General features: G+C 71.7%; 53 protein-coding genes, 1 pseudogene and 1 riboswitch (2 of these 55 only partly in view). Of the genes and pseudogenes, 32 read left to right on the top strand and 22 right to left on the bottom strand.

Features of this window, described 5'->3' with window-relative positions; all coding sequences use genetic code 11:
• Positions 1 to 183 carry the 5' end (the start) of a hypothetical protein gene (locus ACFYM0_RS20400; RefSeq protein WP_388503229.1) on the bottom strand. 534 nt of this gene lie to the left of the window's left edge, so only the first 183 of its 717 coding nucleotides appear in the window; the start codon lies at positions 181 to 183; its stop codon lies off the left edge, out of view.
• A 262-nt stretch (positions 184 to 445) separates the two neighbouring features.
• Here ACFYM0_RS20400 and purN point away from each other — a divergent pair, with 262 nt between their 5' ends.
• Positions 446 to 1,069: a phosphoribosylglycinamide formyltransferase gene (gene purN, locus ACFYM0_RS20395; RefSeq protein ID WP_388503228.1), complete on the top strand. Its 624-nt coding sequence runs from the start codon at positions 446 to 448 to the stop codon at positions 1,067 to 1,069.
• Positions 1,070 to 1,101: 32 nt separating this feature from the next.
• Entirely contained in the window at positions 1,102 to 2,682 is a 1,581-nt protein-coding gene (purH, locus tag ACFYM0_RS20390; RefSeq protein WP_327257626.1) for a bifunctional phosphoribosylaminoimidazolecarboxamide formyltransferase/IMP cyclohydrolase, read from the top strand.
• A gap of 157 nt (positions 2,683 to 2,839) precedes the next feature.
• On the opposite strand, the gene ACFYM0_RS20385 is transcribed toward purH, so the two are convergent.
• Positions 2,840 to 3,490 carry a hypothetical protein gene (locus tag ACFYM0_RS20385; RefSeq protein ID WP_388503225.1) on the bottom strand — a complete coding sequence of 217 codons (651 nt, stop codon included), beginning with the start codon at positions 3,488 to 3,490 and terminating at the stop codon, positions 2,840 to 2,842.
• Positions 3,491 to 3,817: 327 nt separating this feature from the next.
• Here ACFYM0_RS20385 and ACFYM0_RS20380 point away from each other — a divergent pair, with 327 nt between their 5' ends.
• The 3 genes from ACFYM0_RS20380 (at position 3,818) to ACFYM0_RS20370 (ending at position 6,320) form a co-directional block, all read left to right on the top strand.
• On the top strand, positions 3,818 to 4,681 hold the full coding sequence (locus tag ACFYM0_RS20380) for a bifunctional methylenetetrahydrofolate dehydrogenase/methenyltetrahydrofolate cyclohydrolase (protein ID WP_351438220.1): 864 nt from the start codon (positions 3,818 to 3,820) through the stop codon (positions 4,679 to 4,681).
• Positions 4,671 to 5,141, top strand: a complete 471-nt coding sequence (locus tag ACFYM0_RS20375; RefSeq protein WP_388503222.1) for a DUF3017 domain-containing protein — start codon at positions 4,671 to 4,673, stop codon at positions 5,139 to 5,141. The genes ACFYM0_RS20380 and ACFYM0_RS20375 overlap by 11 nt, the downstream gene beginning before the upstream one ends.
• A 189-nt stretch (positions 5,142 to 5,330) precedes the next feature.
• Complete coding sequence (locus tag ACFYM0_RS20370; protein ID WP_388503220.1) at positions 5,331 to 6,320, top strand: malate dehydrogenase; 990 nt, start codon at positions 5,331 to 5,333, stop codon at positions 6,318 to 6,320.
• A 151-nt stretch (positions 6,321 to 6,471) separates the two neighbouring features.
• On the opposite strand, the gene ACFYM0_RS20365 is transcribed toward ACFYM0_RS20370, so the two are convergent.
• The gene (locus tag ACFYM0_RS20365; RefSeq protein ID WP_388503218.1) at positions 6,472 to 6,960 is read right to left on the bottom strand and encodes a carboxymuconolactone decarboxylase family protein; all 489 of its coding nucleotides are present in this window, start codon (positions 6,958 to 6,960) and stop codon (positions 6,472 to 6,474) included.
• 46 nt (positions 6,961 to 7,006) lie between these two features.
• Here ACFYM0_RS20365 and ACFYM0_RS20360 point away from each other — a divergent pair, with 46 nt between their 5' ends.
• Positions 7,007 to 8,401, top strand: coding sequence for a PLP-dependent aminotransferase family protein (locus ACFYM0_RS20360; RefSeq protein WP_388503215.1), 1,395 nt, complete (start codon positions 7,007 to 7,009; stop codon positions 8,399 to 8,401).
• Between the two features lie 170 nt (positions 8,402 to 8,571).
• Here the strand turns inward: ACFYM0_RS20360 and ACFYM0_RS20355 are convergent, their stop codons facing one another.
• Complete coding sequence (locus tag ACFYM0_RS20355; RefSeq protein WP_388503622.1) at positions 8,572 to 9,399, bottom strand: hypothetical protein; 828 nt, start codon at positions 9,397 to 9,399, stop codon at positions 8,572 to 8,574.
• Between the two features lie 115 nt (positions 9,400 to 9,514).
• On the opposite strand from ACFYM0_RS20355, the gene ACFYM0_RS20350 reads away from it, so the two are divergent.
• Together ACFYM0_RS20350 and ACFYM0_RS20345 are read left to right on the top strand one after the other, a co-directional pair.
• Positions 9,515 to 9,826 carry a hypothetical protein gene (locus ACFYM0_RS20350; protein ID WP_327254560.1) on the top strand — a complete coding sequence of 104 codons (312 nt, stop codon included), beginning with the start codon at positions 9,515 to 9,517 and terminating at the stop codon, positions 9,824 to 9,826.
• 6 nt (positions 9,827 to 9,832) lie between these two features.
• Positions 9,833 to 11,023, top strand: coding sequence for a glutathionylspermidine synthase family protein (locus ACFYM0_RS20345; protein ID WP_388503211.1), 1,191 nt, complete (start codon positions 9,833 to 9,835; stop codon positions 11,021 to 11,023).
• 20 nt (positions 11,024 to 11,043) lie between these two features.
• Here ACFYM0_RS20345 and rocD read toward each other — a convergent pair whose 3' ends face one another.
• Positions 11,044 to 12,249, bottom strand: a complete 1,206-nt coding sequence (gene rocD / locus ACFYM0_RS20340) for an ornithine--oxo-acid transaminase (protein WP_388503208.1) — start codon at positions 12,247 to 12,249, stop codon at positions 11,044 to 11,046.
• Between the two features lie 109 nt (positions 12,250 to 12,358).
• A riboswitch (ZMP/ZTP riboswitch) is annotated at positions 12,359 to 12,449 on the top strand.
• Positions 12,450 to 12,484: 35 nt separating this feature from the next.
• Here rocD and glyA point away from each other — a divergent pair.
• The 4 genes from glyA (at position 12,485) to ACFYM0_RS20320 (ending at position 17,139) form a co-directional block, all read left to right on the top strand.
• A complete protein-coding gene (gene glyA / locus ACFYM0_RS20335) occupies positions 12,485 to 13,768 on the top strand; it encodes a serine hydroxymethyltransferase (RefSeq protein ID WP_388503206.1) in 1,284 nt (427 codons plus the stop codon).
• Positions 13,769 to 14,175: 407 nt separating this feature from the next.
• Positions 14,176 to 15,189, top strand: a complete 1,014-nt coding sequence (gene trpS / locus ACFYM0_RS20330; protein ID WP_388503204.1) for a tryptophan--tRNA ligase — start codon at positions 14,176 to 14,178, stop codon at positions 15,187 to 15,189.
• 128 nt (positions 15,190 to 15,317) lie between these two features.
• Positions 15,318 to 15,941 (top strand): 2'-5' RNA ligase family protein, encoded by a 624-nt coding sequence (locus tag ACFYM0_RS20325; RefSeq protein WP_388503202.1) that lies wholly within the window; start codon positions 15,318 to 15,320, stop codon positions 15,939 to 15,941.
• Positions 15,942 to 16,086: 145 nt separating this feature from the next.
• Positions 16,087 to 17,139 carry a YihY/virulence factor BrkB family protein gene (locus ACFYM0_RS20320; RefSeq protein ID WP_388503200.1) on the top strand — a complete coding sequence of 351 codons (1,053 nt, stop codon included), beginning with the start codon at positions 16,087 to 16,089 and terminating at the stop codon, positions 17,137 to 17,139.
• Here the strand turns inward: ACFYM0_RS20320 and ACFYM0_RS20315 are convergent.
• Positions 17,087 to 18,331, bottom strand: coding sequence for a D-alanyl-D-alanine carboxypeptidase family protein (locus ACFYM0_RS20315; protein WP_388503197.1), 1,245 nt, complete (start codon positions 18,329 to 18,331; stop codon positions 17,087 to 17,089). The genes ACFYM0_RS20320 and ACFYM0_RS20315 overlap by 53 nt on opposite strands.
• A gap of 121 nt (positions 18,332 to 18,452) precedes the next feature.
• Between ACFYM0_RS20315 and ACFYM0_RS20310 the strand changes: the two genes are divergently transcribed.
• The 3 genes from ACFYM0_RS20310 to ACFYM0_RS20300 all read left to right on the top strand — a co-directional run bounded on the left by ACFYM0_RS20310 (position 18,453) and on the right by ACFYM0_RS20300 (position 21,884).
• Positions 18,453 to 18,713: an SCO4848 family membrane protein gene (locus ACFYM0_RS20310; protein WP_388503195.1), complete on the top strand. Its 261-nt coding sequence runs from the start codon at positions 18,453 to 18,455 to the stop codon at positions 18,711 to 18,713.
• Entirely contained in the window at positions 18,710 to 20,194 is a 1,485-nt protein-coding gene (locus tag ACFYM0_RS20305; protein WP_388503193.1) for a metallophosphoesterase, read from the top strand. The genes ACFYM0_RS20310 and ACFYM0_RS20305 overlap by 4 nt, the downstream gene beginning before the upstream one ends.
• 133 nt (positions 20,195 to 20,327) lie before the next feature.
• Positions 20,328 to 21,884 carry an ABC transporter substrate-binding protein gene (locus ACFYM0_RS20300; protein WP_388503620.1) on the top strand — a complete coding sequence of 519 codons (1,557 nt, stop codon included), beginning with the start codon at positions 20,328 to 20,330 and terminating at the stop codon, positions 21,882 to 21,884.
• 19 nt (positions 21,885 to 21,903) lie between these two features.
• On the opposite strand, the gene ACFYM0_RS20295 is transcribed toward ACFYM0_RS20300, so the two are convergent.
• From ACFYM0_RS20295 to ACFYM0_RS20250, 10 genes are all read right to left on the bottom strand, one after another.
• Positions 21,904 to 22,662 carry a TetR family transcriptional regulator gene (locus tag ACFYM0_RS20295; RefSeq protein WP_388503190.1) on the bottom strand — a complete coding sequence of 253 codons (759 nt, stop codon included), beginning with the start codon at positions 22,660 to 22,662 and terminating at the stop codon, positions 21,904 to 21,906.
• Between the two features lie 10 nt (positions 22,663 to 22,672).
• Entirely contained in the window at positions 22,673 to 23,101 is a 429-nt protein-coding gene (locus ACFYM0_RS20290) for a thiol-disulfide oxidoreductase DCC family protein (protein ID WP_388503617.1), read from the bottom strand.
• Positions 23,098 to 23,520 carry a hypothetical protein gene (locus tag ACFYM0_RS20285; RefSeq protein WP_266880714.1) on the bottom strand — a complete coding sequence of 141 codons (423 nt, stop codon included), beginning with the start codon at positions 23,518 to 23,520 and terminating at the stop codon, positions 23,098 to 23,100. Before ACFYM0_RS20285 ends, ACFYM0_RS20290 begins: the two co-directional genes overlap by 4 nt.
• Positions 23,521 to 23,614: 94 nt before the next feature.
• Positions 23,615 to 24,388, bottom strand: a complete 774-nt coding sequence (locus tag ACFYM0_RS20280) for an alpha/beta fold hydrolase (protein WP_388503186.1) — start codon at positions 24,386 to 24,388, stop codon at positions 23,615 to 23,617.
• A 57-nt stretch (positions 24,389 to 24,445) separates the two neighbouring features.
• Entirely contained in the window at positions 24,446 to 25,060 is a 615-nt protein-coding gene (locus tag ACFYM0_RS20275; RefSeq protein WP_388503185.1) for a hypothetical protein, read from the bottom strand.
• Positions 25,061 to 25,314: 254 nt separating this feature from the next.
• Positions 25,315 to 26,082, bottom strand: coding sequence for a succinate dehydrogenase iron-sulfur subunit (locus ACFYM0_RS20270; protein WP_327254574.1), 768 nt, complete (start codon positions 26,080 to 26,082; stop codon positions 25,315 to 25,317).
• On the bottom strand, positions 26,082 to 27,836 hold the full coding sequence (sdhA, locus tag ACFYM0_RS20265) for a succinate dehydrogenase flavoprotein subunit (RefSeq protein ID WP_266880719.1): 1,755 nt from the start codon (positions 27,834 to 27,836) through the stop codon (positions 26,082 to 26,084). Before sdhA ends, ACFYM0_RS20270 begins: the two co-directional genes overlap by 1 nt.
• A gap of 23 nt (positions 27,837 to 27,859) precedes the next feature.
• On the bottom strand, positions 27,860 to 28,342 hold the full coding sequence (locus ACFYM0_RS20260; protein WP_250744034.1) for a succinate dehydrogenase hydrophobic membrane anchor subunit: 483 nt from the start codon (positions 28,340 to 28,342) through the stop codon (positions 27,860 to 27,862).
• A gap of 5 nt (positions 28,343 to 28,347) precedes the next feature.
• Complete coding sequence (gene sdhC, locus ACFYM0_RS20255; protein ID WP_266880720.1) at positions 28,348 to 28,728, bottom strand: succinate dehydrogenase, cytochrome b556 subunit; 381 nt, start codon at positions 28,726 to 28,728, stop codon at positions 28,348 to 28,350.
• A 152-nt stretch (positions 28,729 to 28,880) separates the two neighbouring features.
• Positions 28,881 to 29,522: a 2-oxo-4-hydroxy-4-carboxy-5-ureidoimidazoline decarboxylase gene (locus ACFYM0_RS20250; RefSeq protein ID WP_388503181.1), complete on the bottom strand. Its 642-nt coding sequence runs from the start codon at positions 29,520 to 29,522 to the stop codon at positions 28,881 to 28,883.
• 384 nt (positions 29,523 to 29,906) lie between these two features.
• On the opposite strand from ACFYM0_RS20250, the gene ACFYM0_RS20245 reads away from it, so the two are divergent.
• On the top strand, positions 29,907 to 30,707 hold the full coding sequence (locus ACFYM0_RS20245; RefSeq protein WP_388503614.1) for an RNA polymerase sigma factor: 801 nt from the start codon (positions 29,907 to 29,909) through the stop codon (positions 30,705 to 30,707).
• Positions 30,707 to 31,738, top strand: a complete 1,032-nt coding sequence (locus ACFYM0_RS20240; protein WP_388503180.1) for a hypothetical protein — start codon at positions 30,707 to 30,709, stop codon at positions 31,736 to 31,738. Before ACFYM0_RS20245 ends, ACFYM0_RS20240 begins: the two co-directional genes overlap by 1 nt.
• 310 nt (positions 31,739 to 32,048) lie before the next feature.
• Here the strand turns inward: ACFYM0_RS20240 and ACFYM0_RS20235 are convergent, their stop codons facing one another.
• Positions 32,049 to 32,933 carry a peptidoglycan-binding protein gene (locus ACFYM0_RS20235; RefSeq protein ID WP_388503178.1) on the bottom strand — a complete coding sequence of 295 codons (885 nt, stop codon included), beginning with the start codon at positions 32,931 to 32,933 and terminating at the stop codon, positions 32,049 to 32,051.
• Between the two features lie 167 nt (positions 32,934 to 33,100).
• Between ACFYM0_RS20235 and ACFYM0_RS20230 the strand changes: the two genes are divergently transcribed.
• Positions 33,101 to 34,684 carry a methylmalonyl-CoA mutase gene (locus ACFYM0_RS20230; RefSeq protein ID WP_388503177.1) on the top strand — a complete coding sequence of 528 codons (1,584 nt, stop codon included), beginning with the start codon at positions 33,101 to 33,103 and terminating at the stop codon, positions 34,682 to 34,684.
• A gap of 79 nt (positions 34,685 to 34,763) precedes the next feature.
• Positions 34,764 to 35,447: a leucine efflux protein LeuE gene (gene leuE, locus ACFYM0_RS20225; protein WP_388503175.1), complete on the top strand. Its 684-nt coding sequence runs from the start codon at positions 34,764 to 34,766 to the stop codon at positions 35,445 to 35,447.
• Between the two features lie 45 nt (positions 35,448 to 35,492).
• On the opposite strand, the gene ACFYM0_RS20220 is transcribed toward leuE, so the two are convergent.
• Positions 35,493 to 36,854 (bottom strand): polysialyltransferase family glycosyltransferase, encoded by a 1,362-nt coding sequence (locus ACFYM0_RS20220; RefSeq protein ID WP_388503173.1) that lies wholly within the window; start codon positions 36,852 to 36,854, stop codon positions 35,493 to 35,495.
• Positions 36,851 to 37,888 (bottom strand): glycosyltransferase family 2 protein, encoded by a 1,038-nt coding sequence (locus ACFYM0_RS20215; RefSeq protein ID WP_388503170.1) that lies wholly within the window; start codon positions 37,886 to 37,888, stop codon positions 36,851 to 36,853. The genes ACFYM0_RS20220 and ACFYM0_RS20215 overlap by 4 nt, the downstream gene beginning before the upstream one ends.
• A 176-nt stretch (positions 37,889 to 38,064) precedes the next feature.
• Here ACFYM0_RS20215 and ACFYM0_RS20210 point away from each other — a divergent pair, with 176 nt between their 5' ends.
• From ACFYM0_RS20210 to ACFYM0_RS20155, 12 genes and pseudogenes are all read left to right on the top strand, one after another.
• Complete coding sequence (locus ACFYM0_RS20210) at positions 38,065 to 39,459, top strand: DUF6716 putative glycosyltransferase (RefSeq protein WP_388503168.1); 1,395 nt, start codon at positions 38,065 to 38,067, stop codon at positions 39,457 to 39,459.
• Positions 39,456 to 39,977: pseudogene (locus tag ACFYM0_RS20205) on the top strand (cytidylyltransferase domain-containing protein); the annotation flags it as partial. The gene ACFYM0_RS20210 and the pseudogene ACFYM0_RS20205, both read left to right, overlap by 4 nt.
• A 444-nt stretch (positions 39,978 to 40,421) precedes the next feature.
• A complete protein-coding gene (locus tag ACFYM0_RS20200; protein WP_388503612.1) occupies positions 40,422 to 41,330 on the top strand; it encodes an N-acetylneuraminate synthase family protein in 909 nt (302 codons plus the stop codon).
• 60 nt (positions 41,331 to 41,390) lie between these two features.
• Positions 41,391 to 42,548 carry a hypothetical protein gene (locus tag ACFYM0_RS20195; RefSeq protein WP_388503165.1) on the top strand — a complete coding sequence of 386 codons (1,158 nt, stop codon included), beginning with the start codon at positions 41,391 to 41,393 and terminating at the stop codon, positions 42,546 to 42,548.
• Between the two features lie 149 nt (positions 42,549 to 42,697).
• Complete coding sequence (locus ACFYM0_RS20190; protein ID WP_388503609.1) at positions 42,698 to 43,966, top strand: amidohydrolase; 1,269 nt, start codon at positions 42,698 to 42,700, stop codon at positions 43,964 to 43,966.
• A gap of 218 nt (positions 43,967 to 44,184) precedes the next feature.
• A complete protein-coding gene (locus ACFYM0_RS20185) occupies positions 44,185 to 45,249 on the top strand; it encodes a BMP family protein (protein ID WP_388503162.1) in 1,065 nt (354 codons plus the stop codon).
• Positions 45,250 to 45,479: 230 nt separating this feature from the next.
• Positions 45,480 to 47,186: an ABC transporter ATP-binding protein gene (locus ACFYM0_RS20180; protein WP_388503606.1), complete on the top strand. Its 1,707-nt coding sequence runs from the start codon at positions 45,480 to 45,482 to the stop codon at positions 47,184 to 47,186.
• A complete protein-coding gene (locus ACFYM0_RS20175; protein ID WP_388503159.1) occupies positions 47,183 to 48,298 on the top strand; it encodes an ABC transporter permease in 1,116 nt (371 codons plus the stop codon). The genes ACFYM0_RS20180 and ACFYM0_RS20175 overlap by 4 nt, the downstream gene beginning before the upstream one ends.
• Complete coding sequence (locus ACFYM0_RS20170) at positions 48,295 to 49,560, top strand: ABC transporter permease (protein ID WP_388503156.1); 1,266 nt, start codon at positions 48,295 to 48,297, stop codon at positions 49,558 to 49,560. Before ACFYM0_RS20175 ends, ACFYM0_RS20170 begins: the two co-directional genes overlap by 4 nt.
• Positions 49,557 to 49,949: a cytidine deaminase gene (locus ACFYM0_RS20165; RefSeq protein ID WP_243333749.1), complete on the top strand. Its 393-nt coding sequence runs from the start codon at positions 49,557 to 49,559 to the stop codon at positions 49,947 to 49,949. The genes ACFYM0_RS20170 and ACFYM0_RS20165 overlap by 4 nt, the downstream gene beginning before the upstream one ends.
• A gap of 103 nt (positions 49,950 to 50,052) precedes the next feature.
• Positions 50,053 to 51,330, top strand: a complete 1,278-nt coding sequence (locus tag ACFYM0_RS20160; protein ID WP_388503154.1) for a thymidine phosphorylase — start codon at positions 50,053 to 50,055, stop codon at positions 51,328 to 51,330.
• Between the two features lie 203 nt (positions 51,331 to 51,533).
• A complete protein-coding gene (locus ACFYM0_RS20155; RefSeq protein WP_388503151.1) occupies positions 51,534 to 51,866 on the top strand; it encodes an STAS domain-containing protein in 333 nt (110 codons plus the stop codon).
• Here the strand turns inward: ACFYM0_RS20155 and ACFYM0_RS20150 are convergent.
• From ACFYM0_RS20150 to ACFYM0_RS20140, 3 genes are all read right to left on the bottom strand, one after another.
• A complete protein-coding gene (locus tag ACFYM0_RS20150) occupies positions 51,753 to 52,763 on the bottom strand; it encodes a sigma-70 family RNA polymerase sigma factor (RefSeq protein WP_388503149.1) in 1,011 nt (336 codons plus the stop codon). The genes ACFYM0_RS20155 and ACFYM0_RS20150 overlap by 114 nt on opposite strands.
• Positions 52,764 to 52,894: 131 nt before the next feature.
• Entirely contained in the window at positions 52,895 to 54,394 is a 1,500-nt protein-coding gene (locus tag ACFYM0_RS20145) for a DUF402 domain-containing protein (protein WP_388503146.1), read from the bottom strand.
• A gap of 89 nt (positions 54,395 to 54,483) precedes the next feature.
• The gene (locus tag ACFYM0_RS20140) at positions 54,484 to 55,764 is read right to left on the bottom strand and encodes an MFS transporter (RefSeq protein ID WP_388503143.1); all 1,281 of its coding nucleotides are present in this window, start codon (positions 55,762 to 55,764) and stop codon (positions 54,484 to 54,486) included.
• Positions 55,765 to 55,863: 99 nt separating this feature from the next.
• On the opposite strand from ACFYM0_RS20140, the gene ACFYM0_RS20135 reads away from it, so the two are divergent.
• On the top strand, positions 55,864 to 56,193 hold the start of the coding sequence (locus ACFYM0_RS20135) for a LysR family transcriptional regulator (protein WP_388503140.1). It continues 612 nt past the right edge of the window; 330 of the gene's 942 nt are visible here — the first part of the coding sequence; the start codon lies at positions 55,864 to 55,866; its stop codon lies off the right edge, out of view.

Here is a 56,193-nt window from a genome sequence, read left to right as displayed (position 1 = left end):
GTCCGTGGGGTCCCAGCGCGCCGGTCCCGACCCGGGGTCCGCGCCCGGTCCCGCCCCGGGGTCCTGCCGGTCGCCGCCGTCACGGCCGGCGCGCGGTTCCCAGAGCTGGTCGGGCCGGCCTTCCGGGGGCGCCGCGAAGGGGTTGTCGTCGGTGGGGCGGTCGGGCTGGGGGCGGTCCGGCATCGGGTGTGTTTCATCCCCTGTGTCGTGGACGCCGCTGGGACGTCCGAGGCCTGTTTACGGCGTGTACGCCAGACGCTACCGCCCACCCGTCCCCCCGTCCCTCGGGGGCCGTCCGGTGTGCCGGTATCGTTGCAGGCGGTCGGTGGCTTCGTATGGTCCCCCGTATACCGGGGACCCGAAGTTTCATGCGATCGCACAAGACGAACGACGCGCCCCCGGTTCACGCCGGGAGGCGCCCCCGCTCGACGAGAAAGGGCCTCCCATGGCCGCCTCCCGCCTGGTCGTGCTGGTCTCCGGATCCGGCACCAACCTCCAGGCCCTGCTCGACGCCATCGACGCCCATCCCGGCGGACCCGGGGGTTTCGGCGCCGAAGTCGTCGCCGTGGGAGCCGACCGCGAGAACATCGCCGGACTGGAGCGCGCCGAGAAGGCCGGGATCCCCACCTTCGTGTGCCCGGTCAAGTCGTACGCGAGCCGTGCGGAGTGGGACGCCGCTCTGACCGCGGCCACCGACGCGCACGCGCCGGACCTGGTGGTCTCGGCGGGGTTCATGAAGATCGTCGGGCCGGAGTTCATCGGCCGCTTCGGCGGCCGGTTCGTCAACACGCACCCGGCCCTCCTCCCGGCCTTCCCGGGCGCCCACGGCGTACGGGACGCTCTCGCCTACGGCGCGAAGGTCACCGGCTGCACCGTCCACTTCGTGGACGCGGGCGTGGACACCGGTCCGATCATCGCCCAGGGTGTGGTCGAGGTCAGGGACGAAGAGGACGAAGCCGCTCTCCATGAGCGGATCAAGGAAGTCGAGCGCGAGCTGCTCGTCGACGTCGTGGGGCGCCTGGCCCGGCACGGCTACCGCATCGAGGGACGAAAGGTAACAATCCAGTGACCGCCGCAGAGGCCGCAGGGACCGCAGAGACCGTGACCGCAGAGGGCGAGGACCTCGCCGCGTCGAAGCGCCCGATCCGGCGCGCGCTCATCAGCGTCTACGACAAGACGGGACTGGAAGAGCTGGCCCGCGGTCTGCACGAGGCGGGTGTCGCGCTCGTCTCGACCGGCTCCACCGCCTCGAAGATCGCCGCCGCCGGGGTGCCCGTCACCAAGGTCGAGGAGCTGACCGGCTTCCCCGAGTGCCTGGACGGCCGGGTCAAGACCCTGCACCCGCGCGTGCACGCCGGCATCCTCGCCGACCTGCGCCTGGAGGACCACCGCAACCAGCTCGCCGAGCTGGGTGTCGAGCCCTTCGACCTGGTGATCGTCAACCTCTACCCGTTCCTCGCGACCGTCCAGTCGGGCGCGACCCCGGACGAGTGCGTGGAGCAGATCGACATCGGCGGCCCCTCGATGGTCCGCGCCGCCGCCAAGAACCACCCCTCGGTGGCCGTGGTCACCAGCCCGGCGCGCTACGACGCCGTGCTCGCCGCCGCCCAGGGCGGCGGTTTCGACCTCACCGCCCGCAAGCGGCTCGCGGCCGAGGCCTTCCAGCACACCGCCGCGTACGACGTGGCCGTCGCCTCCTGGTTCACGAACGCGTACGCGCCCGAGCCGGAGGCCGTACTGCCCGAGTTCCTGGCCGGCGCCTGGGAGCGCAAGTCCACCCTCCGCTACGGCGAGAACCCGCACCAGGCGGCCGCGCTCTACACGGACGGGCAGCCGGGCGGGCTCGCCAACGCCGAGCAGCTGCACGGCAAGGAGATGTCCTACAACAACTACGTGGACACCGACGCGGCCCGCCGCGCCGCCTACGACCACGAAGAGCCCTGCGTCGCGATCATCAAGCACGCCAACCCGTGCGGCATCGCGGTGGGCAAGGACGTCGCCGAGGCCCACCGCAAGGCGCACGCCTGCGACCCGGTCTCCGCCTTCGGCGGGGTCATCGCCGTCAACCGCCCGGTGAGCGTCGAGCTCGCCGAGCAGGTCGCGGAGATCTTCACCGAGGTCATCGTGGCCCCCGACTTCGAGCCGGGCGCCGTCGAGGTCCTGGCGAAGAAGAAGAACATCCGCGTCCTGAAGGTGGAGGGCCACCCGCACCAGCCGGGCGACCTCAAGCCCATCTCCGGCGGCGTGCTGCTCCAGCAGTCGGACGCCTTCCAGGCCGAGGGCGACGACCCGGCCAACTGGACCCTGGCCACCGGCGAGGCCCTCTCCGCCGACGAGCTCGCCGACCTCGCCTTCGCGTGGAAGGCCTGCCGCGCCGTCAAGTCCAACGCGATCCTGCTCGCCAAGGACGGCGCCTCGGTCGGCGTCGGCATGGGGCAGGTCAACCGCGTCGACTCCGCGAAGCTGGCCGTCGAGCGGGCGGGCGCCGAGCGCGTGCAGGGCTCGTACGCCGCCTCCGACGCCTTCTTCCCCTTCGCGGACGGTCTGGAGATCCTGACGGCCGCCGGCATCAAGGCCGTGGTCCAGCCGGGTGGTTCGATGCGCGACGAGCTGGTGATCGAGGCCGCGAAGGCGGCCGGCGTGACGATGTACCTCACCGGAACCCGCCACTTCTTCCACTGATTCGCCGATTCGCCGATTCGCCGAGTCACAGAGTCGCCGGGTCCGGCGCTCACCCGCATACGGCGAAGGCCGCGTACCGCAGCAGTGCGGTACGCGGCCTTCGCCGTACGCGGCACCGGTACGGGTACGGGTACGGGCGCTCGTGCCGGCGGCGGTCCTAGTACAGCGGGCGCTTGAAGTAGACGCCCGCGGCGGAGTTGGCCAGGCCGATGACGATCCACAGGCCCAGGGCCAGCGAGATGCCCGTGAGGATGGTCGACACCATGAACACCCCGATGCCGGCGTCGTGCAGGTTGCTGAGCGTCGCGAGGTTGACGAGCAGGCTGCCTCCGGCGAAGAGGGTCTGGATCGAGCCGAAGATGATGCCGGAGACCCGGACGCCGCCGCGGCCCTTGCCCAGCTTGGCGGCGGTCAGGATCGGCCACAGCGAGAAGCCGATGCAGACGATGCCGGCGATGACGAAGACGACGCTCAGAGCGGTGCCGGCGTCGCTCGACGAGTAGCTGGAGCCGGAGAACTCGGAGGCGAACACGCCTCCGATGACGACGACGGCCAGGCCGCCGAGAGCCTGGAGGATCCCGAGGATGTAGAGGATGACCCGGGCCCCCTTGACCCCGCCCGGCATCGGCATCGGCGAGCCCGGGTAGCCGGGGACGCCCGGGTAGGCCTGCTGCGGGTAGCCCTGCTGCGGATAGGCGTAGGCGCCCTGGGCCGGGATGCCCTGGGGGGCCTGCGGGGGGTAGCCGTAGGCCGGCTGGCCGCCCTGGGGCTGCTGCCCGTAGGGGTTGTTCGGGTCGCCGAAGCTCATCTGGGGTGTTCCTCCGTGGAAGTGCGGGGACGCACGGCACGCGCGGAGGATTCACTGCACGTCGTGCGGCCCGCCCCCCGGCACTGCCCGCGGCACTACTGATCCCCGCATCGTCGTCCGGCCGGACCGGGCTTGTCCAGCCGGGACACCGCCCTCCCGGCACTCGTTGTGCAAGTGCAACGAACCCGGAACGAACCCAGAACGAACCCAGAACGAACCCAGAACGAGGCCGGAACGAGGCCGGGAACGAGGCCGGACAGGCCCTGCGCGGCCCGCGGCCGGATCCGCGACTGGATCCTTGACCGCTCCATCCGGGAGGATGGGGCCATGACCGCCCAGATTCTCGACGGCAAGGCCACCGCAGCCGCGATCAAGTCCGAACTGACCGCCCGCGTGGCGGCGCTCAAGGCCCGGGGCATCACCCCCGGCCTCGGCACCCTGCTGGTCGGCGACGACCCGGGCAGCCGCTGGTACGTCAACGGCAAGCACAAGGACTGCGCCGAGGTCGGCATCGCCTCCCTCCAGCGCGAACTGCCCGCGACGGCCTCCCAGGAGGACATCGAGGAGGTCGTGCGGGAGCTGAACGCCAACCCGGAGTGCACCGGCTACATCGTGCAGCTCCCCCTCCCCAAGGGCATCGACACCAACCGCGTCCTGGAGCTCATGGACCCGGCGAAGGACGCCGACGGCCTGCACCCGATGTCACTCGGCAGGCTGGTCCTGAACGAGCCGGGTCCGCTGCCGTGCACCCCGTACGGGATCGTCCAGTTGCTGCGCCACCACGGCGTCGAGATCAACGGCGCGCACGTGGTCGTCCTCGGCCGCGGGATCACCGTCGGCCGGTCCATCGGCCTGCTGCTCACCCGCAAATCCGAGAACGCGACCGTCACCCTCTGCCACACCGGTACGCGCGACCTGTCCGGGCTGCTGCGCCAGGCGGACATCGTCGTGGCGGCGGCCGGTGTGCCGCACCTGGTCAAGCCGGAGGACGTGAAGCCGGGCGCGGCGGTGCTCGACGTCGGCGTCAGCCGCGACGAGAACGGCAAGATCGTCGGGGACGTGCATCCCGGGGTCGCGGACGTGGCCGGCTGGATCTCCCCGAACCCGGGCGGCGTCGGCCCGATGACCCGGGCCCAGCTGCTCGTCAACGTGGTCGAGGCGGCCGAGCGGACGGTTCCCCGTGCCGGCTGAACAGGAGCCGGAGCGCGGCACGGTCCCCGCGGCCGCTCCCGCCGGGGCAGTCGCCCCGGCGGAGCCCGAAGGGTCCAGGTCCCGCCGCTTCCCCTCCGTCACCCGGGACACCGCGCGTCCCGAGGGCGGCGGCCGGGCCGCGCCCGGCGACGCTCCGGCTCCGGCCCGGCAGTGGCCGATGCTGGCCGTCCTCGCCGCGACGGCGGCCGGACTGCTGCTCACCGCGGTGGGCCATCCGCGCGGCGGTTGCCTGCTCATCGGGATCGCGATGATCGCGGGTTCGGTGATGCGCCGGATGCTGCCCTCCGTGGGCATGCTCGCGGTGCGTTCCCGCTTCACGGACATGGTCACGTACGGCCTGCTGGGCGTGGCGATCACGCTGCTCGCACTGGTCATGGAACCCAAGCCGTGGCTCGACGTCCCCTTCCTGGAGACCGCGGTCCGTTTCACGGTCCGCTAGGCCTTCCGGAGCCCCGGGGGAGGCCCCGTGTGCCCCGCGCCACACGGGGCGGGGGATTGGGGTGCCCCAGGGTCGGATAGCCTGACGGCGGATGTCTCTTCACGTCAAGATTTACTGGGCCACGGAGCGGCGTCCTCCCAGCACATGGGGCAGGGACGCCCCACCGCCAGCTGTCTAACGGAGAAGGCCATGACCCGCACTCCCGTGAATGTCACCGTCACCGGCGCCGCCGGCCAGATCGGCTACGCGCTGCTCTTCCGCATCGCCTCCGGCCACCTGCTCGGCGCGGACGTGCCGGTCAAGCTCCGACTTCTGGAGATCCCTCAGGGCATGAAGGCCGCCGAGGGCACCGCCATGGAGCTCGACGACTGCGCCTTCCCGCTGCTCGCCGGCATCGACATCTTCGACGACGCCAACAAGGGCTTCGAGGGTGCCAACGTCGGTCTGCTCGTCGGCGCCCGCCCGCGCACCAAGGGCATGGAGCGCGGCGACCTGCTCTCCGCCAACGGCGGGATCTTCAAGCCGCAGGGCAAGGCGATCAACGACCACGCCGCCGACGACATCAAGATCCTCGTCGTGGGCAACCCGGCCAACACCAACGCGCTCATCGCGCAGGCCGCCGCCCCGGACGTGCCGGCCGAGCGCTTCACCGCGATGACCCGCCTGGACCACAACCGCGCGATCTCGCAGCTGGCCGCCAAGACCGGCGCCGCCGTCTCCGACATCAAGCGCCTGACCATCTGGGGCAACCACTCGGCGACCCAGTACCCGGACATCTTCCACGCGGAGATCGCCGGCAAGAACGCCGCCGAGCTGGTCAACGACCAGGCCTGGCTGTCGGACGAGTTCATCCCGACCGTCGCCAAGCGCGGTGCGGCGATCATCGAGGCCCGCGGCGCCTCCTCGGCCGCCTCGGCCGCCAACGCCGCCATCGACCACGTCCACACGTGGGTCAACGGCACCGCGGCGGGCGACTGGACCTCCATGGGCATCCCGTCGGACGGCTCCTACGGCGTCCCGGAGGGCATCATCTCCTCCTTCCCGGTCACCACCAAGGACGGCCGCTACGAGATCGTCCAGGGCCTGGACATCAACGAGTTCTCCCGTGCGCGCATCGACGCGTCCGTGGCGGAGCTCGTCGAGGAGCGCGACGCGGTGCGCGAGCTCGGCCTGATCTGACCGGTCGCGTACGGCCCGGCCGCGCAGGCCCCCGTACGAACGCGCGCGAACGCGTGCGGACCCGTGTGAACACCGAAACGCCCCGGCCGAACCAGGCCGGGGCGTTTGGCGTGCACGGCGGCCGGCCAGGGCCATGCGGTCTGCGGGCCGGCTACTTGTACATCCCCGGGGTGTAGTGACCCGGGGTCAGGCGGGTGGTGACGCCGATCCGGTTCCAGACGTTGATCGCGGCGATCAGGGCGATCACCTGGGCCAGTTCGTGCTCCTCGAAGTGGAGCGCGGCCCGCTCGTAGACCTCGTCGGGGACGAAGCCGTCGGTCAGGACGGTCACGGCCTCCGTCAGCTCGATGGCCGCGAGTTCCTTCTCCGTGTAAAAGTGCCGCGACTCCTCCCAGGCGCCGAGCAGCAGCAGCCGCTCCACGTCCTCGCCCGCCGCGAGGGCGTCCTTGGAGTGCATGTCGATGCAGAAGGCGCAGTGGTTGATCTGGGAGGCGCGCAGTTTGACGAGCTCGACCAGGGCGGGGTCCAGCCCCTTGGCCGCCGCCGCGTCCAGGGCCACGGCGGCCTTGTAGAACTCCGGGGCGAGCTTCGCCAGCTGCATGCGGGGGGTGTGCTCGGATGCCTTCTCGGTGTGGGTCATGGAACCAACCTACGATCCGGGCGGCCCGCCTATATGGTCCATATCCATGACAAATTCATGGGCCACTTCCGGAGCCGACCTGCATCTGGAACCGGTCCCCGGGCGCGGTGTCCGGGCCGGGCTCACGGAGGCGCTGCGCGAGGCCGCGCGCAGTGGGCGGCTGGCCCCGGGGGCCCGGCTGCCCTCCTCGCGGTCGCTCGCCGCGGACCTCGGGATCGCCCGCAACACCGTCGCCGAGGCCTACGCCGAACTCGTCGCCGAAGGCTGGCTGACGGCCCGCCGGGGCTCCGGGACCCGGGTCGCGGAGCGGGCCCGGCTACGGCGTCCCGCGGCGGCCGTGCCCGTACGGCGCCCCGTGCGCGCGCAGACCTCGTACAGCCTGAAGCCCGGTTCCCCGGACCTGGGCGGCTTCCCGCGCGCCGCCTGGCTGGCGGCGGCCCGGCGAGCGCTGACCGAGGCCCCGAACGAGGCCTTCGGGTACGGGGACCCGCGCGGCCGGGTGGAGCTGCGCGAGGTGCTCGCCGGGTACCTGGCGCGGGCCCGCGGGGTGTACGCGGACCCCGAACGCATCGTGCTGTGCGCGGGCTTCGGCCAGGGCCTGACGCTGCTCGCGAGGATGCTGCGGGCGCGCCGGGTCCGGGAGGTCGCGGTGGAGGGGTACGGGCTGGACGTGCACCGGGAGCTGCTGACCGGCGCCGGGCTGCGGACGCGGCCGCTGGCGGTGGACGGTTCCGGGGCACGCACCAGCGAGCTGGCCGGTACGGGCGCGGGGGCGGTCCTGCTGACGCCGGCCCACCAGTTCCCGACGGGCGCGGCGCTGACGCCCGGGCGGCGGGCGGCGGCGGTGGACTGGGCCCGGTCCACGGGCGGGCTGATCCTGGAGGACGACTACGACGGGGAGTTCCGCTACGACCGCCAGCCGGTGGGCGCGCTCCAGGGGCTGGACCCGGACCGGGTGGTGTACCTGGGCACGGCGAGCAAGTCCCTGGCGCCGGGGCTGCGCATGGGCTGGATGGTGGTGCCCGGGCCGCTGATGGACGAGGTGCTCGCGGTGAAGGGCCGGACCGACTGGAGCTCCGGCGCGCTGGACCAGCTGACGCTCGCGGAGTTCATCCGGTCGGGGGCGTACGACCGGCACGTGCGGGAGATGCGGCTGCGCTACCGGCGGCGGCGCGACGAGCTGGTGGCGGCCGTCGGGGACCGTGCGGAGGTCTCCGGCATCGCCGCGGGCCTGCACGCGGTCCTGGACCTTCCGCCGGGCGGCGAACGGGCGGCCCTGCGGGCGGCCGCCTGGCAGGACCTGGGGCTGCTGCCCCTGTCGTTCTTCCGGCATCCGGCGGCGGTCATGCCTCCGCGCGAGGCCCTGGTCGTCGGCTTCGGGACTCCGCCCCAGAGCGCGTGGGCGCCGACCCTCGCCGCCCTGGTCGCTGCGCTCCCGTGAGGAGGACCGGGGGTTGCCGATGCCGGGCGTGCCCGGGGCGGGGCGGCCCGGGCACCGGCAGGCACGCGGCCCTGCGGGGCTGGGTCCCCTACCCGCCCTTCGCCCGTTCCCCGGGCGCTGCGCGGACCCCGGTCCTCAAACGCCGGACGGCTGAAATGGACCGGCGCTGCTCAGGGAGCCGGCTCCGCCGGGGGTTCGCCGAAGCGGGCCAGGGCCAGGGCTCCGGCCACGGCGATCAGGAAGCCCGCCACCGCCAGCCAGGTCAGGCCCTCGCGGGTGCGGTCGCCCAGCCAGGCCACGCCCACCACCGCCGGCCCGATCGTCTCGCCCAGTACCAGCCCGGCGGTCGCCGCCGTCACGGAGCCCCGCTGGAGCGCCGAGGTGAGCAGCAGGAACGCGGCGCCACCGCCGAGCAGCAGCGCGTAGAACGCCGGGTTGGACAGGGCGGAGAGCGAGATGTCGTCGATGAGCCGGACCGCCACCTCCACCACGCCGAAGCCCGTCCCGGCGGCCAGACCCAGCGTCAGGGCCCGGCTGCGGTCCGGCAGACCGCCCGCCACGGCCCCGACCACCAGTACCAGTCCGGCCACCGCCAGCAGCCCCAGCTTCAGCGCGAGCGTGCCCTTGCCGGAGCCCTCTTCCCCGGATGCCAGCCCGAGCATCACCAGCCCCGCGCACACCACGCCGACCGCGCCCCACTCCGTCCCGCTCAGCCGCACCCGCAGCAGCCGCGCCGCGACGACCGCGGTCACCGCGAGGCTGGCCGCGAGGGCCGCGCCGACCGCGTAGATCGGGATGTGCCGCAGGGCGATGATCTGGAGGACGAAGCCGATCCCGTCCAGCCCGAGCCCGGCGAGATAGCGCCACTGACGCAGCGCCCGCAGGAGGAGCGCGGCGTCGACCCCGGAGCCCGTCCCCGGCACCGTCGCCCGCGTCGCCACTGCCTGCAGGACCGACGCCGTGCCGAAGCAGATCGCCGCACCGAGCGCGCAAATCATCCCAATGAGCACGAACCGACTCTAGGTCACGGATCCCACGTCGGCCGGATTCCGTCGGCCGGGGCGGCCGTTCTAGTCTGTGCGCAGCCGGCCACCCAGGGGGAGCGAACAGTCCATGGACAGCAGCAGCACCGACACCACGCGCACCAAGCGCCGCATGCGCTCGGGCACCGTCGCCCTCGGCGGCATGGGCCTGCTCGCCGCGGCCCTGGTGGCCTGCGGGAGCAGCAACGAGCCCGACAAGCGCTGCGCGGACCGCGCCACCCTGGAGAAGCTGAACTCCAAGGAGTGCAAGAGCGGCGGCCGCGGCGCCTACTACTACGGCGGCAGCGTCGCGAAGAACAAGGTCAGCGGAGGCAGCTTCGACAAGTCCGCCGTCACCCGCGGCGGCATCGGCGGCAGCCACAAGAGCTCCTCGGGCGGCTGATCCAGCGTGAAGCGCCACACCATCGAGCCCCGCCCCGACTGGCAGAAGACCGTCGAGGAGCAGGGGCTGATCTACCCCCTGACCCGCTACCCCGACGACTCCCTGCGCCCCTACTGGGACGAGAGCGCGTACTACTCCTTCAGCCTCCCCGAGGTCGAGGCGCTGGAGAACGTGGTCGAGGAGCTGCACGCCATGTGCCTGGCGGCGGCGCAGCACATAGTCGACCACGACCGCTTCGCCGACCTCGGGATCACCGACCCGAAGCTCGCCGCGCTGATCGCCGAGTCCTGGCGGCGCCGCGCCGAACAGCCCTCGCTCTACGGCCGCTTCGACCTGCGCTACGACGGCAGCGGCAGCCCCGCCAAGATGCTGGAGTACAACGCCGACACGCCCACCTCCCTCGTGGAGGCGGCCAGCCCGCAGTGGTTCTGGATGGAGGAGCGCTTCCCCGGCGCCGACCAGTGGAACTCCCTCCACGAGCGGCTCGTGGACGCCTGGCGGCGCCAGGCGGAGCTGCTGCCGCCCGGCCCGGTGCACTTCGCGCACTCCGAGACCGACGAGCTCGGCGAGGACCTGATGACGGTCGCCTACCTCCAGGAGACCGCCGAGCAGGCCGGCATCGACACGCGTGAGCTGTCGGTGGAGCGGATCGGCTGGGACTCCCTGTCCGGCCGGTTCGTGGACGAGAAGCTCGGCTTCATCCGCGCGATCTTCAAGCTCTACCCGTGGGAGTGGCTGGCCACCGACGAGTTCGCCCCGCAGGTCCTCGGCACGTACGACCACGGCGGCGGCTCCGGCACCACCGCCTGGATAGAGCCGCTGTGGAAGATGCTGCTTTCCAACAAGGCGCTGCTGGCGGTCCTGTGGGAGCTCTTCCCGGAGCACCCGAACCTGCTGCCCGCCTACCTGGACGGCCCGCGCGAGCTCGCCACCACCACCGGCTACGCGGCGAAGCCGCTGCTGGGCCGCGAGGGCGCGGGCGTCACCCTGCACCCGGTCGGCGGCGAGCCGTTCGCACCGGAGGAGGACGAGACGTACGTCTTCCAGGGCCTCGCCCCGCTGCCCGACTTCGACGGCAACCGGGTGGTGCTCGGCGCGTGGGTCGTCGAGGACGAGTCGGCGGGCCTCGGCATCCGGGAATCGGCGGGGCCGGTCACGGACGAGTACGCCCGCTTCCTGCCCCACGTCATCCTCTAGCGGCCGTCGGGCAGGGGCCGTCAGGCGCCGAGGACCGACCTGAGCTGGTCAAGCCCCCAGTCCAGGTCCTCCTTGGAGATCACCAGCGGCGGCGCGATCCGGATGGTCGAGCCGTGGGTGTCCTTGACCAGCACGCCGAGCTCCATCAGCTTCTCGGAGATCTCCCGGCCGGTGCCGCGCGACGGGTCGATGTCCACGCCCGCCCACAGCCCGCGGCCCCGTACGGCGGTCACCGCACCGCCGCCGACCAGCAGGTTCAGCTCCCGGTGCAGGTGGTCGCCGAGCTCGGTGGCGCGCTGCTGGTACTCGCCGGTGCGGAGCATCGCGATGACCTCCAGGGCGACGGCGCAGGCCAGCGGGTTGCCGCCGAAGGTGGAGCCGTGCTCGCCCGGCCTGAACACGCCGAGCACGTCGCGGTCGGCCACCACCGCCGACACGGGCACGACCCCGCCGCCCAGCGCCTTGCCGAGGATGTACACGTCCGGGACCACGTCCTCGTGCTCGCACGCGAAGGTCCTGCCGGTGCGGCCCAGGCCCGACTGGATCTCGTCGGCCATGAACAGGACGTTCCGCTCGCGCGTCAGTTCCCGTACGCCCCGCAGGTATCCGGCCGGCGGCACGAGTACGCCGGCCTCGCCCTGGATCGGCTCCAGGAGCACGGCGACGGTGTTCGAGGTGACGGCGGAGGCGAGCGCGGTGAGGTCCCCGTACGGGACGATCTCGAAGCCGGGGGTGTACGGGCCGAAGTGGTCGCGGGCCTCGTGGTCGGTGGAGAACGACACGATGGTCGTCGTCCGGCCGTGGAAGTTGTCGGCGGCCACCACGATCTTGGCGTGCCCGTCCGGTACGCCCTTGACCTCGTACCCCCACTTGCGGGCGGTCTTCACCGCCGTCTCCACGGCCTCCGCGCCCGTGTTCATGGGCAGCACCGCCTCCTTGCCGCACAGTGCCGCGAGCTCGGTACAGAAGTCCGCGAAGCGGTCGTGGTGGAAGGCGCGGGAGGTCAGGGTGACCCGCTCCAGCTGGGCGCGGGCGGCGTCGAGCAGGCGGCGGTTGCCGTGGCCGAAGTTCAGGGCGGAGTAGCCCGCGAGCATGTCGAGGTAGCGGCGGCCCTCCACGTCGGTCATCCACGCGCCCTCCGCGGTGGCGACGACGACGGGCAGGGGGTGGTAGTTGTGCGCGCTGTGCGCGTCGGCGGAGCGGATGGCATCAGCAGTTGTCGACACGGGGTCTCCGATCGTCCGTCAAGCCGGTGACGAGGGTGGCGTCACCTTCCATCCTCGCTCGAATGCCGGACGGAGAAACCTTTCTTGCGGCGTGCCCGCTAAGGTGTCGGACACGCACGGCGACTGGCGCACGGAGAACCAACTCCGGGGGAGCCGTGCGCGCACGACCGCATACAGGGCCGCTCGCCTGGGCCTCGCGGGGACGAGACCTGACATCGACCCCGGAGGAGCCGCCATGAGCGCGAACCACCACCCCCCGTACCGCCACCCCGCCCTGCTCGCGACCGACCCCGAGCTGGCGTCCTTCGTCGCCGCCGAGGAAACCCTCCAGGCGGAGACCCTGCGCCTGATCCCGAGCGAGAACTACGTGTCCGCGGCCGTGCTGGAGGCCTCCGGCACCGTGCTGCAGAACAAGTACAGCGAGGGCTACCCGGGCCGCCGCTACTACGAGGGCCAGCAGAACATCGACCGCATCGAGGCGCTGGCCGTGGAGCGGGCGAAGGGCCTCTTCGGCGTCGACCACGCCAACGTGCAGCCCTACTCCGGCTCGCCCGCCAACCTCGCGGTCTACCTGGCCTTCGCCGAGCCCGGCGACACGGTGATGGGCATGGCGCTGCCGATGGGCGGGCACCTGACGCACGGCTGGGGGGTCTCGGCGACGGGCTCCTGGTTCCGCGGCGTGCAGTACGGGGTCCAGGCCGAGACCGGGCTCATCGACTACGACGCCGTACGGGACCTCGCGCTGGCGGAGCGGCCCAAGCTGATCTTCTGCGGCGGCACGGCGCTCCCGCGCACGATCGACTTCGAGGCGTTCGCGTCGATCGCGAAGGAGGCGGGCTCGGTCCTGGTCGCCGACGTGGCGCACATCGCCGGCCTGATCGCGGGCGGGGCGCACCCCTCCCCGGCGGGTCACGTGGACGTGATCTCCACGACCACGCACAAGACCCTGCGCGGCCCGCGCGGCGCGATGCTGATGTGCCGCGAGGAGCACGCGAAGGCCATCGACAAGGCGGTCTTCCCGGGCCTCCAGGGCGGCCCGCACAACCAGACGACGGCCGGCATCGCCGTGGCCCTCCACGAGGCGGCGCAGCCTTCGTTCGTGTCGTACGCGCACGCGGTCGTGGCCAACGCGAAGGCGCTGGCCGCGGCGCTGCTGGAGCGGGGATTCGACCTCGTCTCCGGCGGTACGGACAACCACCTGATCCTGATCGACCTCACCGGGAAGTCGGTGTCCGGCAAGATCGCGGCGAAGGCGCTGGACCGGGCCGGGATCGTCGTGAACTACAACACGGTGCCGTTCGACCCGCGCAAGCCGTTCGACCCGTCGGGGATCCGGATCGGCACGCCGTCGCTGACCTCGCGGGGGCTTCGCGCGGAGCACATGCCGGTGGTCGCCGACTGGATCGAGCGTGCGGTCGCCGCTGCGGCGAAGGGTGACGAGCCGGCCCTGGGCGCCATCCGCGCCGAGGTCGCCGACCTCATGGCCGCCTTCCCGGCCCCGGGCCTCCCCGTCGCCTGACCCCCCCCGGGTGGGGGCCGGTCCCTGCGGGGCCGTCCCCTACCCGCCCTTCCACCGTTCCCCGGGGCTCCGCCCCGGACCCCGCGCCTCAAACGCCGGCGAGGCTGGAATTGCCCTGCGGGCAATCCAGCTCCGGCCAGGCAAAATCCAGCCCCTCCGGCGTTTGAGGAGCGGGGGTCCGGGGGCTGGCCCCCGTGCAACGGCGCGGTACGGGCACGATGGCGCCCGGCACATCCAGCCCCGACAGGTGCCGGGAGGAACGGAAAGCGGTCGCTCGGCCGAGGCAAGATCCGGACGGGCCGCTACCGTCCGGTACCCGTGGCAGGGCCGGGCGGACCCGGGGGGACCCGCCGGGTTCCGGCCAGCGGCGGGGCCGAGCCCGGTGTCACACCTGAGAGAATGGCGCCATGGCTTCTGATCGTCCTCGCGCGCTCTCCGGCATCCAGCCCACCTCCGGTTCGTTCCACCTCGGGAACTATCTCGGAGCCATCCGGCAGTACGTCGCCCTTCAGGAGACGCACGACGCCTTCTACATGGTCGTCGACCTGCACGCGATCACCATGCCGCAGGATCCGAAGGATCTCCGCGCGAACACCCGGCTCTCCGCCGCGCAGCTCCTCGCCGCCGGCCTCGACCCCGAGCGCTGCACGCTCTTCATCCAGAGCCACGTGCCCGAGCACGCGCAGCTCGGCTGGGTCATGAACTGCATCACCGGCTTCGGCGAGGCGAGCCGGATGACCCAGTTCAAGGACAAGTCCGCCAAGTCGGGCGCCAACAACGCCACCGTCGGCCTGTTCACGTACCCGATCCTCCAGGTCGCCGACATCCTGCTCTACCAGGCGAACGCCGTCCCCGTCGGCGAGGACCAGCGTCAGCACATCGAGCTGACCCGCGACCTGGCCGAGCGCTTCAACCAGCGCTTCGGGCAGACCTTCACCCTCCCCTCGGCGCACATCGTCAAGGAGGTCGCGAAGATCTACGACCTCCAGGACCCGGCGATCAAGATGTCGAAGTCGGCTTCTTCGCCCAAGGGCCTGATCAACCTCCTCGACGAGCCCAAGGCCACCGAGAAGAAGATCAAGAGCGCCGTGACCGACACCGAGGCCGTGGTCCGTTTCGACGCCGCGACCAAGCCCGGCGTCAGCAACCTGCTCACGATCTACTCCACCCTCACGGGCGAGTCCATCCCCGCGCTCGAGGCCGCGTACGAGGGCAAGGGCTACGGCGCGCTCAAGACCGATCTGGCCGGCGTGATGGTCGATTTCGTCACACCGTTCAAGCAGCGCACCCAGGAGTACCTGGACGATCCGGAGACCCTGGATTCCCTGCTGGCCAAGGGCGCGGAGAAGGCCAGGGCGGTCGCCGCGGAGACCCTGGCGCAGGCGTACGACCACCTCGGTTTTCTCCCCGCGAAGCACTGACGGGGACCGAAGAGAAAGAGGGCCCTGGCGATCTGGGGGGTGCTGCCGCCACACTGGGGCGGCAGCACTCGTGCGACGCACATGCGGAGCACAGACCACGCACAGGACTACAAGCGGAGGAGAGCTACGTGGGGACCGTAACGCTCGGCGTTTCGATCGCGGTCCCGGAGCCGTACGGCAGCAGCCTTCAGGAGCTGCGCGCGGGCTTCGGGGACGCCGCCGCCCACGGCATTCCCACGCACGTCACCCTCGTACCGCCGACGGAGGTGGCCGCGGACCGGCTGCCCGAGATCCGCGCCCACCTGGCCGCGGTCGCGGCCGCCGGCCGCTCCTTCGTGATGCGGCTGGCCGGCACGGGCACCTTCCGTCCCCTCTCGCCGGTGGTCTTCGTCCAGGTCGTGGAGGGCGGCTCCGGCTGCACCCGGCTCCAGGGCCAGGTCCGCGACCCGGACGGGCCGCTCAGCCGGGAGCTCTCGTTCCCTTACCACCCGCACGTCACGGTCGCCCACGGGATCTCCGAGGAGGCGATGGACCTGGCGTTCGCCGCCCTCGCCGACTACGCGGCGGAGTGGGTCTGCTCCGGGTTCGCCCTCTACGAGCAGGGCTCGGACGGGGTCTGGCGCAAGCTGCGCGAATATCCGTTCGGCAACGGGGCAAGCGGTGGGGCGAGCGCCGTTCCGGCGCAGCTCGGCTCGGCGACGGACAACAGTGCGGCGGCAGCCGCGGGCGAGGCGACCGTACGCCGCTCCTGACGCAGGAACCGGAACCGGAAACCGATCCTTCGCAGGACCAGGGCATGGAACGGCCGAGCCGTCGGGCGAAAAGTCACAATCGACGACCGTAGTCCCCAAAAGTGGCAATCCCGGCTATTTACGACAGCTCATTTACGGTGACCGTATGGACTGGCTGACGAAACTCCCGCTGATCGGGCCTCTGGTGTCCGCCCTGATGCGGACCCACCTGTGGCGTTCGTACCAGCGGCTCGACCGCGTGCACTGGAGCCGGCTCGCCGCGGCCATCACCTTCATCAGCTTCCTGGCCCTCTTCCCGCTGATCACCGTGGCCGCCGCGATCGGCGCCGGACTGCTCACCCAGGACCAGCTCGACCGGCTCCAGAAGAACCTCGCCGAGCAGGTCCCCGGCATCTCCGACCAGCTCGACATCAACGCCCTCGTCGCGAACGCGAGCACGGTCGGCCTGATCGCCGCCGCCGTACTCCTCTTCACCGGCATCGGCTGGATCACCTCGATGAGGGACTGCCTGCGCGCGGTGTGGGAGAAGGACGACGAGGACGAGGGCAACCCCTTCGTCCGTAAGGGCAAGGACGCACTCGTCCTCATCGGCCTCGGCGGCGTCGGCCTGGCCTCGGCCGCCGCGTCGATCTTCGGCTCCAGCGCGGTCGGCAAAGCCGGTGACTGGCTGGGCGTCCCCCGCGACGGCGCCGGCGGCGGCCTGCTGCGGGGCGGGGCCTTCCTCGTCGGAGTCGTGGCCGCCTTCCTGCTCCTGCTCTACGTCCTGACCCTGCTCCCCGGCGTCGAACCGCCCCGCCGCCGCCTGATCGAGGCGGCCCTCCTCGGCGCGGCCGGCTTCGAACTGCTCAAGCTGCTGCTCAGCGGCTACATGCGGGGGGTCGCCACGAAGAGCATGTACGGGGCCTTCGGCGTGCCGATCGCGCTGCTGATCTGGATCAACCTCACGGCGAAACTGCTGCTGTTCTGCGCGGCGTGGACCGCGAGCCGCGACGATGCCGACGGGGACGGCGCGGAAGACCCGGAGCCGGGCCGTGAGCCCGCCGCGGAGCCCGGCCGTGAGCCCGCCGCGGCGCCCGACCGCGAGTCCGGCCCCGCGCCCGACCGCGAGTCCGGCCCGGCGCCCGGCCGTGGGTCCGCCGGCTCCGCTACGCCCGGCCGCGAGCCCGGCGGCCGCGCCCCCGCGGCCAGCGCCGGTTGACGGCGTAGGCCCCGCCGGCCACCACCGCCAGCACCCCGCCCGCCACGCCGAGGGCGGTACCGACCCCGCCGCCGGAGCCCGCACCGGACGCCGACGGGTTGTTCTCGTGGGACTGGGCCGGGGAGCCGTGGGAGGTGGTGTCCGCGCTCTTCGGCGGCACCAGTTCGCCCACCGGCTTGACCTTCCCGCTCGCCGCGAAGCCCCAGTCGAGCAGGTCGGCGGTCTCCTCGTACACGGAGTTGGCGCCGCCGGTCCCCGGGTTCATCACCGTGACCAGCAGCTTCTTGTCCCCGCGCTGGGCGGCTCCGGTGAAGGTGGAGCCGGCCATCGTGGTGTTGCCGTTCTTCACCCCGGCGATGCCCTTGTAGGGGGAGAGGCCGCCGGCGCCGGTCATCAGCCGGTTGGTGTTCTGGATCTCGAAGGTCTCGCGCGGCTTCCCCGGCTCCTGCCGGCCGGGGAACTTCGCGCTGGCCGTGCCGCAGTACTCCCGGAAGTCCTGCTTCTGCAGACCGGAGCGGGCGATGAGGGTGAGGTCGTAGGCGCTGGAGACCTGGCCCGGAGCGTCGTAGCCGTCCGGGGAGACCACGTGGGTGTCCAGGGCCTGGAGCTCCTCGGCGTGCGCCTGCATGTCCTTGACGGTCTTCTCGACGCCGCCGTTCATGGCCGAAAGCACGTGGACGGCGTCGTTGCCGGAGCGCAGGAACACCCCCAGCCACAAGTCGTGGACGCTGTACTCGGCGTCCTCCTTGATGCCCACCAGGCTGGAGCCGGAACCGACCCCGTCCAGCTCCTGGTCGGTGACCTTGTGGACCTGGTCCTTGGGCAGACCCGGCAGCACGGTGTCGGCGAAGAGCATCTTCATGGTCGAGGCCGGGGGGAGCCGCCAGTGCGCGTTGTGCGCGGCGAGGATCTCGCCGGTCTCGGCGTCGGCCACGATCCACGAACGGCCCGTCAGGTTCGCGGGCAGTGCCGGCGCGCCGGGCAGCAGGTTGACCTGCGTGCCGGGCTGCCCGAGCGCCGAGCCGCCGACCGTGGACATCGAGGCGGGCGGCGCCGGGGCCTTGCGCGGCTGCCCCTTCCCGTCCACCGGTGGCGTGGGCGCGGCGAATGCGGGCGGGGCCAGCAGTGCCGGGACCAGCAGGGCGGGCAGCGCGGCGGAAAGGACCGTCAACGCGGTCTTCTTGGCAGACACGCAGGTGAAAGTACATCCCGATGCTGTGCTTAGCGGCACGGACCGGCCAACCCGCCGCAACCACCGCCGGGACAGCCCACCCCGGCGCGTCCGTCCTGGGGAGGAAACCGATACTGGGCTCATGAGACTCAGCCGCGCCGCTTCCTGGTTCCTGCTCGCCTTCGGAGTGTGGAGCTGGTTCATCTGGGTGTCTTTCGTCCGGAACCTGTGGAAGGACGGCAGCGGTCTGGCCTTCGACGACGCGGGGGACCCGACCACGTACTTCTGGGTCCACCTTCTCCTGGCGGTGGCGTCCTTTCTCCTGGGGACGGCCGTCGGAGTGATCGGGTTGCGCGGGGTGCGGGCGCTGCGGCGTGAATCACGTGCGGAGGCGGGCGCGTGACGATCGTCCTCTTCGCGGTCGTGGCCCTGCTGGTCCTGACCCTCCTGGTGCTGGTGCACCGCTGGCTCTGGATCCGCCTGGTCCGCGACACCACCACCCCCGGCGGCGCGATCCGCCGCACCGGCACCGCCCTGGCCTTCGCGCTCCCGCTCCTGTCCGTGGCCGCCCTCGTGGCGGGCCGCGCGGGAGCCCCCTTCTGGCTGGAGCGCACGGTCGCCTGGCCGGGCTACCTGTGGCTGGCCGTCCTGCTCTACCTCTCCCTGGCCATGCTGGTGGCCGAGCCGGTCCGAGCGATCTGGCTCCGCCGGCAGAACGGGCCCACGGCCCGGGCCGCCTCCGCGGGCGCGGCCCGGCCGGGCTCCGGGGCAGAGCCCGACAGCACCCCGGCCACCACGGGCGCGGCCCCGGTGAGCTCCGGGGCGGAGCCCCACTCCACCCCCACCCCCGCTCCGGGGTCCGGGGCGGAGCCCCGGTTTCGGGAAGGGGCGGGGAGGGGAACCGCGCCGCAGGCCACTCTCGAGGCCACCGCCGAGCCCGCGGCCCCGGCCGGGCAGCACGCCACGGCGGCCGACCCGGCGACTGCCGACCCGGCGGAGGCCGGCACCGCAGCGGCGCCCAGCCCGACCGGGCCCAGCCCGACCGAGTCCACCCCGACGGGCGTCAGCCGCCGCCGCTTCGCGCGGATCGTGGCCGGCACGGCCGCCGCCGCCACGGCCGGCACCGTCGGCCACGGCACGTACGGAGTCCTCCGCGGCCCCCGCGTCAAGCGGGTCCAGGTCCCCCTGGCGAAGCTCCCCCGCGCGGCCCACGGCTTGCGCATCGCCGTGGTCAGCGACATCCACCTCGGCCCGATCCTGGGCCGCGCCCACACCACCCGCATCGTCGACACGATCAACCGCACGCAGCCCGACCTCATCGCCATCGTCGGCGACCTCGTCGACGGCAGCGTCCACGACCTCGCCCCCGCCGCCGAACCGCTCCGCGGCCTTCGCGCGCGCCACGGCTCGTACTTCGTCACCGGCAACCACGAGTACTTCTCCGGCGCCCGGCAGTGGGTCGACCACGTCCGCGAGCTCGGCCTCACGCCCCTGGAGAACGCCCGCCGCGAGCTCCCGTACTTCGACCTCGCCGGGGTCAACGACATCGCGGGCGAGAGCGAGGGCCAGGGCCCCGACTTCCAGGCGGCGCTCGGCGACCGGGACCGCGCCCGCAGCGCCGTACTCCTCGCCCACCAGCCGGTGGTCATCGACGAGGCCGTCCGGTACGGGGCCGACCTCCAGCTCTCCGGCCACACCCACGGGGGCCAGCTCTGGCCCGGCGAGTACGTGGCCGAGCTCGCCAACCCCACCGTCGCCGGGCTGGAGCGCTACGGCGACACCCAGCTGTACGTCTCGCGCGGTGCGGGTGCCTGGGGGCCGCCGGTCCGGGTCGGCGCACCGTCGGACATCACAGTCGTCGAACTCGCCTCATATCAGGCCTGAACCGTCCGAACCTCCAACGCCACGCCACAAATCGGCCTTCCCGAGGCCGAAATTCCGTGATGGGATGTGACCGATAATCGGATAACGGGTCGCGGACTTCGGTGTGCGCCCACGTGGGGTGGAGTCAAGGATGTTGCGGTCTGTCCGCTCGAAAGCCATCGCGGCCGGGCTGGTCCTCGGCGTCGCCGGCGTCGCCACCTGGCAGTTGCTGCCGCAGACGGCCGGCGGCGGGGAGCCCATCCGCGTCGGCACGAGCGACGTGGTCTCCTCCCTCGACCCCGCAGGCGCGTACGACGCGGGCTCCTGGGCCCTGTTCAGCAACGTCTACCAGTCGCTGCTGACGATCAGGCCCGGCGCGGACGCGCCGGTGCCCGACGCGGCCTCCGCCTGCAACTTCATCGACAACAAGCTCACCACGTACCAGTGCGAGCTGCGCTCGGACGTGAAGTTCTCGTCCGGCCGGGCGATCACCGCCGAAGACGTGAAGTACTCCTTCGACCGGATCAAGGCGATCAACTCCGACCAGGGTCCGGCGCCGCTGTTCAACACCCTGGAGTCGGTCCAGGCCGAGGGCCGCACCGTCACCTTCGCCCTCTCCGCCGGGGACGCCACCTTCCCGTTCAAGATCGCGACGGGCGCCGCCTCGATCGTGGACAAGGACAAGTACCCGGCCAAGGCCCTGCGCGAGGGCGAGGAGGTCGACGGCTCCGGCCCCTTCACCCTCGACGGCTACACGGCCGGCGCGAGCGCCGAGCTCAAGCCCAACACCTCGTACAAGGGCCAGGGCAAGATTTCCAAGAGCCCGGTCACCGTGAAGTACTTCAAGGACTCCGCGCAGCTGGAGCAGGCCTGGACCGACCGCGGGATCGAGGTCGCCCACCGCGACATGCCCCCGGCGGTCCTGGCCGGCCTGAACCCGGGCCTGGAGGACACCCGGTACCAGGCCTCGGGCGGTACGGAGATCCGCAGCATGGTCTTCGACCTCCGCCCCGGCTCCCCGGTGGCCCAGCCGGCCGTCCGCCAGGCCGTCGCCGCGGTCGTGGACCGGGCCAAGGTCGCGACCGAGGTCTACAAGGGCACCGTCACCCCGCTCTACTCGCTCGTCCCGGCGGGCATCGCCGCCCACAGCACGCCGTTCTTCGACGCCTGGCCCTCGCCGAACGGGCTCACCGCGAAGAAGCTGCTCAAGGACGCCGGGATCACCACCCCGGTCGCGATCACCCTCGGGGTCAACGTGCGCGGCGCGAGCGTCGCCGAGGCCGAGGAGCTGAAGGCGCAGCTGGAGTCCACCGGCCTCTTCCGGCTGACCATCAAGCAGGTCGAGAAGTGGAGCGACTTCCAGAAGGCCTACGCGGCGGGCGACTTCGACGCCTACACCATCGGCTGGATCGCCGACTTCCCTGACGCGGACAACTTCCTCGCCCCGCTCGTCGGCGCCGACAACTCGATGAACAACGGCTACTCCGACAAGGCCGTCGACGACCTCATCACCCGTACCCAGTCCTTCTCGGACCGCGCCGCCGCCGCCAACGACTTCCGCGACCTGCAGAAGCTGGTCGCGCAGCAGGTCCCGATGATGCCGATCTGGCAGAAGAAGGACTACGTGATGTCCCGGGAGGCCGTCGCCGGCGCCCAGTACCTCTCGGACGGCACCGGCGTGTGGCGGCTGTGGGAGCTCAACTGGCTGTAGGACCCGCCTGCGGACCCGCTCACGAGCCCACCTCCGGGCCTTCCTCCGGCCCCGCATCGGGGTCGGAGGCCCGCTTGCGGCCCGGACGGGACACGGCCGACTGGGCCATGCCCGGCAGGAAGTCCGTGAACAGCTCGTGCACTTCGCGCACCAGCGGCCGCAGCACCCGGAACCGGGCCAGGATGATGCCCCGCGTCGTGAGCTGCGCCCCGCGCTGTGCGAGCTTGCGGGTCTTCTCGCTGTCCGGGGAGCGGTCGAAGACCCAGTAGAGGACCAGGCCCATCTGCGAGAGCCACATCAGCTCCGGCAGTACGTCGGCCAGTTCGTCGGGCACCTTGGTCTTGGCCCCGGCCAGCACCTCGCGGTGCATGTCGATCGCCTGCTTGCGGGCCGCCTCCGACTCCGGGGAGAACGGGCTGAGCGGACTTTCGGGGTCCGCGGCGTTCTTGAAGAACTGCGAGGCGAACTCGTGGTACGGCGCGGCGATGTCCAGCCAGCTGGTCAGTACGCCCGCGAGCCGCTTCTGCAGATCGGTCTCCTGGTCCAGGATCGGCCGGACCGCCGCCAGGTGGGCGGCGCCGATCCGGTCGTAGAAGCCCTGGACCAGGTGTTCCTTGGACTCGAAGTAGTAGTAGGCGTTGCCGACCGATACTCCGGCCTCCTTGGCGATACCGCGCATCGTCGTCTTGTCGAAGCCGCGCTCCTGGAAGAGGCGGAGCGCGGTTTCGAGGATGAGCGTGCGGGTCTGCTCGCTCTTGGGAGCCTTCTGATCAGTCACGGTCCCGAGCCTATCGGGGAGCGGAACAGCGGTCGTCACAGGCCGGTTCCCCGTCGTCCGCCGGGGAGCCGGTCCGAACCGCCTCGCGCCAGGTGGAGGCGGTGTACATGGCCGCCCTCGCGAAGGGCCGGCCGGCCGGGGTGGCCAGCCAGTTCGCCTTCGGCCGGTGCTCGGCCAGCGCCCACAGGCAGACGATGAAGGCGTCCGTCCCCCGCCACACCTGTCCGGAGTCGCCGATGACGGTGATCTCCTTCAGCGTCGAGGCGTGGTCGAGCCGCGGGTACCGCCCCCGCGCCTCGGCGGAGGCCGCGGGGACGAGCCGGAGCGGTACGAGCTGTCGCTGGCCGAGCAGCCAGTGCCGGATGTGCACGCAGAGCGGGCAGTTCGCGTCGTAGAGCACCGTCAGGTGCCGGGTCGCCGCGGTGGTCACGGGGATCAGGCCCCGGTGGGCGCGGTCCACCCCTGGGGTGCGGTCCACCCCTGGGGGGCGACCGGCGGGGTCCCCTGACGCTCCATGATTCCCCGGCGGCGCATCTTGTTCAGCACCCAGACGTTCCCGAGGTGCATGAAGCCGAGGACCAGGAGTACGACTCCGAGCTTGACCGACAGGGCCTCGAAGAGCCCGCGGGCCGCGACGATCTCCTCGGCCGACCGCAGGTAGAGGGTCACGAAGCCGATGTTGACGAGGTAGAAGCCGACCACGAGGAGCTGGTTGACGGCGTCGGCGAGCTTCTCGTTCCCCTGGAGGACGTCGCCGATGAAGACGCGGCCGTTGCGGCTGAGCGTGCGGGCCACCCAGACGGTGAGTCCGATGCTGATGAGCAGGTAGATGACGTACGCGACCACGGTGAGGTCCATTGCCCTCAGCCCCCTTGAACGTGTTCAACTGCTGACGGCACTGACTGTAGACCTCTTTTTGAACAGGTTCAAGCGAATGGCGCGCCGGGCTCGGTCAGTGTCCCGGGAGGACCGCCTCGAGCAGGAAGGGCAGCAGCAACCGCGTGATCTCCTCCGGGCGTTCGAGGGAGGGGAGGTGGCCGGCCCAGGGAAGCTCCACGTGGACGGCGCCGGGTATCAGGGAGGGGAGCTCGGCGGGGACGTCCCGGAAGTCGGGGATGTCGTGCGCCCCGCCGACGGCGAGGACGGGGGCGGTGACGGCGGCCGGCTCGAAGGCGGGTTCGGCGAGCTCGTGGTCCCCGTCGGCGGCCAGGGCGCCCCGCAGGTTCCCGAGCTGCATGGCCCGTACGAGGGCGTGCGCGGCCTCGTCGGCGTCCGGGCCGAGCCACTGGCGGGCGTTGAGCCCGGCCGCGCCCTCCAGGTCGCCCGCGTCCAGCAGGGCGGCCTCGGCGGCGTTGAAGGCGAGCAGTGCGGGGCCGCGCCGCTGCGCGGGCCGGGCGGGGCAGAGCAGGGCCAGCGCGCTCACCAGTTCAGGACGCAGCGCGGCCAGCGTCAGCGCGACCCGCCCGCCGTAGGAACTGCCGACGAAGGCGGCCCGCCGGATCCCGAGGTGCTCCAGCAGCTCCCGTACGTCCCCGTGGTCGCTGTACGGGGCCTCGGCGGCGGGCGAGTCCCCGCAGGTCCGGAAGTCCGGCCGGACCACCCGGAACCCGGCCGCGAGCAGCGGCTGCCACTGCGGCTCCCACATTCGCCGGTCGCACACGGAGGAATGGAGCAGTACGACGGCCGGCGCGTCGGCGGGCCCGTCCACATCATGAGAAATGATCATGCCGCGATCTTCCGCGACGGGACCCCCGGCCCGCCACCGGGTTCCGCCCGGCCGGACTCACATGCTCAGCGCACGCGCCTGGTTGAGCTGGCTCATGACCCACATGTACGTGCCCGGGTCCACCGCGGGGATCATCGTGGAGTGGTGGCGGCCGGCGCTGTTCACGGTGATCTGGATGTAGCCCGTCGTGCGGCGCTCCTTCATCAGGAGGAAGAGCAGGCCGAGCAGGCAGAAGATGAAGAAGATGACGGCCAGGACGATCGCGTGCGCCGGGATCTTCTCCTCCGTCCGCGAGAAGTCCGTGGCGTTCCAGATCGCGCCCCTGAGCGGCATCGGGCCCGACGGGGTGATGATCTGGTCGCCGGCGATGGTGATGTCGCCGAGGGAGAGCCCCGCGGAGCCTGCGGGGTAGCCCATGGGGGGCGGACCCGGGGTCCCCATGGGGGGCGTGGTGGGGCCGGCCGGGGCGGGGATGCCCGCGCCGGCGATGGTCGGCTGGTAGGCGGGGGGCTGCGGATAGCCGTAGCCCGGCTGGTCCGGTCCCGGGGGCGGGTAGCCGTAGCCGGGCTGCGGCGGGTAGCCGTAGTTCGGCTGTCCCGGAGTGGTGTTGTAGTCCCCCTGGCCACCCGCGCCGGGATCGCTCTTGTACGGGTTGGGCTGCTGCTCGCTCATGCGGCCGATAATTCCACAGTCGCGCAGGGGCCCGTAGGGCGGTTGCCGGTGCCCGCCTCGATCTCCGGGCGCGGGGAGCGTGATGTTCGTCCGGGGGCGGGCGTCATCGAAGATCCGTTCGTACCGGCCGAGTTGATCCGAGGGTCCCACGGCGAAGGCCCCGCCCCCGCACGGAAAGGATCCGGAGGGGGTGGGGCCTCGGTGCCCGCCGGCCTCTGATGAGACCGGCGGACGGAGTACGGCGCGTCGAAAGGCTAGAAGCGGCGGGTGATCAGTGCCCGCTTCACTTCCTGGATGGCCTTCGTGACCTCGATGCCTCGCGGGCACGCGTCGGTGCAGTTGAAGGTCGTGCGGCAACGCCACACGCCGTCCTTGTCGTTCAGGATCTCCAGGCGCTGCTCGCCCGCCTCGTCGCGCGAGTCGAAGATGAAGCGGTGCGCGTTGACGATCGCCGCCGGGCCGAAGTACTGGCCGTCGTTCCAGAACACCGGGCACGAGGACGTGCACGCGGCGCACAGGATGCACTTGGTGGTGTCGTCGAAGCGCTCGCGGTCCTCGGCGGACTGCAGGCGCTCGCGCGTCGGCTCGTTGCCCTTGGTGACCAGGAACGGCATGACGTCCCGGTACGCCTGGAAGAAGGGCTCCATGTCGACGACGAGGTCCTTCATCACCGTCAGGCCCTTGATGGCCTCGACCGTGATCGGCTTCTCCGGGTTGATGTCCTTGATCAGCGTCTTGCAGGCGAGCCTGTTCTTGCCGTTGATCCGCATCGCGTCGGAGCCGCAGATGCCGTGCGCGCACGAGCGACGGAAGGTCAGCGTGCCGTCGAGCTCCCACTTGATCTTGTGGAGACCGTCGAGCACGCGCTCCTTCGGGTCGATCTCGATCTGGAAGTCCTGCCACTGCGACTCGTCCGAGATCTCGGGGTTGAAGCGGCGGATCCGGAACGTGACCGTGATGAAGGGCGAGGCCGCGGCCGCGGCCTCCATCGCGTCCGTCTTGGACAGGGTCGGGGTGGCCATCAGTACTTACGCTCCATCGGCTGGTAGCGGGTGACGACGACCGGCTTGTAGTCCAGGCGGACGGAGTCCTTGCCGTCGTCGCCGACCTCGCGGTACGCCATGGTGTGGCGCATGAAGTTGACGTCGTCGCGGTTCGGGTAGTCCTCGCGGTAGTGACCGCCGCGGGACTCCTTGCGCGCCAGCGCGGACACGGCCATGACCTCGGCCAGGTCGAGCAGGTTGCCCAGCTCGATGGCTTCCAGCAGGTCCGTGTTGAAGCGCTTGCCCTTGTCCTGGACGGACACGTTCAGGTAGCGCTCGCGCAGCTCCGCGATCTTCTCGACCGCGGTCTTGATCGTCTGCTCGGTGCGGAACACCATCACGCAGGCGTCCATCGTCTCCTGGAGCTCCAGGCGAAGGTCCGCGACCCGCTCGTTGCCCGTGGAGTTGCGCAGCCGCTCGACCTGGTCGATGACCTGCTGCGCCGGGTTCTCGGGCAGCTCGACGTAGTCGTGGGCGTGGGCGTACGCGGCCGCCGCGATGCCCGAGCGCTTGCCGAAGACGTTGATGTCCAGCAGCGAGTTGGTGCCCAGGCGGTTCGCGCCGTGCACCGATACGCACGCGACCTCGCCGGCCGCGTACAGGCCCGGGACGACGGTGGTGTTGTCCATGAGGACCTCACCCTCGACGTTCGTCGGGATGCCGCCCATGGCGTAGTGCGCGGTGGGCTGGATCGGGATCGGGTCCGTGTACGGCTCGATGCCCAGGTACGTGCGCGCGAACTCGGTGATGTCCGGGAGCTTCGCGTCGAGCTGCTCCGGCGGCAGGTGCGTCAGGTCCAGGTACACGTGGTCACCGGCGGGACCGCAGCCGCGGCCCTCACGGATCTCGGTGTAGATGGAGCGCGAGACGACGTCACGGGACGCGAGGTCCTTCATGACCGGCGCGTACTTCTCCATGAAGCGCTCGCCGTCCTTGTTGCGGAGGATGCCGCCCTCACCGCGGGCGCCCTCCGTCAGCAGGATGCCCATGCGCCAGATGCCCGTCGGGTGGAACTGGAAGAACTCCATGTCCTCCAGCGGCAGGCCGCGGCGGTAGCAGGCCGCCTGGCCGTCACCCGTGAGGGTGTGCGCGTTGGAGGTCACCTTGAAGAACTTGCCGGTGCCGCCGGAGGCGTAGATGACGGACTTCGCCTGGAACACGTGGATCTCGCCGGTGGCGAGCTCGTACGCGACCACGCCGGCCGACTTCTTGACGCCGTCCTCCTCGACCAGGAGCTGGTCCAGGACGTAGAACTCGTTGAAGAACTCCACGCCCTCCTTGACACAGTTCTGGTAGAGGGTCTGGAGGATCATGTGACCGGTGCGGTCCGCGGCGTAGCAGGACCGGCGGACCGGCGCCTCGCCGTGGTTGCGGGAGTGCCCGCCGAAGCGGCGCTGGTCGATGGTGCCGTCCGGGGTGCGGTTGAACGGCAGGCCCATCTTCTCGAGGTCGAGGACCGCGTCGATGGCCTCCTTCGCCAGGATCTCGGCGGCGTCCTGGTCGACCAGGTAGTCACCGCCCTTGACCGTGTCGAAGGTGTGCCACTCCCAGTTGTCGTCCTCCACGTTGGCGAGCGCGGCGGCCATGCCGCCCTGCGCGGCGCCCGTGTGGGAGCGGGTGGGGTACAGCTTGGTCAGCACGGCGGTGCGGCTGCGCTTCGTCGACTCGATGGCGGCGCGCATGCCTGCGCCGCCCGCCCCGACGATGACGGTGTCGTACTTGTGGATCTTCATTGGTTTCGCCTCAGCCCCGTTGCCTAGCGGATGTTCGGGTCGAAGGTGAAGATCACCAGCGTGCCCAGAAGAATGGTGAACACCGTGGCGGTGTAGAGCAGGCCCTTGAGCCACAGACGCGTGTTGGCGCGCTCCGCGTAGTCGTTGATGACGGTACGCAGACCGTTCGCGCCGTGCAGCATCGCGAGCCACAGCATCAGCAGGTCCCAGCCCTGCCAGAACGGGGAGGCCCAGCGGCCGGCCACGAAGGCGAAGCCGATCTTGGAGACGCCGCCGTCGAGGACGAGCTGGATCAGCAGGTGGCCTAGGACCAGAACGACGAGCACGATGCCCGAGAGGCGCATGAAGAGCCACGCGACCATCTCGAAGTTGCCGCGGGTCGAGCGCGGCGTCTTGCTCGTGCGCTTGCGCGGGGCCTCGATGTACGGCGCCGGGTTGTCGACGTCGTAGAGGGACACGCCCTCCACGTCACCGATGCCCTTTTCGAAAGAAGTGTCAGAAGACATGCGTGTCACTTCCCGAAGAGTTCGAGGTAAGCGTGTCCGAGGACGGGGTACAGGGCCCCGACCATCAGCACGACCCAGATGCCCACCACGGTCCAGAGCATCTGCTTCTGGTAGCGGGGGCCCTTGGACCAGAAGTCCACGGCGATGACACGGAGACCGTTGAGCGCGTGGAACAGGATTGCGGCGACGAGGCCGTACTCCAGCAGCGCGACGATCGGAGTCTTGTAGGTAGCCACGACATCGTCGTACGCCTCGGGGGAGACGCGGACGAGAGCGGTGTCGAGGACGTGTACGAACAGGAAGAAGAAAATGAGGACGCCGGTGACTCGATGAGCCACCCAGGACCACATTCCTTCCCGGCCGCGGTACAACGTTCCAGCCGGCACGGAAAACCCTCCGGAAGCGGGGCGGGGGCCAGCCGGCTTCTTTGTCGGTCGGGCCCGGCCGGGTACGGTCCTCCGGCCCCGGCCATCGTAGCGACGCTTTGTCGGTTCCCTCGCGCGGGGGCCATCGGTGTGATCAAACAGGCACGGACGGACTATCCCACAGGGGCGAATAGCCCGAATTCGGCAGCAGATACCCCATCTGCCGAGGTCAGCCAGTGTGTCAGGTCGGCGAGCCGGACCTGCGCGACGCGACGGAGCTCGTCCGCGGAGATCGCGCGCTCCTCGTCCACGTCCAGCTCCATCCGCCGCCGGATCGCGGCCAGCAGCTGGTCCGCCTGCTCCTCCGGGGTGGTCCCGTCGAGGCAGATCACGAAGGCGTGGCGATAGGTCCGCTCGTACTCCGCGTGCGCCGCGTCGAGCGCGAGGAGCGCGGCGTACGCGGCCCCGTGCTCCAGCTCCGGCGGGAACTCGCAGGCCAGCGCCTCGGAGAGGTCCGCTTGAGAGAGGTCGTACGAAGCTTCGTCCGCGGCGGCGAGTAGCGCGCCGAAGTCGGGGTAAGGGCGGTGGGCGGCCACCCGGTGCGCCCAGCGCCGGCTGCCGCAGCAGTGCAGCAGGGCGGAGTGGGCGGTCTCGGGAGACAGGGCGTTGAACCGTACGAGCCCGGTGTCGCCGCACGAGCCGGCGCCGTGGAGGGGGAGGGAGGCGTGGGAAGGGTCGGAGCCTCCGCGGGCCTGTGCCGGAAGGTGGCTGGACAGCGGGGGGCTCCTCGTGGCGTGGCGCGGGTGTCCCGCCACGCTATCGACGTGGGGCCGGGAGTGTCGTACCCATTCTTGGATTTCACTCGGAAGTGAGCCGAAAGGATGACGAGAGTGCATGTCGGACCGGCTGGAGGGCCGCTTGGGCCCCCTGCGGGTGCCGGGGCATGATGGCCGCGGGGACGGCGGCGAAGGGGAGGGCGACCGAGGCCGCCACCCCCCACAGGAGAGGCCCCGGCCGCCATCCGTCGCGGACTCGTGCGACAAGCCCGCACCCCTGTCAGCGTCTTCGGTGCGTTTTGTGTCACACCCCGCTCCGCGCAGGGATGGTTGCACGTTGTACAACTCGTGGACGAAGGTGCTTGAAAGCCGTAACGTGCTGATTTGCGCCACACAAACGGGACTGTGAACGGGTTGGGGATTTTGCTGGGGGACGACGCGGAGCTGACCACCGCGGTGCTCGCGGCACAAGACGGCGACGAGCTCGCGTTCCGTTCTGTGTACCGCGCCGTGCACCCGCGCCTGCTCGGATACGTCCGCACGCTCGTCGGGGACGGCGACGCGGAGGACGTCACCTCCGAAGCCTGGCTGCAGATCGCCCGCGACCTCGATTCCTTCACCGGCGACGCCGACCGCTTCCGCGGCTGGGCCGCCCGCATCGCCCGCAACCGCGCCCTCGACCACATCCGGATGCGCGGGCGCCGGCCCGCGGTCGGCGGGGACGAGACCGAGCTGACGGGTCACGCCGCCGAGTCCGACACCGCCGGCGAGGCCATGGAGTCCCTCTCCACCTGCCGCACCATGGAACTCATAGCCCAGCTCCCGCGGGACCAGGCCGAGGCCGTCGTCCTGCGGGTGGTCGTCGGCCTGGATGCCAAGAGCGCCGCCGAGACCCTGGGCAAGCGCCCCGGCGCCGTACGCACCGCCGCGCACCGGGGCCTGAAGAAGCTCGCCGAGCTGCTCGGCGAGGCCGTCGAGGGTGACTTCGACCCGGAGTCCGGTCCCGGCCCCGACTCCGACGCCGACCCCGAATCCGGCATCGGCTCCGCCGTGGGCGTCGGCTCCGGACGCCGGCGCGGCCTCGGTGATAATGACGGGCGCGCACGGGGCGCCGGGGGCGGGCGGGACCTCGACGCCGTACCGGCGCAGCGGGCCCGCGCCGCGGGCCTCGTAGAACAAACCGGTGTGACGCATTCACGTTGGCGGACGCAGAAGGACATGTGATGGCCGACGAGCGCGACAGGTGGCTGGACAAAGCCGCGGCGGACAGACTGCTGCGCGGAGAACCGGCCGCACCTGGCGCCGAGCACCACGCCCGGGTCCGGTCCGAGCGGCTGCGCGCCGCCCTCGACGCACTTGCCGAGCCGCCGCCCGCGGCTCCCGGAGGGCTGCCCGGGGAACTGCGCGGAGAGGCCGCCGCGGTGGCCGCGTTCCGCGCGCGCGGCTCCGTATTCCAGGCGGAACCCCAGGCGCAGGCTCCGGAAGCCGCGCTGTTCGGCTCCGCGGACACGGTGGTGGAGCTCGGCCCGCCGGCCGGCCCGGCCGCGCACCGTTCCCGGCGCGGCCACCCGATCCGCTTCGTCCTCGCCGCCGCCGTGGCCGGTGTCGCCGTGGGCGGCCTGGCGGCCGCCGCGGGCGCCGGGCTGCTGGACCGGGACGCCCGGGACGCCGCCGGCGGGATGCCGGCCGTCTCGGTGTCGGTGGGCTCCTCCTCCGGGGCCTCGGCGGACGGCGGGTACGCGACGCCCTTCGCGCCGCTCCGCAGCACCGCGCCGGAGGGCGGCGGGGGCCTGAGCGGCAGCCCGAGCCCCGGCAACACCCCGGGCACGGAAGGACGTACGACCACGGCGCCCGACGGGGTCTCCGGGGCGGTCGGCGGTACCGGCAGGGAACCGTCCGCGAGCGGCTCGACCGGCGGCCGGGACGGCCGCGACCTGTCCCTCCAGGGCGGCACCGACGGCTCGACGACCGAACCCCGCGACGGTTCCGGCCGGGACCGGGAGGGCCGCACCGGACCGCTGGAGCTGTGCCGGGACTTCCGCTCGGGGCGGCTCGACGAGGCCGGCCGCGAGCGGCTCGCCCGGCTGGCCAAGGGGCTGTTGCGGGTCCCGCGCTACTGCCAGGTGCTGCTCGACATGGCCCCGGGCGGCGGCTCGCGCGGCGAGACGCCCAGCTCCCCGTCGCGCTCGCTGGACCTGGCACCGGCCGGGACCGCCTCGCCGGCTCCGTCGCCGGGCGCGGGCGAGCGCCGCTGAGAACGGTCCGGCCCGAGGGCGGGCCGGGGTGCGGGAACGGGCGCGGCACGGCCCGGGAAAAGGTGCGGGACCGGGTACCGGACACTGGCCTGAAACAGCTCGCACCCCCGCTGTAACACTTTTCGAACCGGCGGCGCAGTACATAACGAGCCGACTGGTCATCGGCCGCGCATGAGCCGGGGTTCCCCCCGTACCCCTGGGCTCTGCGCAACCGGCGCGGGCGGGATTCGTTCCCCCGATCCCGCCCGCGCCCTCAACTTCCGACCGTGGACGCCCGGACCGGACGTCCGTGCTCCCGGCCGCCGGCGGGTCACCAGTAGACGACGACCTTGTCCCCGACCTTCACCGCGTCGAACAGCGTCGCCAGCTTGGCCTTGTCCCGGACGTTCACGCAGCCGTGCGAGGCGCCGGCGTATCCGCGGGCGGCGAAGTCCGCGGAGTAGTGCACGGCCTGGCCCCGGCTGAAGAACATCGAGTACGGCATCGGCGTGTGGTAGATCGTCGAGGTCCAGTCCTTGGCCTTCCACTCCACCTTGAACTCGCCCTCGCGCGTCGGGGTGTTCTCCGAGCCGAAGCGCACGTCCAGCGTGGAGACGATCTTCCCGTCGATCATCCAGGCGAGGGTGCGGCTCTCCTTGCTGATGCACATCACCCGGCCCGTCATGCAGCGCGCGTCGGGTGCGTCCGGCTCGTTGACGGTCGGCGGGCGCAGCTCGGCCTCGGTCGGCTTCTTGGTGGCGTTCTGGATCTTCTTCCAGGTGGGCTCGTCCACCCCTCCGGTGGCGGGCAGGCCGTTCTTCGACTGGAAGGACCTGACCGCCGCGGTCGTCTTCGAACCGTAGAAACCGGTCGGGGCGACCGTCATCAGCTTGAGCTGACGCAGCCGGGCCTGCAGTTCGCGGACCAGCTCGCTGTCGTCGCCGTTCGCCATGACCTGCTTCACGGTCGGCGAGGGCGAGGCGGAAGCAGAGGCGGAGGGCGAAGGCGACGAGGACGGGGACGCCGAAGGCGAGGACTCGCCCGGCTTCCCGTCCGTGGACGCGGAGGCGTCGGGAGAGGCGCCCGCCGTGGGCGATGCGGGCGCCGAAGAACCGGGGCCCGCAGACCCCGCCTCCTGCGGCCCGCAGGCGGTCGCGGCCAGCGCGACGGCGGTGGCCAGGCCCAGTGCGCGAACTATTGCTCTCTTGCGGTGCATAGCGGTCCCCCGATTTCTACGTGTGTATCTAGGTGATGCGACGTGGGCGTGGTCAGTTGCAGGGTCGGCCGCGATGTTGCGCCATTGTGACCAGCGGCCACCACGCGGTAGCCGCGGGGACGTTTTATCAGCCCCGGGCCCCTTGGATCCACGAAGGAGCGAGCCACATGGAGCGGCACACCGAGAGCGGGATCCCGATCGCGCCCGTCTACCGCCCGGAGGACCTCGCCGGCTGGGACCCCGGGACCGAGCTGGGGGAGCCGGGGGAGTACCCGTACACCCGGGGCGTCCACCCCACGATGTACACAGGACGGCCCTGGACCATGCGCCAGTACGCCGGCTTCGGCACGGCCGCCGAGTCCAACGCCCGCTACCGGCAGCTCATCGCGGGCGGCGCCGCCGGACTGTCCGTGGCCTTCGACCTGCCCACCCAGATGGGGCACGACTCCGACGCCCCGCTCGCGCACGGCGAGGTCGGGAAGGTGGGCGTCGCGATCGACTCGGTCGAGGACATGCGGGTGCTCTTCGAGGGGATCCCGCTCGACCGGGTGTCCACGTCGATGACGATCAACGCGCCGGCCGCGCCGCTGCTCCTGCTCTACCAACTGGTCGCCGAGGAACAGGGGGTCGAGCCCGGCCTGCTGACCGGCACGGTCCAGAACGACGTGCTGAAGGAGTACATCGCACGGGGGACCTACATTTTCCCGCCCGGCCCCTCCCTGAGGTTGACGGCCGATCTCTTCCGCTACTGCCGGGCCGAGCTCCCCAGGTGGAACACCATCTCCATCTCCGGCTACCACATGGCCGAGGCGGGGGCCTCGCCCGCGCAGGAGATCGCCTTCACGCTGGCCGACGCGATCGCGTACGTACGGACCGCGCTGGCCGCCGGGATGGAGGTCGACGCGTTCGCGCCCCGGCTGTCGTTCTTCTTCGTCGCCCGCACCACCCTCCTGGAGGAGGTCGCGAAGTTCCGCGCGGCCCGGCGGATCTGGGCCCGCGTCATGCGCGAGGAGTTCGGGGCCCGGGACCCCCGATCGCTGATGCTGCGCTTCCACACCCAGACCGCCGGGGTGCAGCTGACGGCGCAGCAGCCGGAGCTGAACCTGGTCCGGGTCGCCGTGCAGGGGCTGGCAGCCGTGCTGGGCGGCACCCAGTCGCTGCACACCAACTCCTTCGACGAGGCGATCGCGCTGCCCACCGAGAAGTCGGCCCGCCTCGCGCTGCGCACCCAGCAGGTGCTGGCGTACGAGACGGACGTGCCGCACACCGTCGACCCCTTCGCGGGGTCCTACGCGGTGGAGCGGATGACGGACGAGGTCCAGGCGGCGGCGCTCGAGCTGATGGCGCGGGTCGAGGCGATGGGCGGGGCGGTGGCCGCGATCGAGGCGGGCTTCCAGAAGGCGGAGATCGAGCGGAACGCGTACCGGATCGCCCGGGAGACCGAGGCCGGCGAGCGCGTGGTGGTCGGGGTCAACCGCTTCGCGCTGGACGAGGAGGAGCCGTACGAGCCGCTGCGGGTGGATCCGGCGATCGAGGACCGGCAGCGGGCGTCCCTCGCCGCGCTGCGGGCGGGGCGCGACGGGGCGGCCGTGGACGAGGCGCTCGCGGCGCTGCGGGAAGCGGCGGCGGGAACCGAGAACGTGCTCCATCCGATGCGGGAGGCGCTGCGGGCCAGGGCCACGGTGGGGGAGGTGTGCGGGGCGCTGCGGGAGGTGTGGGGGACGTACGTGCCGGCTGATTCCGGCTGGTGACCGCGGCTGATTCCGATTCGGTCCCGGTCCGTGAAATCGACTGGCGCGACAGGTGTGTCCTCATGGGACACTCCTGCACATGCTGGGTGTCACAGATCTTCCGACGTATCTCGCCGGCCTGGTGCTGATCATTTTGCTGCCGGGGCCGAACTCGCTCTACGTGCTCTCCGTCGCCGCGCGCGGCGGGGTCCGCCAGGGGTACCGGGCCGCCGCCGGCGTGTTCACCGGGGACGCCCTGCTCATGACCCTGGCCGCGGTCGGCGCCGGGGCGCTGCTGCAGACCAGCCCGATCGTGTTCGGCGTCGTCAAACTGCTCGGCGCCGGGTACCTGACCTGGCTCGCCATCGGCATGCTGCGGGGCGCGTGGACCATGTGGCGCGCCCGCCGCGAGCGTGCCGGGACCGACGTGCTCGCCGGGGACGCCCCGGAGGCGGCCGCGGCCGCCTCCGGGGTGAAGGCCGGCGACACGGAGCGGCCCTACCGGCGGGCGCTGCTGATCAGCGTCTTCAACCCCAAGGCCATCCTCTTCCTGATGTCCTTCTTCGTGCAGTTCGTGGACACGGCCTACGCCTACCCGGCGCTGTCCTTCCTGCTGCTGGGCGGCCTGATGCAGATCGGCAGCTTCCTCTACCTGACCACGCTGATCTTCGGCGGGAACCGCCTGGCGGCCGCCTTCCGGCGCCGCAAGCGGCTCGCCGCCGGTGCCAGCTCGGCGGCGGGCGTGCTGTTCCTGGGCTTCGCCGCGAAGCTCGCCGTGAGCTGATCCGGCCTCGCGGCGCCGGGCGGCGGCGGTGCGGCCGTGCGGCGGCTAGCCGACCGCCCTGCGCAGCAGCCGGGCCACCCGGCGGGCCGCGCGACTGCGGGGCAGGAAGGACAACTGCGCCGGGATGCCGCCCGGCAGGCCCAGGGTGGTCAGCCGGCCGCGGGTGAAGTAGCGCCAGGTGTCCGGGGTCAGGTTCGCGGCCAGCCAGCGCTCGGCCTCCGCGCGGCGTTCCGCCAGGATCTTGGGCTGCATGGTGAACCCCACGGCCGTGACCAGGCCCGTCAGCTCGGCCGCCACCCGTTCGGGCCCCGGCGGGGTCCAGGAGCGTACGGCCGCGGGGTCCGCGAGATCGGGCAGCAGGGCATCGGCCAGCACGAGCGGGATCCGGTTGCTGTTCGGGTACGGGGACAGGCGCCCCAGCACGGTTCCCGTGCCGGTCCGGGCCACCGGGAGCCCGTACAGGGTGGCGGCGGTCAGCAGCCCCGTGGAGAAGCAGCCGACGACCAGGGCCGGGCGCAGCCGCTCGTAGAGGGTCTCGGCGAGCACCGGGGTGGTCAGCACGGTCAGCCGCACGCCGAGCCGCCCGGCCTCCTCCTGCGCCCGGCGGGCGCAGGCGGCGGGGGCGCTGGGGTGCGGTTTGAAGACCATCACGCGGTGGCCCAGCGCGTGGGCGCCGCGGACCATCTCCCCGTGCAGTTCCTCCTCCTCGTCGGCCGGCACGAGGTCGAGGGCGGAGAGGTACTGGCCCAGCAGGAGCGCGGGGGCATCGGAGCCGGCACCGGCCGGCGCCGGAGGCAGCTCCACCGGGCTCTCCACCGCCGCTTCGAGCTCCCCGATGACCTTGAGGAAGGCGGCGGCCGGGATCGCCTCGGCCCGTACCCCGAACTCGGTCAGCAGCAGCGGCTCCAGGCCCGGTACGAGGTCCAGGTGCAGCACCCGCCGTACGCGCATCCCGAGCCCGGGATCGAGGCGGAAGCGGGTGGGACCGTAACTCATCAGCCCGTCGGCGTAGACCTCCATGGCCGCCCCGGGGAAGAGCCGGCACAGGCTCTGGGCGGGCGGCACCTGGAGCGACTCCACGATCAGCTCGACGCGGTCGGTGCCCAGGCCCCAGGAAGAGCGCAGCTGGCGTTCCCACAGCGGGACGTCCTCGGGGCGCGGGCTCCACGTGCTGGGGTGCTGCGGGGCGATGACGGCGTTCCAGTCGAGGACCTCGTCGAAACGGCTCCTCAGGGCGGCGAAGCCGGGTGCGGCGGTCAGGCCCGGGGTGATCTCGGCGGTCACGGAGTGGTTGCTGGTCAGCAGGATCCGGCGGCCGGCGGGCGGGAAGAGGTCCGCGTCGAGGGCGGCGGCGAGGGTGGCCGTGCCGTAGAGGGTGGAGGCCAGGAAGATCTGGGTGACGTTCACGCCTTCACCCCGGCGGACGCATCGGACGCGGTGGGGGTCGCGGGGGTCACGGCGGGGGCCGCCGGGGCGGATCCGGCCGTGGCGCGCCTGCGGAGCCTGCGGAGCAGGGCCGCGCGGTCGGCGTCCATCGAGTCCAAGGTCCGGTCCAGTACCCGCTGGGGCATTCTGCCGAGTGCGGCCGTGCTCATCGAGCGGAGTTTTCTGGCCACGGGTGGTTCGAACCTTTCGATGGACCCGACATGGTGAGCGATAATCGCGCAGTATGTTCGGACGGCCTTCGGGAGGAGGAGATCGGATTCCCGGTCGGCGGCCGCTTCGAACAGAACCTGATCGAATGCCCGAATGAAATCGAGCTGCCGCTCGTCACCGATTTGTGTCAGCGAGGTGGAGACCCCGCGACGGTAGAAGATTCCGGGCAGACCGACCGGGGCGAACGACTCCGCCTCCCGGTGCAGCCGCCAGATCCACGGCCGGTCCTCCGCCGTCCGCAGACCGTCCGTGAAGTGCAGCAGCCCGCGGTCCAGCAGCCGCCGGTGGTACATCCCCGCCCAGGCGTACGGATAGTCCACCGAGGTCGCGCGGGTCACGGGCAGGATTCCGCTGCGCGGATCGGCCACCACCGACTCCGGCCCGTAGGGGACGCGCTGGACGCTGCGCGTCCTGCCCGTGCACTGGACGTGGTCGGTACGGACGAAATCGCATTTCAGGGCCTCGATGGCGGCCAGGGTGCGGGCCAGGTGGCCCGGCGCCAGCCAGTCGTCCCCGTCCAGGAAGGCGATGTACTCGCCGCGGGCCGCGTCCAGGCCGGTGTTCCGCGCCGTCGCCAGGCCGCCGTTGCGCTCGTGTCTGAGGTGTACGGCGCCGGGCAGCTCGCGGGCCGCCCGCTCCAGGAGCGCGGGCGTTCCGTCCGTGGAGCGGTCGTCGACGAGCAGGAACTCGAAATCGTCCCGAGCGTTGACTTCGAGGCTTTTCAGGGCATCCGGCGCATACGTCTGCACGTTGAAGAACGGCACGACAACAGAGAGCTTGAGCACCTTCGAGACATTAGAGCGCTGCTCGTCATCGACTGTGGCCCGGACGCGGATTCCATGTGAACGACGCACGGCGGGAGCGTTAACCCGCACGCTTTCGCATTCAGTCGACGGGTTGTTAACCCGCTGTTGTGCGCTCGTTGGGCCGATCACCGAAAAGCCGGAATAACTTCTGCCGGGTGCCAGCAAGCAACCGCGCCCTTCGTGTGGCCGTACTCGCCGATTCCGACACCCGCTGGAAATGGGGAGCGCTCACCGCGCGCCGTCTCGCTCCGGAGCCGGACTCCGTCCACCTGACCGGATACCTGCTCCGCGGCCGGGCCACGCCCACCGCGCGCCAGCTCGGCGAAGTCGGGGTCACGGCGGACCGGCTCACCGAAGTCACCTGCGCGCGGTTCCTCGCCGAACTCCTCGCGGCGGAGCGGGAGTCCCGCAACCCCTACGACGTCGTCGTCCTCGCCCTGGTCGGCGGCGCCGTCCAGGCCGTCCTGCACGGGGCCCGGGCCCTGTGGCCGGAGCCGGCCGCGCGGCCGGCGTTCGTCACCGGGTACGTCGGAGTCGTCTACGAGAAGCTCGCCGACGGCCTGCTGCTGCGCCACGGCGCCGACCTGGTGCTCGCCAACTCCCGCCACGACGCGGGACGGTTCCGTGCGGTCTACGAGGGGGTCGGCGCCGAAGCCGGTGCCGTCGTGGAGACCGCGCTGCCCTTCCTCGCGCCGGCCGGCGCGAAGCCCTACGAGCCGGTGGGCGCCACGGTCCACCGGGTGGTCTTCGCGGTCCAGCCGTCCGTGCCGGACACCCGGGCGGACCGCGCGTACCTGCTGCGCCGCGCCGCGGAACACGCCCGGCTGCACCCCGGACGCGAGGTGCTGATCAAACTCCGCAGCCGGCCGGGGGAGCACACCACGCACCTGGAGGAGCTCCCGTACCAGCGCCTTGCGGAGCGGCTCCCCGGCGGCCTCCCCTCCAACTGCCGTCTGGTGTACGGGAACATGGGCGAGGTCCTGGACACCACGGACCTGCTGGTCACCGTCTCCTCCACGGCGGCCCTGGAATCCCTCCACCGGGGCATCCCGACGGCCGTCCTGACCGACCTCGGAGTCCGCGAGACCCTCGGGAACCACCACTTCCTGGGCTCCGGCTGCATGGCCTCCTGGACCCAGCTCGACGCGGGCCTGCTCCCGAAGGCCGACCCGGACTGGCTGGCGGCCCAGGGCGTGGGCACCCCGGCGGCCGAGCGGGCGGGAGCGGTCGGGCCGACCGGACAGGCCGGTGGGCACGACCCCTACACCACCGCGCGGGCACGCCTCGCGGAGCTGCTGGGCGCGGGCCCGCTCCCGGCCGTGGCGCCCTACTACACGCAGGACACCGCGCCGGGATACCTGCCCGGGATCCTGTCCAGACACCATCTCGGCCCCGACGGGCACCCGTTGCCCGGCGCGGCCCCGGCCGACCCCGGGGGGTCCCGGCTGCGCCGCCGCCTCCGCGCCCATCTGCGCGAAGCGGCCCGCGGCGCCTACCGCCACGGCGTCCAGCGCGTCGCGCCCGTGATCCGCCGCCTGGGGGAGCTGTGAGCCCCCGCCCGGCCCGGGCCCTTACGCGCGCCGCCGTTGCACGCGCCGCGGCCGCCGCACGCGCCGCGGTTCCGGCAGGCGCCGCGGCTCCGCACGCCGCCGTCCCCGCCCCGGCCACCGCCGGATCCCTCCGCGAGGTCCGCGCCGTGCCCAGGGTGCTCGCCGTGATCCCCGCGCGCGGCGGGTCCAAGGGGGTGCCCGGGAAGAACCTGGCCGACGTCGGCGGGATGCCGCTCGTGGTCCGGGCCGTGCGGGCCTGCCTGGGGGCCGCGACCGTCACCGACGTCCTCGTGTCCACCGACTCCGAGGCCATCGGCGACGCCGCCCGAGGAGCCGGGGCCGTGGTGCTGCGGAGGCCCGCCGGGATCTCCGGGGACACCGCCACCAGTGAGGCCGCCGTCCTGCACGCGCTCGACTCCTTCGAGGAACTGCACTCCGTCACCGTCGACGTGGTCCTCCTCGTCCAGTGCACCAGCCCTTTCGTCACCGCCTCCGACGTGGAGTCCGTCGCCGCCGCCGTCGCGTCCGGCGCCGCCGACTCCGCGCTCACGGCGGCCCCCTTCCACGGCTTCCTCTGGCGGGCGGCCCCCGACGGCTCCGGGACCGGGGTCAATCACGACACCTCGTACCGCCCCCGCCGTCAGGACCGCCCCCAGGACCTCCTGGAGACCGGCGCCGCCTACGCCATGGACGCCGCCGGCTTCCGGACCGCCCGCCACCGCTTCTTCGGGCGGACCGTCCCGGTCGCCACCGACCCCGCACGGGTGCTGGAGATCGACGATCCCCACGACCTGGCCCGCGCCCGCGCCCTCGTACCCGTACTCACTCCCGTACTCACTCCCGTGGCCGCACCGGCCCCCGCACCCCTCCCCACCTCGGTCCTCACCTCTGTCCACACCCCGGTGCTCGCATCCGTGCCCGCACCTCCCCGTACACCCCACGCTCCGAAGGACAGCCCTGCCATGACGGTCACCCCCACCTCCCGCCTCCGGACCTTCGGCTCCCGCATCGCCGGCCCCGGCCACCCCGTCTACGTCGTCGGCGAGATCGGCATCAACCACAACGGCGATCTCGGCAACGCCCTCGCCCTCGTCGACGCCGCCGCCGAAGCCGGCTGCGACGCCGTGAAGTTCCAGAAGCGCACGCCCGAGATCTGCACCCCCCGAGACCAGTGGGACATCGAGCGCGACACCCCCTGGGGCCGGATGACCTACATCGACTACCGCCACCGCGTGGAGTTCGGCGAGAGCGAGTACCGCGCCATCGACGAGCACTGCGCCAAGCGCGGCATCGCCTGGTTCGCCTCCCCGTGGGACACCGAGGCCGTCGCCTTCCTCGAGAAGTTCGACGTCCCTGCCCACAAGGTCGCCTCCGCCTCGCTGACCGACGACGAGCTGCTGCGCTCCCTGCGCGCCACCGGCCGTACCGTCGTCCTCTCCACCGGCATGTCCACCCCGAAGCAGATCCGGCACGCGGTGGAGGTGCTCGGCAGCGACAACATCCTGCTCTGTCACGCCACCTCGACGTACCCGGCCAAGGCCGAGGAGCTCAACCTGCGGGTGATCAACACCCTCCAGGAGGAGTACCCGAACGTTCCGATCGGCTACTCCGGCCACGAGACGGGCCTGCAGACCACCCTGGCCGCCGTCGCCCTCGGCGCCACCTTCGTCGAGCGCCACATCACCCTCGACCGCGCGATGTGGGGCTCCGACCAGGCCGCCTCCGTGGAGCCGGGCGGCCTGGCCCGGCTGGTCCGCGACATCCGCACCATCGAGACCGCGCTGGGCGACGGCATCAAGCGGGTCTACGCCTCCGAGCTCGGCCCCATGAAGAAGCTCCGCCGCGTCCAGGGGGAACTCGCCTCCGTCTGATCCCTCGCGCACCCCTCGCACACCCCGCACCGTTCCCCTCCACCCTCCGACGAGGAGCACATGGTGACCCCCTCAGCCCACGCCCCGACCCTGGCCTTCGTCGAAAGCCCGGTCCAGCTCCTCAACGTTCTGGAGTGGGCGCACGCCCGGGGCACCGGCCGGCTCCTCGGAGTCGTCCCGCGCCAGCCGGCCCGCGGCGGCGGGACCGAGCCCGGGGCGGCCGGGCCCGGCTCGGTCCCGGGTCTGCGGATCGTGGTGCTCCCGCCCACCGACCCCATGTCCCGGGGCCAGCTCCGCCGGATGGCGGGGCTGGCCCGGGACGAGGGGCACGAGGTGCGGTGGCAGGAGGCCCGCGGGGGCCGGTTCGCACCGTTCAAGGCCTTCGCCGCGCTGGCGCGGGAGGTGCGGGCGGCCGAGCGGGTGGTCATAGGGGATCCGTTCTCCCGCTACGTGCAGCTCCTGCTCACCCTCGTCCGGGCCGAGGAGCTCGTCGTGGTCGACGACGGCACCGCGACGATGGAGTTCGTCGCCCAGACGGCCCGCGGCGAGCGCCTCGTGCGCTGGCACCGGGTCGGCGGCGGTGGGCTCCCGGCCCGGCTGCGGGAGCTGGCGTACGCGCCGGTCTCGGCGACGGCCCGGCGGCGGTTCACCCCGGGCGGGGGCGGCGGCCGCCGCGTCGAGGTGTTCAGCTCGATGCCGGTCACCGAGCACGGCGGGATGACCGTACGGCTCAACGACTTCGCGTGGACCCGGGCCCGCTTCGGCCCGCCCCTCCTGACCAAGGGCACCGACCTGGTCGGCACCTCACTGGTGGAGACCGGCGTGGTCGACCCGGACCGCTACCTGGAGGCGGTGCGCGCCCTGACCCTGGAACACGGGGCCACCCGCTACTTCGCCCACCGCCGGGAATCCCCGGAGAAGCTGCGCTCCCTGAGCGAGGCGACCGGGCTGGAGATCGTACGTCCCGACCTGCCCCTGGAGCTGATCGCCCGGCGGGGCCCGGTCGGCCGGACGATCGTCAGCTTCCCCTCCACGGTGGTCCACACCCTGCCCTACGCGCTGACCGGCACCGGCGTGACCGTGGCCGTATGCGATGTGGATCCGAGCTGGCTCACGGCGTCGGCCTCGGACCGGGCCCGCGGTTTCCTCGCCGGAGTCACCGAAACCGCCCGTGATGTGCACAGACTTCCTGCTCAGACGGCTCCGGCAGCCGGATGAGCGGACGAGTGAGCGCGCGAGTTTACCCGCGGCCACATCCGGTCATGCGTCCAGAGGCCGGGTTTCTTTCCCCTAACGGCATGAACTTTTTGTGATCTCCAGCCAGTTGACCCATGGGTGGGCCTACCCTTAAACGGGTGAACCAGTTGATGTCCCGCGAGTCCCAGACCGCCCTGCCCGGCAAGCCCGACCGGCCCGAGCTGCCCGGCAAGCTTCCGGACCACCTGCGTGCCGAACTGATCGCCTTCCGCCGGGACTTGCACATGCATCCCGAGCTAGGACACCAGGAGTTCCGCACCACGGCGGCGATCAAGGCCCGGCTGGAGAAAGCGGGCCTCCGCCCGAGGGTGCTGAAGTCGGGCACCGGGCTCATCTGTGACGTCGGCACCTGGGACGGCGTACGTCCCATGCTGGCCCTGCGCGCGGACATCGACGCCCTGCCCATCCCGGACGCCAAGACGCACGTCTCGTACCGCTCGACCGTCCCGGACCGCGCCCACGCCTGCGGCCACGACGTGCACACCGCCGTGGTGCTCGGCGCGGGCCTCGTCCTCGCCGAGCTCGACCGCCGCGGCGAGCTGCCCCGGCCGGTGCGGCTGCTCTTCCAGCCCGCCGAGGAGGTGCTGCCCGGCGGCGCCACCGAGGCCATCGACTCCGGGGTGCTGGACGGCGTGGGCAAGATCATCGCCCTGCACTGCGACCCCCGGGTCGACGCCGGCCGGATCGGCCTGCGCACCGGGCCCATCACCTCGGCCTGCGACCGGCTGGAGGTCACCCTCGAAGGCCCCGGCGGGCACACCGCCCGTCCGCACCTGACCACCGACCTGGTGACGGCGGCCGCCCGGCTCGCCCTCGACCTGCCGGCCCTGCTGACCAAGCGGATGGACGCCCGCTCGGGCATGTCCGTCACCTGGGGCCGGATCGAGGCCGGGCACGCCTGCAACGTCATCCCGATGCACGCGGAACTGTCCGGAACCGTTCGCTGCCTGGACCTGGCCTCCTGGCACGAGGCACCCGACCAGATCCACGCCGTCATCGACGAGATCGCCTCGATGCACCGGGCCAAGTCGGAGATCACCTACGTGCGCGGAGTGCCCCCGGTCGTCAACGACCCGGTGGTCACCGAACTGCTGCGCGAGGCGATGAGCGCCCGGCGCGGGGCCGACTCGGTCGAGGACACCGAGCAGAGCCTGGGCGGCGAAGACTTCTCCTGGTACCTGGAGCACGTCCCCGGGGCCATGGCGCGCCTGGGTGTCCGGGCGCCCGGGGACACGGCGAAGCGGGATCTGCACCGGGGTGATTTCGATGTGGACGAGGCCGCGATCGGGGTCGGCGTGGAGTTCTTCACGGCCGCCGCATTGCTCGACGGCCGCCCCGTGGAGGGGCGACGCGCCAGGCTCGCGGGGTCGGCGGGGTAGAAGTTCTTACAACATCGGAGATTGATCCGGCGGACGCGTCCAGCCCTTGGTACACATGGGCTGGACGCGTCGACAGTTACTGATCGGTCACTGTCTGGTTCACGACGATCCGATAACGACTCATGAACGGGCCTTTAACTGACATCTACGCGCGTTACGATCGCGGCGAAACCAGCGCCGGTCGTGGCGCTTCGGTCAGGTTTTGAAGGAGCCTCCCCTTGCGCCGGATCACCAGGATCGCCACCGTGGGCATCGCGTCCGCGGCGCTGGCCCTCTCGGCCACCGCCTGTGGCGGTAAGAAGTCCTCGGACTCGTCTTCGTCCGCCTCCTCTTCCTCCTCCTCGGAGGGGTCGGCCGCCATCGCGTACGACATCGGTGGCCGCGGCGACCAGTCGTTCAACGACGCCGCCTACGAAGGCCTCGCCAAGGCCGAGAAGGACCTCAAGATCAAGGGCGCCCAGGCGGAGCCCACCGACGGCGAGGGCGAGGCCGACAAGGTCCAGCGCCTCACCGAGCTGGCCCGCAAGGGCAACAACCCGGTCATCGGCGTCGGCTTCGCCTACGCGCCGGCCATCAAGAAGGTCGCCGAGAAGTTCCCGAACACCACGTTCGGCATCATCGACGACACCTCGGTGCAGGCGAAGAACATCGCCAACCTCGTCTTCAACGAGGAGCAGGGCTCCTACCTGGCCGGCGTCGCCGCCGCCAAGGCGTCCAAGACCGGCACGGTCGGCTTCATCGGCGGTGTCGAGGTTCCGCTGATCAAGAAGTTCGAGGCCGGCTTCGCGCAGGGCGTCAAGGACACCAACCCGAACGCCAAGGTGCTCGTCCAGTACCTGACGCAGCCGCCGAACTTCGACGGCTTCGCCAAGCCCGACCTGGGCAAGGCCGCGGCCGAGGGCCAGCTCGACAAGGGCGCCGACGTGATCTACTCGGCCGCCGGTCTGGCCGGCTCCGGTGCCATCGAGGCCGCCTCGGCCAAGAGCAAGTGGTCCATCGGTGTCGACTCGGACCAGTACAACCAGGCCGGTCTGTCGAAGTACAAGGACTTCATCCTGACCTCGGTCACCAAGGATGTCTCCGACTCCGTCTACAACCTGATCAAGTCGGTCAAGGACGGCAAGCCGGAGTCCGGTGAGGTCCGCTACGGCCTCGACAAGGACGGCGTCGGCCTGGCCGACTCCAACCCGAAGTACAAGGAAATGACGGAGCTCGTCGCCGCGGTCGACAAGGCGAAGGCCGACATCATCGCCAAGAAGATCGAGGTCAAGACCGCACCGTAAGGTGCCGTCCGGCTCGCTGTACACGTGATGCCCGGGGTCCGGGAAGCGGTCTCATCGCTCCCGGGCCCCGGCCCATGTCACGTGGTTTCATGTGATCTTGTGGCCGGTTGGCCGCAAGTTTTCACTTTCGACAGTGCTACGCGCGTAGAAGCATCGTGGACGCGATACTTTCTCCCCCCGCCCTGTCCCCTCCCTGCCTTCAGCTCCTTCCGCGCCAAGGAGAGTGCGTCATCAACGCGTCCAGCCCGCCCCCCGCCGTAGAACTGCACGGCATCACCAAGCGCTTCCCCGGCGTCGTCGCCAACAAGGACATCGCGATCACCGTCCGCAAGGGCACGGTCCACGCCCTCGTCGGTGAGAACGGCGCCGGCAAGTCGACGCTGATGAAGATCCTCTACGGCATGCAGAAGCCGGACGAGGGCACCATCGCCATCGACGGGGAGCAGGTCTCCTTCAGCAGCCCCGGCGAAGCCATCGCCCGCGGCATCGGCATGGTGCACCAGCACTTCATGCTCGCCGACAACCTCACCGTCCTGGAGAACGTCGTTCTCGGCGGCGAGAAGCTGTACGGCATCGGCGCGAAGGCCCGCAAGAAGATCAGGGAGATCTCGGACGCGTACGGCCTCGGCGTACGTCCCGACGCCCTGGTCGAGGACCTCGGTGTCGCCGACCGCCAGCGCGTGGAGATCCTCAAGGTCCTCTACCGCGGCGCGAAGATCCTCATCCTCGACGAGCCGACGGCCGTGCTCGTGCCGCAGGAGGTCGACGCGCTCTTCGACAACCTGCGCGAGCTCAAGTCCGAGGGCCTGACCGTCATCTTCATCTCGCACAAGCTGGGCGAGGTCCTCAAGGTCGCCGACGACATCACCGTCATCCGGCGCGGCACCACGGTCGGTACCGCCGACCCGCGCGCGACCACGACCAAGCAGCTCGCCGAGCTCATGGTCGGCTCCGAGCTGCCGTCCCCGGAGACCCGCGAGTCCACGGTGACCACCACCCCGATGCTCCAGGTCCAGGGTCTGACCGTCGCCGAGGGCGGCGCGCCCGTCGTCGCGGAGGACACCGCGCGCACGCCGGGCCTGCCGGACGCCAACCTGCGCGAGACCCCGGTCGCCGGACGCCTGCTGCTCGACGGGATCAGCTTCACGATCCACAAGGGCGAGATCCTCGGCATCGCGGGCGTCGAGGGCAACGGCCAGACCGAGCTCATCGAGGCCCTCATGGGCATGATGACCCCCGACACGGGCGTCATCACCCTCGACGGCAAGGACATCACCAAGTCCCCGGTGCGCAAGCGCCGCGAGGGCGGCATCGGCTACATCCCCGAGGACCGCCACCGGCACGGTCTGCTGCTGGAGTCCTCCCTCTGGGAGAACCGCATCCTCGGCCACGTCACCGAAGCCCCCAACTCCAAGCGCGGCATCCTCGACCCGAAGGCCGCCCGCAAGGACACCGAGCGGATCGTGCGCGAGTACGACGTCCGCACGCCCGGCATCGAAGTCACCGCGGCCTCGCTCTCCGGCGGCAACCAGCAGAAGCTGATCGTCGGCCGCGAGATGAGCCACAACCCGAAGTTCCTGATCGCCGCCCACCCCACCCGCGGTGTGGACGTCGGCGCGCAGGCGCAGATCTGGGACGCGATCCGCGAGGCCCGCCGCGAGGGCCTGGCGGTCCTGCTGATCTCCGCCGACCTGGACGAGCTCATCGGCCTGTCCGACACCCTGCGCGTCATCTACCGCGGCCGCCTGGTCGCCGACGCCGACCCCGCGACCGTGACCCCCGAAGAACTCGGCACCGCCATGACGGGCGCCGCCTCCGGGCACCTTGAGGTACCCATGCAAGCTACAGAGGCCGCAGAGGTCACGGAAGCCACCGACAACCGCTCCGACGCCGGCACGGATGCCCGTACCGACTCCCCGGAGGACGAGGCCCGATGAAGAAACTCGACAAGGACCGGCTGCTCCTCGGCTTCGCCGGGCCCGCGCTCGCGCTGGTCACCGCCTTCCTGCTGACCATGATCGTGCTGGCGGCGACGGGCGTGGACCCGATCGAACCGCTGCGGCTCATGGTGGAGAACGCGACCTACGAGGACGTCCAGGTCCTCATCGTCAACCAGGCCGGTACGTACTACCTGGCGGCCCTGGCCGTGGCCATCGGCTTCCGGATGAACCTCTTCAACATCGGCGTCGACGGCCAGTACCGGCTCGCGGCGATGGTGTCGGCGGTCGTCGGCGCGGCGGTCTCGCTGCCCGGCCCGCTGCACATCCTGCTGATCGTGATCGTCGCCATGCTGGTCGGTGCCTTCTGGGCCGGCATCGCGGGCGTCCTGAAGGCGAAGCGCGGAGTCAGCGAGGTCGTCTCCACGATCATGCTGAACGCGATCGCCACCAGCCTGATCGCCTGGCTGATCCTGCCGAAGAACCTCGGCGTCCAGCCCGCGGGCTCCAACGACCTGACCACCGGCGACATCGCCGCGTCCGGCTGGTTCCCGGCGATCTCCCTCGGTGACGGCCTGGAGATCTACGGCTTCACCTTCCTCGCCTTCGCGCTGGGCATCGTCTACTGGTTCGTCCTGGGCCGCACCCGCTTCGGCTTCGACCTGCGCGCCACCGGCGCCAGCGAGTCCGCCGCGCAGGCCTCCGGCGTGGACGCCAAGAAGATGATCATCACCTCGATGCTCATCTCCGGCGCCGTCGCCGGCCTCGCCGGCATGCCGGTGCTGCTGGGCGAGAGCCACACGTACAGCCTGTCCTTCCCGGTCGGTGTCGGCTTCACCGGCATCACCATCGCGCTGCTCGGCCGCAACCACCCGGTCGGCATCTTCTTCGCCGCGCTCCTGATGGCCTTCATCGACAAGTCCTCGGCCTCGCTCGACACGGCCGGCTTCGCGAAGGAGATCGGCACGATCATGAAGGGGCTGATCGTGATCGCGGTCGTCGTCTCCTACGAGCTCGTCCGCCGCTACGGGATCCGACGCCAGCAGCAGAAGGTCGGCGAGGAGCTGGCCGCAGGCCACGCCATCACGACCGAGAAGGAGGTCTCGGCGTGAGCACCAGCACCGTTTCCGCGACCAGCGCCGCGCCCAAGAAGCAGGGCGGCCGCACCAAGCTCACCCTCCCGTGGATCATGCTGATCGTCGCGGGCGGCCTCGCTCTCGTCTCGCTGGTCCGCGTGATCAGCGGCGCGGACGACCTGACCTCCATCGGCCAGGTCTCCGGAGCGCTCTCCCTCGCCGTGCCGATCGGCCTCGCCGGACTCGGCGGCCTGTGGGCCGAGCGCGCGGGCGTCGTCAACATCGGCCTCGAAGGCATGATGATCCTCGGCACCTGGTTCGGTGCCTGGGCCGGTTACCAGTGGGGCCCGTGGACCGGCGTCATCGCCGGCCTGATCGGCGGCGCCATCGGCGGCCTGCTGCACGCGATCATCACGGTCACCTTCAACGTGAACCACATCGTCTCCGGTGTGGCCATCAACATCCTGGCGCTGGGCTTCACCCAGTACCTGTCGAACTTCACGTTCGCCGAGGCGCCCGGCGGCTCCTCCAAGCAGTCCCCGCGCGTCGAGCCGATCTACGAGATCACCGTGCCGGGGCTGTCGGACTGGATGGCCACCCTCCAGGGCAAGCACTGGTTCTTCGTCTCCGACGTCGCGGGCGTGGTCGGCGGTCTGGTCACCGGCCTGTCGCTGCTGACCGTCGTCGCGCTGCTGCTGATCCCCGGCACCTGGTGGGTGCTCTGGCGCACCACCTTCGGCCTGCGGCTGCGCTCCTGCGGTGAGAACCCCATCGCCGCCGAATCGCTCGGCGTCAACGTCTACAAGTACAAGTACATCGCCGTGATCGTCTCGGGCGCCCTCGCGGGCCTGGGCGGCGCGTTCCTGTCGATCGTGGCCAGCCCGATCTACCAGGAGGGCCAGACCGGCGGCCGCGGCTACATCGGCCTCGCCGCGATGATCTTCGGCAACTGGATGCCGGGCGGCATGGCGCTGGGCGCCGGCCTGTTCGGCTTCACCGACAGCCTCAAACTGCGCGGCGGCGCCGAGAACGTCCACGCGATGCTGCTGCTCATCGCGATCCTGCTCGTCCTGGTCGTGGCCTGGCAGCTCTACAAGAAGCGCTACGTCCCGGCCGGCGTCTCGGCGGTCTTCGCCGTGCTGCTGTTCCTCTGGTACGGGCTCACGGACCAGGTGCCCAGCCAGTTCGTGGACGCCGCCCCGTACCTGACCACGCTGCTGGTGCTCGCGCTGTCCGCGCAGCGCCTGCGGATGCCCAAGGCGGACGGCATGCCGTACCGCAAGGGCCAGGGCAAGTGACGGCCGCTCCCGACTGGGAGGCCCTGCGCGAGGCCGCCCGGGAGGCCATGTCCCGGGCGTACGCCCCGTACTCGGGCTTCCCGGTCGGTGTCGCGGCGCTGGTCGACGACGGCCGCACCGTCGTCGGCTGCAACGTCGAGAACGCCAGCTACGGGCTCGGCCTGTGCGCCGAGTGCGGGCTGGTCTCCTCCCTCCAGGCCACCGGCGGCGGCCGGCTGACGCACTTCACGTGCGTGGACGGCAAGGGCGAGATCCTCGTCCCCTGCGGTCGCTGCCGCCAGCTCCTCTTCGAGTTCGGCGGCGCGGAGCTCCAGGTGGAGACGCCGGAAGGCGTCCTGCCGCTCTCCGCGATGCTGCCGCAGGCCTTCGGGCCGGACCATCTGAGATAGCCGTACCGACGGCCCTCCGCCCCCTGCCGGGCGGGGGGCCGTCGCCCTTGGCCCTCCCGCCAACCCCTCTCCTCTCTCTATGCGCGTAGAAGGAAGCACTTCCATGGACGTCATCTCCGTCATCCGCACCAAGCGCGACCGCGGTGAACTGAGCCCCGAGCAGATCGACTGGGTCATCGACGCGTACACGCGCGGCGTGGTCGCCGACGAGCAGATGTCGGCGCTGGCGATGGCCATCCTGCTCAACGGCATGAACCGGGCCGAGATCGCCCGCTGGACCGCCGCGATGATCGCGAGCGGCGAGCGGATGAACTTCGACTCCCTCTCCCGCCCGACCGCGGACAAGCACTCCACGGGCGGCGTCGGCGACAAGATCACCCTGCCGCTGGCCCCGCTCGTCGCCGCCTGCGGCGCGGCCGTACCGCAGCTCTCGGGCCGCGGCCTCGGCCACACCGGCGGCACCCTGGACAAGCTGGAGTCCATCCCCGGATGGCGCGCCCTGCTCTCCAACGAGGAGATGCTGCACGTCCTGGACACCACCGGCGCCGTCATCTGCGCGGCCGGCGACGGCCTGGCCCCGGCCGACAAGAAGCTCTACGCGCTGCGCGACGTGACGGGCACCGTCGAGGCGATCCCGCTGATCGCCTCCTCGATCATGTCCAAGAAGATCGCCGAGGGCACCGGCTCCCTGGTCCTGGACGTCAAGGTCGGCACCGGCGCCTTCATGAAGAACATCGAGGACGCTCGCGAGCTGGCCCGCACCATGGTGGGCCTGGGTACCGACTCGGGCGTCAAGACGGTCGCCCTGCTCACCGACATGTCCACGCCGCTCGGCCTGACCGCCGGCAACGCCCTGGAGATCCGCGAGTCCGTCGAGGTCCTGGCGGGCGGCGGCCCCTCGGACGTGGTCGAGCTGACCCTGGCCCTGGCCCGGGAAATGCTGGACGCCGCGGGCATCAAGGACGCCGACCCGGCGAAGGCGCTGGCCGACGGCTCCGCGATGGACGTGTGGCGCCGGATGATCGCCGCGCAGGGCGGCGACCCGGACGCGGCGCTTCCCGTCGCGCGGGAGCAGCACGTGGTCACGGCCCCGTCCTCGGGCGTGCTGACGCGGCTGGACGCGTACGGGGTGGGCGTGGGCGCCTGGCGCCTGGGCGCCGGCCGCGCGCGCAAGGAGGACCCGGTCCAGGCGGGCGCGGGCATCGAGATGCACGCGAAGCCGGGCGACACGGTGGTCGCGGGCCAGCCCCTGATGACCCTGCACACGGACACCCCGGAGAAGTTCGACTACGCCCTGGCGGCGCTGGACGGCACCTTCGACATCGCCACGGCGGGCACGGCCTTCTCCGCCACGCCGATCGTGCTGGACCGCATCGCGTAGTCCTGCGAGCTCACTCGTACGGCTGGACGGGACCGGTGGACGACCACCGGTCCCGTTCTGCATGCTGGGACCGTCGGTTGCCGTCGGTGGTTGAGTTCGGCGAGCCGATCTACATCCCCAAGCCGTTCGGCCACACGCCGGACACTTCGGACTTCCCCGTCCCCCGCCGATGAGTTCGGGCGGGGCCGGAGGTCTGCCCTCATGTGGAGATCAGAATCCTGGCCCCGGAGGGGCCCGAACCGGATGCCGCCGAGCTGTGCGCACGCGTGCGCGCACTGTGCCGGGACGGGCCCGACGCGGTGGTGTGCGATGTCGGCGCCGTCGCCGCGCCGACCCTCGCGACCGTCCAGGCCCTCGCCCGTGCGGCCCTGACCGCCCGGCGCCTCGGCATCCCCTTCCGGGTCACCGGGGCCACCCCGGCCTTACGCGCTCTCCTGCACCTCGTAGGACTCGTCGAGCTGCTCGGGGAGCCCGAAGAGCGGGAACCACCGGGCGGTGTCCAGGAAGGCATTGAGCCCGGTGATCTTCCCGTCTGACACCTCCAGCACCTGGAGGGCCCACGGCGTCCAGCCCGGCTGCCCGTCCTCCCGCGGCCGGTACTGGCCGAAGGCGGGCATGCCGTTCGCCGTGGTCGGGATCATCCGCGAGCCCTTGCAGCCGATGCCCTGGTTCAGGTGCCAGGCCGCGATGTCCTCGTGGCCCTGGAGCCACAGGTCGAACGGCGGCATCGACAGCACCGCGTCCTCGTGGAGCAGGGCGGTCAGCCGGGAGATGTCGTAGGCCTCGAAGGCGGCGAGGTACTGCTCCAGCAGCTTGACCTGGTCGGTGTCCAGCGGGTCCGCGGACTCGCTCTCCCTGATCCGGGTGGCCGCGAGCGTGGCACGGGCCCGCTGCAGCGCGCTGTTCACCGACGCCACGGTGGTGTCCAGCAGGGTGGCGACCTCGTCGGCCTTCCAGGCCAGCACCTCGCGCAGGATCAGTACGGCCCGCTGCTTGGCCGGCAGGTGCTGGAGCGCGGCCACGAAGGCGAGCCGTACGGACTCCTTCGCCAGCGCCATCTCCGCCGGATCGGCGGTCTGCGGCAGCACCCGCCCGTCGGGCACCGGCTCCAGCCAGGTCACCTCGGGCCGCTCGTTGAGCACGGCGGAGGCCTGGTGCTGCGGAGCGCTCAGGTCCATGGGCCGGGCGCGCTTGTTCCCCGCGTTCAGCAGGTCCAGGCAGACGTTGGTGGCGATGCGGTACAGCCACGACCGCAGGGAGGACCGCCCCTCGAACTTCCCGAAGCTGCGCCAGGCACGGATGTACGTGTCCTGCACGGCGTCCTCGGCATCGAAGGCCGAGCCGAGCATCCGATAGCAGTACCCGGTGAGTTCGACGCGGTAGCGGTCGAGCGCCGCGTCGAGCTCGGGTGCGAGGTCGGTGGCTTCGGTCATGTCCCTTGATCCCCCTGCTAGTTCCCGGTACTTCGGAAACTACCCGAGGCCACTGACAACCGCAGCCCGGCACGCGGCGCGGTGCCCGGCGGCCGACCGCCGGCCCCCGGGCCGCCTGGGGCAGCCGCAGGTCAGAGCGCTGACTGCTCCTCGCCGGTGCCAGTGCCGGTGCCGGTGCCGGTGCCGGTGCCGGAGTCATCGTCTTCGGGCGGAGCCTCGTACGCGGGGATGGTCCAGCGCAGGACGGCCTCGCCCGCCCGCTCCTCCAGCGTGACCGGGTACACCCGGCCGTCCTCCCGCTCGCCGCGGTGCCGCTCGGAGTGGTCGCCGGGGTCCCAGCCCAGTCCGAGCACTCGGCACCCGCCGAGCTCGATGTCCCCGGCCAGCAGCGGATGGCCCCAGCCGGCGCGCCGGGCACGGTGGTAGTCGGTGTGGGGGTCCACGGACACGAGCAGGCCGTTGCCCGGCCCTGCGCGGACCCAGTCCTCGATCCGCCCGGCCAGGGCCGTGGCCAGGCCCAGCGGGAGGTCGAGGAAGCCCCGGGGGCCGGAGGCTCCGGAGACCGGCTCGCCGCCGAACACGGCGTGGGCCTCTTCCCCGTACCTGCCCCGGTAGGTGACGTCCGCCAAGCCGTCCACGGAGTCGCCGTTCAGGCCCTCGAAGGCGTCCAGGGCCAGGGCGTCGCCCAGGATCATGCCGCAGCGGTCGACCGGGAGGTCGCCGAGGGGGACCGGGGCGGGGCCGTGGTTCCAGGGGAGGCCGAGGGATATCTCCAGGGCCGAGATCACCGGTTCGCCGTCGAAGGGGGACGGTGAGGTCCAGGCCCGTACCGCGAGGGGGCGGTCGGTGGCGGCGGGGACGGCCACGGCCTCGAAGCCCCAGGGTTCGGGCCCGGCCGCCCCGCCGTCGTGGAGGTGGCCGCCGCCCGTCGCCGCCATGGCGAGGGCGCGGTCGGCGAGGGCCGGGGCGCCGTCCGGGCGGTGGTCGATCCAGCCGGCCTTGCCCAGGACGAGCACCCCCGAGGGAGCGGTGACCGGCCCGAGCCGCAGCGGCGGGCGGTCCGGGAGGGGCCAGGACGGCGTCGGGCGGAAGTCGCACCAGGTGCCGTCGAAGGGGTGGGCCGCCGCGTCGATGAGGCGGGTGACGCGGACGCCCTCCGCGCGGATGGCGGCGGCCTCGGCCGGTGTCCAGTACGCCGGGTGGCCCGTCTTCGCGGCGAAGGACTCCTCGTCCTTCCACTCCCACGCGCGGTCCGGGGTCACCGTGATGTCGAGTTCCTGGTCGGTCACGTGGACGTCCGCGCCGTCCCGGGTGCGGACGCGGGATTCGAGGTTCACGTACCAGCCGCGGAACTCCTGCTCCGGCGTGAAGTTCCACCACACCGCGTGCCCGGCCCCGGCCGGCTGCAGGATCAGCGCGCCCCCCTGCCGCCACCGGTCCGCCCGCAGCGGGTACGAGCCGTCCGGCGGCAGGTCCCGCAGGTGGGTGCCGGGCGGGATCGTGGCGCGCCAGAGCGGGGTGCCCGGTGCCACCCACAGCAGCACGCCGCCCTTGCCCGACTCCACCACCCGGGCCGGGACGATCATGCTGACGGTGCTGCCGAGTATGAGGTGAACGCTGACTGTGGACATGGTCGGCGATCATGCCAGCCGCCGGTTGAGGCCCCGCTCGGCCCCTTGCCCACAGTCCTCGTCCGCTCGTCCGCTCGTCCGCTCGGCCCTCAGCGCGCCGCGAGCGCCGCGATCCGGGCCGTACGGGCCGCGTGGGACCCGTACAGGGTGATCGTGACGACCCCGGCGACCGCGAGCAGCGCCAGGGTGACCGTGGCCGCCCAGCCCGCCGAGTGGTAGGCGAGGGCGCCCAGCGTGCCGCCGGCGCTGGAGCCGGCGTAGTACGCCGACTGGTAGAGCGCCGAGGCCTGCGCGCGGCCCGTCTTCGCCGTACGGCTCACCGCCGCGGAGGCCACCGCGTGGCCGGCGAAGAAGCCCGCCGTGATGAGGACCAGGCCGAGCAGGATCGCGGTGAGCGACTCCGCGAGGGACAGGAACAGGCCCACCGCCGTCGTGGTCACCGCCAGGTACAGCGCGCCGCGCCGGCCCAGCCGGGCCACCAGCTGCCCGGCCGCCGCCGAAGAGACCGTACCGACCAGGTAGACCAGGAAGATCGAGCCGATGAGGCCCTGCCCGAGCGAGAACGGCTCGTCCACCAGGCGGTAGCCGATGACCGTGTACACCGCCCCGAACACGGTCATGAACAGCGCGCCGATCCCGTACAGCCGCAGCAGCAGCGGATCGCGCAGGTGCCCGGAGACGGTACGTCCCACCGCGCGCGGGTTCAGTGAGGCCGGCCGGAAGAACCGGGCCCGGGGGAGGAGGGCGAGGAACGCCGCCGCGCAGGCCAGAGACATCAGGCCGACGGTCAGCAGCCCGCCGCGCCAGCCCCAGACCTGGGCCGCCCACCCCGTGACGAGACGGCCGCTCATGCCGCCGATGGAGTTGCCCGCCACGAACAGGCCGATCGCGGCGACCAGCGCCTTCGGCTTCACCTCTTCCGCGAGGTACGCCATCGCGGAGGCCGGGATGCCGGCGATCGCCGCTCCCTGGACGGCGCGCAACGCGATCAGCCACTCCAGGTTCGGAGCGAAGGGCACGAGGAGGCCGACGCCGACCGCGATCACCATGGACCAGGTCATCATCCGGGTCCGGCCGAAGCGCTCCGAGAGCGCGCTGAGCGGCAGGACGAACAGGGCGAGCGCGCCGGTGGCCGCGGAGACCGTCCAGCTGGCCTGACCCGCCGTCACGCCGAAGCCGTCGGAGATCGCGGGCAGCAGCGCCTGGGTGGAGTAGAGGAGGGCGAAGGTGGCCAGACCGGCGGCGAAGAGCGCGAGGCTGAGGCGGCGGTAGCCGGGCCGGCCGGGCTCGTGCGCCTCGGGTGCGGAGGCGGGGAACGACGGGGTGGAGGCACCCGGGATGACGGGTGCCCCGGTATGAGCGGGAGGCATGCGTACGACGTTAGGGCCGCCCTTTTCATGCGTCCAATGCACAGATTCGCGATAATCAATCCATCCATGCATCAGCGCAGGTCAGATGGGTGTCTATCGATGAGTCGTTACGAAGAAGACATGGCCGTGACACATGCGCTGGCCCCGCGCCTCGCCTACTTCGTCGCCGTCGCCCGGCACGAGCACGTCACCCGCGCCGCGCACGAGCTGGGCGTTCCCCAGTCCACCCTGTCGCGGGCCATGGTCCGCCTCGAACAGGACCTGGGCGTCACGCTGTTCGCCCGCAAGGGCCGTACGGTCGCGCTCACCACCGCCGGCCGCACCTTCCTCGCCTCGGCGCAGCGCTCGCTGGCCGAGATCGCCCGCGCCGCCGGCTCCGTCCAGCAGGACGCCGACCCGTCCTTCGGCAAGGTCGCCTTCGGCTTCCTG

It is taken from the genome of Streptomyces sp. NPDC006487 (genome assembly GCF_042870555.1).
GTDB lineage: Bacteria > Actinomycetota > Actinomycetes > Streptomycetales > Streptomycetaceae > Streptomyces.
This window is presented reverse-complemented; position numbering and strand designations above follow the sequence as displayed.

Excerpts from the sequence above, each read along its gene's own strand:
- ACFYM0_RS20230 (WP_388503177.1), top strand. The coding sequence starts at position 33,101 with ATGGAGCGGCACACCGAGAGCGGGATCCCGATCGCGCCCGTCTACCGC.
- ACFYM0_RS20235 (WP_388503178.1), bottom strand. The coding sequence starts at position 32,933 with ATGCACCGCAAGAGAGCAATAGTTCGCGCACTGGGCCTGGCCACCGCC.
- ACFYM0_RS20190 (WP_388503609.1), top strand. The coding sequence starts at position 42,698 with ATGTCCCGCGAGTCCCAGACCGCCCTGCCCGGCAAGCCCGACCGGCCC.
- ACFYM0_RS20150 (WP_388503149.1), bottom strand. The coding sequence starts at position 52,763 with ATGACCGAAGCCACCGACCTCGCACCCGAGCTCGACGCGGCGCTCGAC.
- ACFYM0_RS20160 (WP_388503154.1), top strand. The coding sequence starts at position 50,053 with ATGGACGTCATCTCCGTCATCCGCACCAAGCGCGACCGCGGTGAACTG.
- ACFYM0_RS20200 (WP_388503612.1), top strand. The coding sequence starts at position 40,422 with ATGACGGTCACCCCCACCTCCCGCCTCCGGACCTTCGGCTCCCGCATC.
- ACFYM0_RS20350 (WP_327254560.1), top strand. The coding sequence starts at position 9,515 with ATGGACAGCAGCAGCACCGACACCACGCGCACCAAGCGCCGCATGCGC.
- ACFYM0_RS20320 (WP_388503200.1), top strand. The coding sequence starts at position 16,087 with ATGGACTGGCTGACGAAACTCCCGCTGATCGGGCCTCTGGTGTCCGCC.
- ACFYM0_RS20355 (WP_388503622.1), bottom strand. The coding sequence starts at position 9,399 with ATGATTTGCGCGCTCGGTGCGGCGATCTGCTTCGGCACGGCGTCGGTC.
- ACFYM0_RS20280 (WP_388503186.1), bottom strand. The coding sequence starts at position 24,388 with ATGATCATTTCTCATGATGTGGACGGGCCCGCCGACGCGCCGGCCGTC.
- sdhA (WP_266880719.1), bottom strand. The coding sequence starts at position 27,836 with ATGAAGATCCACAAGTACGACACCGTCATCGTCGGGGCGGGCGGCGCA.
- trpS (WP_388503204.1), top strand. The coding sequence starts at position 14,176 with ATGGCTTCTGATCGTCCTCGCGCGCTCTCCGGCATCCAGCCCACCTCC.
- ACFYM0_RS20310 (WP_388503195.1), top strand. The coding sequence starts at position 18,453 with ATGAGACTCAGCCGCGCCGCTTCCTGGTTCCTGCTCGCCTTCGGAGTG.
- ACFYM0_RS20380 (WP_351438220.1), top strand. The coding sequence starts at position 3,818 with ATGACCGCCCAGATTCTCGACGGCAAGGCCACCGCAGCCGCGATCAAG.
- ACFYM0_RS20195 (WP_388503165.1), top strand. The coding sequence starts at position 41,391 with ATGGTGACCCCCTCAGCCCACGCCCCGACCCTGGCCTTCGTCGAAAGC.
- ACFYM0_RS20140 (WP_388503143.1), bottom strand. The coding sequence starts at position 55,764 with ATGCCTCCCGCTCATACCGGGGCACCCGTCATCCCGGGTGCCTCCACC.
- ACFYM0_RS20240 (WP_388503180.1), top strand. The coding sequence starts at position 30,707 with ATGGCCGACGAGCGCGACAGGTGGCTGGACAAAGCCGCGGCGGACAGA.
- ACFYM0_RS20145 (WP_388503146.1), bottom strand. The coding sequence starts at position 54,394 with ATGTCCACAGTCAGCGTTCACCTCATACTCGGCAGCACCGTCAGCATG.
- ACFYM0_RS20360 (WP_388503215.1), top strand. The coding sequence starts at position 7,007 with ATGACAAATTCATGGGCCACTTCCGGAGCCGACCTGCATCTGGAACCG.
- glyA (WP_388503206.1), top strand. The coding sequence starts at position 12,485 with ATGAGCGCGAACCACCACCCCCCGTACCGCCACCCCGCCCTGCTCGCG.
- ACFYM0_RS20365 (WP_388503218.1), bottom strand. The coding sequence starts at position 6,960 with ATGACCCACACCGAGAAGGCATCCGAGCACACCCCCCGCATGCAGCTG.
- purN (WP_388503228.1), top strand. The coding sequence starts at position 446 with ATGGCCGCCTCCCGCCTGGTCGTGCTGGTCTCCGGATCCGGCACCAAC.
- ACFYM0_RS20175 (WP_388503159.1), top strand. The coding sequence starts at position 47,183 with ATGAAGAAACTCGACAAGGACCGGCTGCTCCTCGGCTTCGCCGGGCCC.
- ACFYM0_RS20285 (WP_266880714.1), bottom strand. The coding sequence starts at position 23,520 with ATGGACCTCACCGTGGTCGCGTACGTCATCTACCTGCTCATCAGCATC.
- ACFYM0_RS20370 (WP_388503220.1), top strand. The coding sequence starts at position 5,331 with ATGACCCGCACTCCCGTGAATGTCACCGTCACCGGCGCCGCCGGCCAG.
- ACFYM0_RS20275 (WP_388503185.1), bottom strand. The coding sequence starts at position 25,060 with ATGAGCGAGCAGCAGCCCAACCCGTACAAGAGCGATCCCGGCGCGGGT.
- ACFYM0_RS20385 (WP_388503225.1), bottom strand. The coding sequence starts at position 3,490 with ATGAGCTTCGGCGACCCGAACAACCCCTACGGGCAGCAGCCCCAGGGC.
- ACFYM0_RS20270 (WP_327254574.1), bottom strand. The coding sequence starts at position 26,082 with ATGGCCACCCCGACCCTGTCCAAGACGGACGCGATGGAGGCCGCGGCC.
- ACFYM0_RS20260 (WP_250744034.1), bottom strand. The coding sequence starts at position 28,342 with ATGTCTTCTGACACTTCTTTCGAAAAGGGCATCGGTGACGTGGAGGGC.
- leuE (WP_388503175.1), top strand. The coding sequence starts at position 34,764 with ATGCTGGGTGTCACAGATCTTCCGACGTATCTCGCCGGCCTGGTGCTG.